Here is a 57671-nt window from a genome sequence, read left to right on the forward strand (position 1 = left end):
GTTTGCTACTAATTAAATTAGTAGACCCTACACATTTGATTCGTCGAAACTTTGTTCAGTTTTCAAAGGTCTAAATCCGTTGGTTGATTGCCTCAACACAACTTAATCAGTTTATCATTGTGACAGATAACTGTCAACAACTTTTTTAAATCAATTAATTAAGTGACGTGGTTGATTTGTTCAACACAACGTTTATAAGAATAACAAATCAATTTCAAACTGTCAACTCTTTTTAAGAAGAATTTGAATAATTATGCAATTGATGTCATTCATTAATAACGCTTGAACCGCTACGGTTTGGCTGTTTAACAGCACCTCTCGCAGCGACAAGTAATATCTTACCAAGGATTAGTATGCAGGTCAAGCGATTTTATGAATTAATTTCAAAAAGACGATTTCACTGCCAAAACATCCAAAAAAGGATGCCGCTAATGCGACATCCTTCCTTAATATAACCTATTTCGAACTGCTGCTAGAACTACTACTGCTGGAGCTAGATAGTTCTGGTGCATCGGTCTTATATAGATCAACAGTTGACTTGCCCTTATGTTTCGACAAGACACTCGTCTTATTCTCTTTTTGAATCTCTTTTAACGACTTCAAAGTCTTCGATACTTTATAACTGTACTTAGACTTATCGACCTTCTTAAAGCCCTTCGGTGTATAGAAACGGAGTAAGTCCCCTTCAATGACCCGATCAGACAGCGAAAGTTCAGTCGTGACATGATTTTGCATCTGCTTGACAGTCTTCTTCTGGGCAGCGGTTGGATTCTTAATCTCAGCCCCCGTCTTTGAGTTATAAATTGTACTCCCAATCTTACTATAGGTCGGTGAAACGAAGTTCCCATTTCTAAAGGCCACGGTCTGGTTGTGTTGTTTCGACAAGAGATCGGTCCCAAATTGAATATAGTCGTTCTTTACCCCTAACAAGTCTAATAAGGTTGGTAAGACGTCGATTTCACCACCATAAGTATGGTTGATCCCGCCTTTAAGCCCCTTCATATGAATCATGAATGGAACCTTTTGGAATTGTGCCAAGTCGTAACTCGTGATGGTCTTCTTCCCTAATAACTGTGCAATAGCTGCGCGGTGATTATTCGAAATCCCATAGTGGTCCCCATACAAGACAATCATACTATTCTTATACAAACCAGCCTTCTTCAAATAGCTTACGAATTCGGCAAAAGCTTGATCCAAATAGTGCGCTGTTTGGACGTACCCATCTACAGTTGAATCCCCAGTCGTTGTTTTGGCAATACTTTGGTTTTGTTTATCTAGCGTATATGGATAATGGTTGGTCAAAGTAATCAGCTTTGCATAGAACGGTTGTGGTAACTGTTCGAGATACTTCACCGTATCCTTAAAGAAGATCTTATCCTTTAGCCCATACCCAATGTTGTAACTCGACTTCTCCTTATAATATGACGAATAGAAGAAGTAATTATATCCCCAGGACTTGTAAGCATTGTCCCGGTTCCAGAAACTAGCCACGTCCCCATGGAACGCTGCACTCGTATAACCTTGTTTCTGTGCCAAAATAGCTGGTGCTGCTTGGAACGTGTTCGAAGTCCCATATTGGGTCATCGCAGAACCAGTTGGTAACCCAAATAAGGAGTTTTCAAGCATCATTTCAGCATCGGAAGTCTTCCCTTGAGCCACTTGGTTATAGAAGTTATCAAAACTCAACGTGCTCTTATTATGATAGAACTTGTTTAAGTTCGGCGTAACTTCCTTACCATTGACCTTATAATCAATTAAAAATTGTTGGAAACTTTCCAAGTGAATGATAAAGACGTTTTTACCTTTAGCCTTACCATAATACTTGATATTGGTATCAGCCTTATTTTTCTTCAAATAAGCTAAGACACTCTTCAAATCACTACTGCTAGCTTTAGCTCGGGTCGCACTTTCCTTTTCAGTCTGGTAGAAACTATACCCAGCATAGGTGTTTAGCCCTAAATACTTCACAATATAGTTATTATCAAACGTCCGGGTCAGTAATTGTGAACGATCATGTTCAGACATCCCCAAATCGACAGCAAACAACGCGACCCCAATCATGGTCAACGTCGCCGCGTACCGAATCTTAAACGGCCGCGGATCAATGCGAATAACCTTAAAGACTAGGAGCAAGATTAATAAAACCACGTCCGCATAAACTAAGAAGTCGGTCGCATGGATAATCTGACCCAAGCTGGTCCCTAGGTTATTACTAGCAGCCCCGGAACTCTTAATGACCCCGGCAGACATAAAGTCTGAGAATTCACGGTAGTACAAAATATTGGCAAATAGCCAGGTGGTTTGTAAAGCATCGATGATCATCATCATCCAATACTTTAACCGGCCCCGGAAATATAACGCGATTCCCAATAAGATAATCGCCGTTGGGAACGGATTTAAGACCAAAATAAATTGCTGGACGGCACCTTTAACCCCCAGCGTAAACTCTGTCTTATACGCGATATATGTCTTTAGCCAAAATAAGACCACGGTCAGCGTGAAAAAGCCTAAGGTTGTATTGACTTTACCAACCGTGTTTTTGATAAATTTGGGCATCATAATTCCTCCGTCATTGCTATTAACAAATCCATATTATAACGGTTGAGTGCTCGTTCGCAATTACTTGAAGATTTCTTCAACAATTCTTCAATATTCAACGCATAATATGGATCAGTCTATAAAATATCTAATTGGCGGAAATGCTAATTGTCCGTTAACAAGTCGTATAGTTCAATCGCAACTAAGTCGATGTTATCGAATTCAAATGTTTGGTCCGGATTGAATTCTTGTAAGGTGTAAGTTGACGTTGCTGGGTCATAGGCAACTTGACCGCGTTCAACGCCTTCCTTTTCGAACCGTCGTGATTGTACTTCGGTTGCTTCAGTATTACGCATTACTTCTAATCGTTTGAGAATTGCTGATAATTCAGATTTTTCCATTATAATAATCTCGCTCCTTAAGTTTTGTTTTCATTCTAGCAAAAAATGAGCTACATAGCACCCTTTTTAGCGATAAAGCTCACTTTAAGACCAAAATTCGCCTTTTTAATTATAACCCAATCCGACCAATTGTCCCTACCAAGATGTGATAAAATTAACCTAACTTATAAAAATACAAAGGAGCCCTTCCTATGACGTTATTTAGAGATGATCTTAATGATACGATTGCCCAGATTCAAGTTTCGACGATCCGCCAATTTGATGAAGAAGTCAGTGCAATTCCTGACATGGTCAAACTAACTTTAGGTGAACCAGATTTCAATACTCCAGAACACGTTAAAGCCGCCGCTAAAAAAGCGATCGACGATAACTTCTCTCACTATACTGGGATGGCTGGCTTACTTGAATTACGTCAAGCCGCTGCTAAGTTCCAAGAAAAGAAATACGGGTTACACTACGATGCTGAAGATCAAGTCTTAGTTACCGTCGGGGCAACTGAAGCCATTGCGACCGCCTTGACCACGATCTGCAATCCTGGTGACGCGATTATCGTGCCATCGCCAATCTTCCCAGCCTACATCCCAATCATTCAAGAAGCGCGCGCTACCCCACTCTTCATGGATACTGGCGTCAATGACTTTGTCATCACGCCACAAATGGTTGATGACTTTATTGCCGCTCACCCAGACGAACACTTCAAAGGGATTATTATGAACTATCCGAATAACCCAACCGGTGTGACTTACGTTGAAGACGAAATCAAAGCCTTAGCTGCTTGCTTCAAGAAGCATAACCTTTGGGTCGTTTCAGATGAAATCTACAGTGAATTAACTTACGGGAGCACCCACGTCTCAATGGCGAAGTTTATTCCGGACGAAACCATTTTAATCAATGGCTTATCGAAGTCCCATGCCATGACTGGTTGGCGCATCGGCTTCTTATTTGCTTCTAAAGAAATGACCGCGCAAATGAAGAAAGTTCACCAATATTACGTCACTGCAGCAACTACCGTGGCCCAAAAAGCCGGGATTGAAGCTTTAGACAACGGGATTGATGATGCCATTCCAATGCGTGAAGAGTATCAAAAGCGCCGCGACTTCGTTTATAAGACGATGAACGGCCTTGGCTTTAAGATTGCACGACCAACCGGGGCCTTTTACATCTTTGCTAAGATTCCAGCCGGCTTTGAACAAGATTCAATGGCCTTTTGTAAAGACTTGGCTCGCAAGAATCACCTCGCCATCATTCCAGGGACTGGCTTTGGTGAACAAGGCGAAGGCTACGTGCGCTTGAGCTATGCTGCTAGCATGGAAAAGCTTGAAAAAGCAATGGACCGTTTAACCGCTTATATTCAAAACGCTGATAACAAAACAGCTTAATTACCACTAACGAAAAGACGTTACCACAACTAATCTCAGTTGTGATAACGCCTTTTTAATTTGCAAAAGCTAAATTTAAATTCAATGGTTGTTTCACTGTCGTCGTTGTCGCCCATTGCATCGGGCCACCAATCGTCACCGCTGTTGGGGTCACGTATTGAATCGTCGTGGTGGTCCCGGACAACGGATCCGTTAAACGTAACCGCATGACTGGGGTCCGTGCAGCCAAGTAGTTTGGTCGATTTTTCAACAAGCTCACAGCTAATTGTTGCGTTGCCTGAAGTGGTTGCTTTTGATTTTCCCATGCACTGGTTGTTGAAGCCGCCACTAAGCTTAACGTCGTCTTAGTGCCTGGCACCCGATAGTTCACGGTCGTTGGGGCAACTTGATGATAAACTTCTTGTTGTTTTAACATCAAGCGCAAATTGTTATTGGCCGTAAACTTCCATTTTGACCCCAGCGTCGTGGCAATCATGCGCCGCCCATTTTGATGGAAAGTCGCGACTAAACAGCCCCCAGCTTGGTCCGTATATCCGGTCTTTAAGCCATCTACCTTGACACGGGCATCATAATAACTTTGGCCTTTTAAAATCAACACCGAGGTTGGGACCCGATACCCATGAATCTTGACCGCACTCTGATTCGATACTTTAACGATATCTGGATATTCATTGACTAAATGTTGCGCCACAATCGTAATTGCCTTGGCCGATACCAGGTTTTGCGCCGTATCGCTCGTGCCTTTGAGATTCAACTGATAGGTCGTTAAATCAGTATTGTCTAAGCCCGATGCGCTGACAAAGTTCGCTTCCAAATCCCATTTTTTAGCCTGGGCATTCATCATGGCAATAAATTTCGCATTACTGCCACCGACATATTCGCCTAACGCGATCGCACTACTATTAGACGACCCGACTAGCGTGGCGGCAAATAGTTGCCGGACCGTAAACTGATACTTCTTGGCCATCGGCATGGTCGACAACGTACTGCTCGTCGCCATTTTGCGGACATTGCTTTTTATCGGCACATTATCAGTCCATTTGATTTTACCTTCCTTAATGGCCGTTTCCACTAGATATAAGGTCATTAACTTACTCAACGACGCAATCGGGAGCTTTTTATCCGCATTTTGCGCATAGACGGCTTGACCAGTCTTCGCATCAATAATATAAGCCGCTTTAACTTGGTTGGCCTTGCTGGTCTTCGCTTGTCCCGTCACGCTGAGGGCACCTAAGCTAACAACCATCACGGCTAGTAAGCTCATTACCCGAACCAACCTTGTGTGCATTAACTTCAACATAAAAACTCCTTTAACCACAAAAAGCGCTGGCCAGTTGCTAGCGCTTCGTTATTTGATTTAATCTTCTGACGATTCCGGCGTGGTAATCGGAATTTCTTCCGCTTTCTCCGGCCGCATCGCCATGGCGATCATTCCTAAGAACAACCCCAAATAATACGTCAAGATTCGCCAAATTAGCATCGCTAAGATCAACTTACTGTGACTCGGGATAAACTTGGCAAACAACTCAGTAAAGCCAAACTCAGCCCCACCAGCGCCCCCAGGAATCGGGAACAATGAAGTCACTAAGAAAATCAAGACGTTCAGACTAGTGACCATAATGACATTGATGCCGGTATACCCCATTGCCCGCATAATAAAATACGGAATCAAGTAGTAGAACAACAACTGGAAAAACGTGACGATACAGACTTCCAGCAGCATCCGCCAATCTTTCGTCATCCGCAAGCTTTCTTCGTAGAACGAATCGATCTTAGTACTGATATTAGCTTCAAACTGGGCAAACCGTTCAGCCTTCATGAACCAACTCACTGGAATCAAGACGACTTTAACGGCCTTTTTGGTGAAATTATACCAATACATCACCAGGAGCAACCCGACGATAACGGCAAAATGAATCAAGAAGCCAAAAAAGACGTACAACGATAAATAACTCAACTTTTCCGCTAAGTAATGAAACCCAATTAACATCGCAAATAAGAAGTTCAAGACGACCATCGCTTGAAAGACGACGAACTTCATCAAAGCGACCGAACTGGCACGTCCCGCATCGATACCTGATTGCGCCATCACAAAGATTTGTGCTGGTTGGCCCCCAGATGAAAATGGCGTAATCCCATTAAATAATTGTTCCGCTAGTGGCACGCGTAAGGCACTGCGAAATGAATAGTGCCGGTAGCGATGCCGGACAAACTTCTGGACGACGACGGCTTCTAAGCCAAAGTACAAGGCAATACAACCGAGTGCGACTAATAGCCACCACCAGTTTAACGTGGCGATATCAGACATTAAGTTACTTAACTTCACATTCCGGAGTGAATACCACGAAATGCCGACCCCTAATAACACCATGATCAATAATGACCATATGTTTTTTCTCGTCATGGCTACCCCTCTTTTGCTTGTTGCAAGTAAAAATCATGCCAGATCTTGGCTAAGCGTTCCTCCGAGTAATCTTTGGAGGCTAAGACCGCTTTATCATGCAAGAACTGCATGCCAGCCGGATTATCCCGCAATTGGTCAATCTTATGTTGCATATCATCAACATCACTAGCCGCTTCATAGTAGCCATCAATAATGGCCCGGTATAAATCCAAATCCCGCAACAACACTGGTGTACCACAACTAAATGCTTCTAAGACTGACATCGGGAAAAGCTCGTTATACGATGGCAATAAGAACAAGTCCGCCATATTATAGTAGTCGACTAATTCTTCGCGGTCGACAATCCCCGGAAACGATAAGTTTGCTGGTGGATTATCAACAACTTTCTTGAGGTCTTCATAACCGTCCGTAATCCGCCCAAACGAAAAACCACCCGCCCAGACGAACTGGATATCCGGATTGCGTTTGGCCAGCTTAATAAAATCAGGCACCCCTTTGCGGTCTTGAATCTGCCCGGTCCCTAAGATCATGAATTTATCGCGGTCATACCCATATTGCTGACGTAAGCGCGCTTGCTTAGACGCCGTCATTTCGTAAAATTCACGTTTACTGACAAAGTTCGGAATATAAGTTACATCCGCGCGGCTAATATGATAAGCCTCTAACTTTGGAATAAACGTGGGGTTAACGACCACGATATGGTCCATCCGCTTGTAAAAGGAAATCAAATAACGATTAAAAATCGCTTGAAATGGTTTAGGTAACTTTAAGCTACCTTCTAAAGTCTCTGGCAAAAAATGCACATAACCAATCTTACGACCGCGATTCGGCATGAACGTCGACAAATAAAACATTGGATTAACCGTATGGTAATGCGAAATCTTCGAGCGCCCATAACGGTTGACCTTAATATTGAATTCATCTTGCCAATGTGTCTGTAACAAACGCATTAATTCTTGATAAGCGCTACCGACACCCTGACCCTTGACCGAGTCAGCTTTCGAAAACATGGTAATGTTTAGCATAGTTCGTCCCCTTAGTTGCTGATGTTTGCTGACTTCGTTTCAGAATAAGCCAACTGCACATCTTGATAGTAATTAATGATTTGCTTGCCAAAGTACTCGGCTGAAATCTGGTAAAGTTTCTTTTGACGCGGTTTCGGATCATCAAAGGCATGTGGGTGTTGCAAGTAGCTGGCCGCATCATGGACCAACCCCTCTTCACTCGTAAACGTTGTCCCAAGTGATGGATCATCTAATAATTGATCCGTATATGGACTTGAGGCAATCACCATCTTGAGTCCCGCTGCCATCGCTTCAATATAAGTCAATCCTTGTGATTCGGAGTTCGATGCGGAGACAAATAGGTCCGCTAAATGATAGTAATTATAAACTTCATCATTATCGATTTCCCCCGCAAATTGTACGTGGTCGGTTAAACCAGCGTCTTTGACTTGGTTTTCCAAGGTCTCTCTGGCAGGACCATCCCCGACAATTAATAATTGCGCCTTGGGTACTTTGGCCAAAATCGCAGGTAGGGCCGCGATCACTTCATGGATATTCTTTTCATAAGCCAAGCGACTCAACGAGAGTAAGACTGGGGTATCAGGTGCATACCCCAACTTTTGCCGGTAATCTTCGGTCGATTCTTGTTCATATTGGTTGATATCAATCCCAGTTGGAATAATCCGAATCGGCGCTTTGACCCCATAGCCCTTCAAGGTCCGTGAGACCCGTTGACTAGGTGCCACGACCCCGTTTAAGTGGTAGCAATAGGCGCGCGTCGCTTCCTTCACATGATACGGCTTGAGTAGCTTACCGTTAGCGATGTAGTGTAAATAATCTTCATACATCGTGTGATACGTGTGAATGCAAGGAATCTTCAATTGCTTGGCGACAAACTTACCAATCATCCCCATCGAAAATTCCGTTTGGGTATGCACGATATCTAGGCCTAAGTCTTTGGCAACCTGGTAGGCTTTAAATAAGCCGCGCACCGCAATGCGGCGATCAGTAAACGACACGAATGGAATACTTGTGAAACGGAAAATATTCCGTTCATAAATATTCTTGTCGACATGGGGATCCGTGGTCGTGAAAATATAGACCTGATGACCAGCCCGTTCGAGTTGATTGCGCAGCACCTTGATTGACGTTGCCACCCCACTCACCTGTGGATAGTATGTATCTGTAAATATCCCGATATTCACGTAGATTCTCCCTTTATTTCCGGCCATCACTAAAACGTTAATGACCACCGTTGCTTCAACTAACAGAGTAACCTCGTTAATTGAGCGCTTTCGTCCAGTCTCAATAATTAATTATAACAATTATATTGGTTCGATATCAGACTTGCAAATATTCTTAAGATAAATTAAGAGTTCCCTGAAAATCGGCCCTTGAAACCGAAAAAAAAAAACAGCACCTAAAACCTGGGCGGCTTTAAGTGCTGTATCAAGATTAGTCTCACAAACGATTTCGATTAGTTACCGAAAACGTTCTTTTCAACTAATTCTTTAACTTCTTCATTAGTAACACATTCGTTAATGGCGCGGTCAGCTAACTTAGCCATTTCGGTCGTGTCAATCGTCTTCATCAATGAACGGGTCTTCAATACTGAAGTTGAGCTCATTGAGAATTCGTCCAAGCCTAAGCCCATCAATAATGGTACCGCAACTTGGTCACCGGCAACTTCACCACACATGCCCGCAATGCGGCCATTAGCATGGGCAGCGTCGATAACATGCTTGATTAACCGTAACAACGATGGGTTGTATGGTTGATACAAGTATGACACGTGTTCGTTACCACGATCGGCAGCGAATGAGTATTGGATCAAGTCGTTCGTCCCAATACTAAAGAAGTCAACTTCCTTAGCAAATTGGTCAGCTAAAATAGCTGCGGCTGGAATTTCGATCATGATCCCAAGCTTGATATCATCAGCAACTGGCGTACCGTCAGCAACCAATTTGGCCTTTTCTTCTTCGAAGATGGCCTTAGCCTTGCGGAATTCATCCAAAGTGGCAATCATTGGGAACATAATCCGTAATTGACCATAGTGGGAAGCCCGTAACAAGGCCCGTAATTGGGTCCGGAAGATATCGTCGCGATCAAGAGAAATCCGGATAGCCCGGTAACCCAAGAATGGGTTCATTTCATCAGGAAGTGGCAAGTATGGTAAATGCTTGTCCCCACCGATATCCATGGTCCGAACAATCACGGGTTTGCCGTTCATGCCTTCGACAACCTTTTTGTAGGCTTCGAATTGGGTGTCTTCATCAGGTAATTCTGCACTGTTCATGTACAAGAATTCTGAACGGAACAACCCAACGGCTTCAGAACCAGCATCCAAAACGCCATCCATATCGTCAGGAGTCCCAATGTTTGAAGCTAATTCGAAGTGCTTACCGTCTTTAGAAACGGTTGCTTCGTTCTTAAGCTTTTCCCATTCGGCCTTTTGAGCGGCGAAATCTTTGGCTTTTTGTTGGTAGTCACTGATTTCAGCATCAGTTGGATCGATTAAAGCTTCACCGTTGATCCCATCAAGGATAACCGTGGTGCCTTCTTTGATATCCGTCGTTGCGGTTTCAGAACCAACAACAGCAGGGATTTCAAGGGTCCGTGACATGATAGCTGAATGACTCGTCCGTCCACCGATATCGGTGATGAACCCTTTAACGAAGTTACGGTCAAGTTGAGCCGTATCACTAGGGGTCAAATCGTGGGCTACCACGATAACTTCAGAATCGATTAAAGCGGGACTTGGTAAGGTTACCCCTAACAAGTGACTTAAAACCCGCTTCGTAACGTCGCGAATATCGCCAGCACGTTCTTGCATGTAGGCGTTATCGGTCATTGCTTCGAACATTGAGATGAAAGTATCAGTAACTTCCTTCAAGGCTTCTTCTGCGTTGACTTTATCATCCTTAATCTTACCTTCAATTTGCCCTAACATTTCCGGGTCAGATAAAATCGTGATGTGAGCTTCAAAAACTTCGGCTTCTTCAGCACCTAAGTTTTCAACGGCCTTGTCTTTGATGACTTGGAGTTCCGACTTAGAAGCGTCAAAAGCGTCATGCAACCGTTTGATTTCGGCATCGACATCAGAAACGGTCGTCTTTTCGAATGATAAATCTGGATCAACTAGCATATAGGCCTTAGCAATCGCGATACCATCACTGGCAGCGATTCCTTTTAGTACCTTTTCAGCCATTATTCAGATAATCCTTCTTTCTTCATCGTTTCAGCTAAAGCAGCGATAGCATCAGCTTCGTCAGCACCTTCAGCAGAAATGGTAACATCAGCATCTTTACCAACACCGAGTGACATAACACCCATGATTGACTTCAAGTTTACTGATTTGTCTTGGTATTGCAACGTAATTTCTGAGTTGAACTTACTTGCTGATTGTACCAATAAAGTAGCGGGACGTGCGTGGATACCTGTGTCTGCGATTACGTGAAATTCTTTCTTTTCCATAACTATTCGATCTCCTTCAAAGATGTAAATTAATTGGTTCCGAGTCAAGCGAGTTGCCGCCAACACGATTGCTCAAGAGCCCTTAGTATTGATGATAGCAATTATCCAATTGAAATACAAGCCCTTTCATTCATTCAATTGGGATTAATTGGTAGCCTTACCATACTTATCAAAATGGTAAACAACGTGCCCATCTAAGTCGGCCATACCAATGATTCGTTTACGATATTCGTATGACATATAAGCATCATGAAACACCATAAAATCCTTGGGGTCGACACTAAACGTCTCGCGTTCACCCGTGCGCAATGCTTCCATTAAAGCTGTGTAATCAGTTGCCAACCAGTTGCCCCCTTTTATAAACAGTCGAAACCGTTGTTTTCATCAGGTCCTGACCATGCAAAACTAACAGTTTGTACTATAATAATACCAGACGGTTAATTAAGTTGACCAGTCCTAATCAGGTGTTAAATATACAACGGATTAGCTGGCATGACAACTGTAGTGACTGACCGTTAATCAAACCGGAAAATAACTAAATTAATGTTGAATCACCATTTTTTAGGCCGGTACCAACCGCTCGTTATCACCATTTTGCACGTCGAGGCTTATGACTTGCACCGGGTTAAAAAATCGCTATACTAATAGTCAAAGGTCAACAAAGGTCAAAGACATTTGAACCTTTCGCTAAATTAATTCAATCGATTTAGTGATATTTCTGATACGAAAGGTGTGACAGCAATATGCTTTGTGACAACTGCCATAAGAACGAAGCGACGATTCATTTATATACGAACGTCAACGGTCAGCGGCGACAAATCAATCTTTGTCAGAATTGCTATCAACTGCTGAAAAATCAGGAACAGCAACCAAATAACGGAGTTGGAGGTACTGATATGGCACAAGATCCATTCGGTTTTGGTGGACTTGACGATATCTTCCGGGCCATGCAAGGTGGCGGCGTCAATCCTGACGACGCCTACCGGCAACAGCAACAAACCCCACCGACCCAACCAGCTGGTCCGAATAATGGCGGTAACCGCGGCAATCGCGGTGGTGGCCTACTCGGACAATACGGCTACAACCTGACGGATCAAGCCAAACAAGGCAAGATTGACCCCGTCATTGGTCGGGATAACGAAATCAACCGGGTCATTGAGATTTTGAACCGGCGGACGAAGAATAATCCCGTCTTAATTGGTGAAGCCGGTGTTGGTAAAACGGCGGTCGTGGAAGGTTTGGCCCAGAAAGTCGTTTCTGGTCAAGTCCCACAAAAACTACTAAATAAAGAAATCATTCGTTTGGACGTGGCTTCTCTCGTCCAAGGCACTGGGATTCGGGGCCAATTTGAACAACGGATGCAACAATTAATGAAGGAAGTGCAATCGAATCCAAATATCATCCTCTTCATTGACGAAATCCATGAAATCATGGGTGCCGGTAATGCTGAAGGTGGTATGGATGCTGGGAATGTCTTAAAACCAGCCTTAGCACGTGGCGACTTCCAATTAGTTGGGGCAACGACGCTCAACGAATATCGCGACATCGAAAAAGATGCCGCCCTCGCCCGGCGGTTCCAACCAGTCACGGTTGATGAACCAAGTGTCGAAGAATCCATCAAGATTTTACAAGGGATTCAAAAGAAGTACGAAGATTATCATCATGTGAAATACAATGCTGATGCGATCGTCGCAGCGGTTAAGTTATCTAACCGCTACATTCAAGATCGGTTCTTACCTGACAAGGCCATCGACTTATTAGATGAAGCTGGGTCGCGTAAGAACTTAACCTTGAAGACGATTGATCCAAAGACGATCCAAGAAAAAATCGATGCTGCTGAACAACAAAAGCAAGACGCTTTGAAGAAGGAAGACTACGAAAAAGCGGCTTACTATCGTGACCAAGTGGCGAAGTTAGAAAAAGCCAAGCCAGATGACAAGGCTGATGCTAGCGAAGACACTGCCACGGTTACCGTTGAAGATATGCAACAAATCGTCGAAGAAAAGACCAGTATCCCAGTTGGCGAATTGCAAGCCAAGGAACAAGCACAAATGAAGACTTTAGCCAGTGACCTTGAACAACACGTGATTGGTCAAGACAAAGCCGTTGCGGCTGTTTCACGGGCGATTCGGCGTAACCGGATTGGGTTGAATGGGACTGGCCGGCCAATTGGGTCATTCATGTTCGTCGGTCCAACCGGGGTTGGGAAGACTGAATTAGCTAAGCAATTAGCTAAGGAACTCTTTGGTTCTGAAGATGCGATGATTCGCTTTGACATGAGTGAATACATGGAACCACATTCAGTGGCGAAATTGATTGGGTCACCACCTGGCTATGTCGGTTACGAAGAAGCCGGTCAGTTGACCGAACAAGTTCGGCGTCATCCATACAGCTTGATTCTGTTGGATGAAATCGAAAAAGCCCATCCAGATGTCATGCATATGTTCTTGCAAATTCTAGATGATGGTCGTTTAACTGACTCACAAGGTCGGACGGTCAGCTTCAAAGATACGATTATTATCATGACATCAAACGCCGGGACCGGTGACGCTGAAGCCAACGTTGGTTTTGGGGCCGCTGCTCAAGGCAAGACGCATGATATTACGAGTCGTTTGGGTGACTACTTCAAGCCTGAATTCTTGAACCGATTTGATGACATTATTCAATTCAATGCTTTATCGAAGGCAAACTTGATGAAGATCGTTGACTTGATGATCGATGACGTCAATGGCATGTTAGCTAACCAAGACTTACATGTCCACGTTACTGAACCTGTTGAAGAAAAGTTAGTCGATCTCGGTTACAACCCACTCATGGGGGCCCGGCCATTGCGGCGAGTCATTCAAGAACAGATTGAAGACCGCATCGCTGACTTCTACTTAGACCATGGTGATGTGAAGAACATGGTTGCCAAAGTTGAAGATGGCAAGATCGTGCTTGCGGCTGAAGAACCTAAAGCAACTGAATAACGATTTCTAATGAAGCACCTAGTCGACTGACTGGGTGCTTTTTTGGTGGTACATCCCTACTGGAAAGCTGTGGTTGAAAACGGATTCGATGTCATTTTGGTTGAAACTAGGCTTTTTACCGTGTTAGGGTGGACGGTAAGGAGTTGATGTTTTATCAAAGTTGATAACGGTAAATATCCATCCGGCGACAATGCCGTTGATCCCAAACGGGTCAAATATCTAAAATTATTGAGTAAACTGGCAACTATCACGTGTATCTCGATGTACGTGTCCTACATTCCAGAAATCATTTCCAACTTTTCTGGTAACCCCGTCTCCCCACTCCAACCACTAGTTGCGATGATTAACGCGACTTTGTGGGTGGGCTACGGCTGGTTCAAGACTTATAAAGATTGGCCAGTGATTATTTCCAACCTACCTGGTATTGTCTTTGGGTTGGTAACCGTAGTGACGGTCTATATTCATTAAGCTTAGTTTGTTAACTTCAAAAACTTAATTAGAAACTAGTTCAGACGGCGTCCCCAATCAACGGGACGTCGTCTTTTTAGATCATGACGCAAAAAATCGCCAACAGCCGGCCCGACCATTGACGATTTTACGACTATTCATTATATAAGCTTACTTTTTAGCATCACACTTGACCGCTACTAACCAATCCTTAAATTCGCCGCGCCCAGCTAAGAAATCACCTTTTAATTTATCTTTTGAATCGTTTGTAACGGCACCTTTAACTTGCATCGCCTTGCCCTTTAATCGATCATCAACACCGTGTTGATGGGCTTCAGCTTCTAACCGCTCCTTGTTCCGCCATAACCAATAACCCCCGAGACTCGCCAAGACCACTGCTAAACTAACGATTGTTTTCTTCATTGGCAGTACCCTCCTGTATTTGAGATTAGTTTTAATATAGCTAATTTAGTTGCGTGACTCAAGTTATATGCTTATGGTTTTGATAAACCGCTATTAATATAAAAAACGTTTAGCTTGGTAGGCTAAACGTTTTTGCTACGGGAAGGTTAAATTATGGTCCTATTTCTCATTTTATTAATGCGTTTACTTGTAAGCTTTAACAGTTACTTTTTTATTAGCGCCCCAAACTTGGAACACTTTTACAGTTTTGCCATTTTTCTTAGTGGACTTATAGTAACCAGGACGTACCATCACTGTTTTAGCTTTTGGCGCTGCTATCGTCTTACTAAACGTCATGGATTTGGTTAACTTGGCATATTTATAACCTTTATATGTTTTGATTCGAACATATGTCGCCTTATGGAGATTACCAGAATCAGCGGCTGTAGCGACCACTTTACCCGTTACCTTAACTGATTTTCCAGATTTGGACTTTTTAGCAGTTAATTTTTTAACATTATAGACATACGTATTATTACTTGCTGTCTGTGCAGCTTCCCACGCAGCATATTCTTCTGGCGTATAGTATTTACCATCTACCGTGAAGTAATGTTCACCATCACCGGTAGTTTCAGTTATTTTATGCGTCTCGACAGTTGTATTACTACTTGCTTGTGCCATTGATGGTGTTACTGACAAACTGCCCATTAACATCCCAATTGTGACTAGACCTAGTGATACTCGTTTCATAATTTTCTTCATCTAATACAACCCCTATTAATTATTAGTATGTGTGCTTCATTTAATTGCATACCGTAAGTTACTTTGATATAAGAACTATAGCTGCTCGTACAAATCATTATGAATCAAAAGTGTAAAAACCTTTCCATTCATCTCAAACCAAACAACACCAATCTTAGTCACATCAGATTGTAAAACACCAGAACTCTTATAATCCGGTTGATTATTTCCTATAATCATAAATGTATCAATAGCGTACTGACCCATGCGTTTACTATTCTTTAAATCATACTTACTTTTTATTTGTGAAAATTCTTGTGACATACCATCCGTCGGTAATCCAACTTTTCCAGCTTCAACATTAAAGCTGTCATCATTAACATCACCGTACTTTGTAGCCGTACTAAACCACTTTTTATATGTCTTAAGCAATGCCATTCGGGCTGGGTCTAGGATAACTGGCTTCATGCCTTTAGCAGCGCGATACTTATTCGTTTGTGCCAAAAACTGTTTAGCCATCGCTGGGTTCATAGCAGCCACAGATGGCGTTGCTTTCCCCGCTTTTAAGTAGCCACGCCATAACCACCCTTGGACTTTCTTACTATCAATATAATAGAAGACCTTTTTCTTACCATTTTGCTTCAACGTCGCGTGCTTCGTTACATATAACGTTGTATTCTGATACGTCTTCGCCTTAGCACGAACTTGATTCAATGCGGTAGAAGTATAGATATTTCCTTGATTTGCGTGATAAGCGGTCCGCTTCACCTGAGTGACTTTAGCTTGGGCGGGTTGCGCATTTATCGTCATCAAACCGATAGCACTTGCACTAGCAATGATAATTAAAAATCGTTTAACCAATTTATGCATTAGTAAAAGCTCCCCCCGACTTTCAGATCAAATAGTCTAGTCTTGTATGAAACATCTGCTTGATCTTCGATATTTGAAACTTTGATCGTATAGGAGTGGTTAACCTTAATTTGACTCCGTTTAGGTAAGAAAGTGACGGTCGTACCATAGTAACCATATGAATCAGAACTGATATCCACATTTGACACTTTCACTTTTTTCTTAGCGGTATTGTCATAAACTGACGCTTTAGGCCGCAAGCTACCGTCACCGGTATATTCATCGTCAAAAGAAATCGTCCATGGCGCCCCATCGCCAGCAACGTTATACGGCATTAAACCAGCATGCGGAAAGGCTAACTTTTTAATTGGTGTTCCCTTTTGATAGTTATCAGTATCAAATACGCGCAAGTCATTGTACGCACCAGCTTGGCCAACACCGACTTTATCAATCTCACCAAGTATCCACAACCGATGCCCAGCGTTTGAGCCGGTGGCGTTATTATTATCACTGACATAACCTGAAATAACATCATATGGTGATGTCACGCCTTCAGCCAAGTTACTTTCATTCGTCGCATCGGCGCCCAGTTTCCAGTTGGCTTTAGATACAAATGATGGCCGCTTAATCCCATCAAGGCCATGGGATAAGCCTTTATCAGCCGCAGCCAACGTGGCTGCCCCGATTTGTGCAGACGTATTCCAAGAACTGTTAGCCGTGACAGCTTTCAGACCAAACATACTCCGGTAGAAGTTAATCCAATTGACGGTCTGCGCCGTATAACCCGCACTTAACTTACCCGCCCGGAACTTCTTTTTGAGAATTGGCTTTTGAGCATACATCCCCTTTGTGCTATTGCCAATCTTCTTGGCTTTTTTACGATAACTAGTCACTTGGGCCCATTGACTAGCGGTATAATATTTTCTTTCTGATTTTGCTTTTTTTGTTTTCTTCTTAGTTTTAGCTTGCGCCGTTATATCGATCTTAGGTGTGATCACCGTTGCGGTTGCGCCTAAAGTGGTCGCAACCATAACAGTACTGACTAATTTGACTAGTTTCATTGCTGATTCCTCCAAAATAACAATTCACTTATTTATTATCTAAGTTCCATAATTGTTTAGCCATCGCTTTCGATGGACTATAAATCACCTGACTGTTAATCATGGGATAGGTTGCTTTAATGACTTTGACAGTCTGCCCTTTATATTTACGAGTCGTCGTGACATAGTTTTCCCGATCACTAGCATGGGTCCCCCATTCAGACATAACATAGGCTTTGCCCTGTTTATAGGCATACATCCATTTGTGAGGATTTTTTCCAATCTTATTGCCTTTATTCAAATCAAATTGATGCATCGTAACCGTTCGCTTGTTTGTTAGACCCATAATCGTTATTCTTTCAGTCCGCTTAGTGGCTGAAAGCTTTACATAGTCATACCCACTCTTCTTTTCATAGTGGTACCAAGTGCCACGAAATTGCTTAGGAATCGTCTTCAACGTCATCTTGGCTTTTGCTTGCGCATTCATAGTTGGCGCGGCAACCGTTGCAACACTCCCCAAACTTGTTGCAGCTAGCGCGATACTCATTAACTTTACTAACTTCATTTGTACTTCCTCCAAATTAAAAATTGCAAATGCTATTTATTATCTAAATTCCATAAATGCTTAGCCATCGCTTTTGATGGACTGTAAATATACCAAGTGCCAGAGTTTGTTGGTGTATTTTTAATCACTTTTACCTTTTTGCCTTTATAGTTGCGGGTCGTCATTGAATACGTACTACGATATTTCGATTCCATGTAAATATAAGCGTCCCAGCTATCCATAATATATTTTGAGCCAGATTTATAAGCAAACATCCATTTATGAGGATTGTTTACATTCGTTTTAGTATTCTTAATTCCTTTATTTAAATCAAACTGATGAATTGTCAAACTTTGGTTATAATGGGACGCATCACTAAACTTAGATTTAGTTTTTAACTTCGTAGCCGAGATCTTCTGATAGCTATATCCATTATTTTCATAATGATACCAAGTGCCACGAAATTGCTTAGGAATCGTCTTCAATGACATCTTCGTCTTGGCTTGCGCATTCATTGTTGGTGCGGCAACCGTCGCAACACTCCCCAAACTTGTTGCAACTAGCGCGATACTCATTAATTTCACTAACTTCATTTGTACTTCCTCCAAATTAAAAATTGCAAATGCTATTTATTATCTAAATTCCACAAATGTTTGGCCATCGCTTTTGATGGGCTGTAAATATACCAAGTGCCAGAATTTGTTGGCGTATTTTTAATCACTTTTACTTTTTTGCCTTTATAGTTGCGGGTCGTCATTGAATACGTACTGCGATATTGCGATGGCAGAATATAAGCGTCCCAGCTATCCATAATGTATTTTGAGCCGGACTTATAAGCAAACATCCATTTATGGGGATTTTTTATATTTGTTTTAGTATTCTTAATCCCCTTATTTAAATCGAATTGATGCATCGTCCGCGTGCTATTCTTACGCTCAAAATGATCCTTCATTTTTGTCGCCGAAATCTTCTGATAATCATACCCATCAGCCTTTTCATAGTGATACCAGGTCCCACGAAATTGCTTGGGAATGGTCTTCAACGACATCTTTGTCTTGGCTTGCGCAGTGGTGCTTGGCGTCACCACTGCCAGTGCACCGCCTAAAGTCGTCGCAACCAAAACAGCGCTTACAACTTTTGTGATTTTCATATCCAATTCCTCCATTACCGTAGTTCTAAAACTACTGTCCTTTTTAACTACTCCTATTGCCTGTCTTATACGCCCGTAACCAGTGCTAAATCATCTACCGGATTTGTCGAATCCTAGATTTAGTCGTGATTAACATCACCAACCTTTATTCAAGTCTGATAGCCCATTGACCAATTGATTTCACTTAATCAACCAATACCGATAATCTCCATCATACCGGCTTTTTTTGCATTCGAACTATCTGATAGAGCTATCATACCAAAACACCGCGACACAGCATGTCGTTTTTAGTGAAAGGCCAAAACTTTTTAAAAAAAATTTTTATTTTAGCAAAAAAAACTCGTAAAAACTGGTTTTAACCGGTCTTTACGAGTAACTATCCTCATATTCAATTAAAAATTCACGCCTGGTTTACGCAAGGTTGTGACTTTTAAATCCGGCAACCCGGCATCAAGTTGTAATTGACTAAAAACGGCTTGGACTTGTTTAGGCTCATGTCCCAGTTGTTCAGCTAACCGACGATTGATTTTAAAAAGGCTTAACGTATCGACCATCATCACCGGTCGCCGTCGCGTGGCCGCCCGGAATTCTAATCCTCGAATATTGCCATCTAACAGTTCACTTTCTAGCTTGGAACCATCAATTTTTAACACAATTAATCGTAAGTTTTCCGCTTCTAACTCAATCATATTAAGTGGTTTATTGGTTGCTAGCAGTGTCTTAAGCCGCTTTTCTGATTGCGTCACCTTTCTGAGTGTTGCCAACTGTGGCTCGGTAATTGGGACGCCACCATAGACCGGCTGTGTTCTGGTTAAAGCTAATGACAAGGCGACTGTCAGACCTAATATCAATAAGCCGCCAAAAATGATGAATCGTCGGACCACATGCCATTTTCGATTACTGTTTTTTAATTGCATTAGCTTGCCACCTTAGCATAACTTGTCCCAGCATCATGCATCAATTGCCGAACAATTTGTCTTTGCTGTCCAACAGACCTTGTCAATTGTCGCACCGCTTGCCAATTAACCGTCATCAGACTTTTATAATCATGACGTAAAATCGTCTGAATATCATCTGAACTTGGTTCAATTACCATACTTGAACGTTTAACTAAGCGCATGGCTGCCGTATGTATCGCTTGTGATTGATCTGATCGTTGCATTGTTGATTGTGTGGTTAACCAAGTTGCCTCGGCGGATACTAGTTGTTTCAGTTGTACCAACTGTGGCCGGGTAACCGCAACCCCCGCATAAGTAACCTCAGTTGTCGCAAAAGTCCATGAGCTTGTAATTGCCAAGCCTAAAATCAACAACATCGGTTGTGATAGTCGCCTCGTTACCAATAACCACCCATAGCCTATCAGCAGTATTCCTATGATTAAAAGTCCTATAACCACTCGCATATAAATCGCCCTCCCATTGTTAATCATTTCTAAGTTACGCAAAGAATGCGGGCTACCATTTTTTTCGCGCAAAAAAGCCATCGAAAAGTGAGCTATTTTTCGATGGCATCTAAAAGATAATAACTAACAAAAAGCGTAACTATTGAATGAAAGGTTTATATTGGACACTTATCGTCAAATGGGATTACGCTAATAAAAAAATCTGGAGGTATCACAATGCATAAATCAGCAACTGAAAAACCAGTAACCTGCCATTTAACACAGTTAAACGACTCATTAGCCATCATAATTCCAAAACAGTTCGTTACTGCCCTAGCTTTACACGAGAACGATAAAGTTACCATTTCGATAAATGCCCACTAACGATTGCAACAAATCCTGGCATTTCTCACGATGAGCTAAAAGCCATGACGGACCGCGCTATGAAAAAGTATAGAAAGGCCCTTGATATGCTTGCCGAAAGCGATAAGTGATTAGTTTTGTAGGTCTTGTACTAAATAAAAAGTGAGACCTTATTTTTTCTCAAAAGAGTTAATCTTAAACTTATCCATACCAGCATCAGTTTGTAACTGGTCAAAAATCAGTTGTGCTTTTTCTGAATCCGAGCTTATTTTTTTAGCCACACGTCTATTGATTTTTAAGATACCTAAAACATCAGCTACCATCAATGCACTATGGTTACCCATTCGACTAAATGCATGTAAATTGATTGCTTCAACATTACTATCAACTAAAGCTTTTTCTATTTTGGTATTTCCGTTAATCTTCAAGTCTAGTTGGCGTAATTCTTCAGTTCCGGCCTTTATTAGGCTAACCTTCCGTCGATAATCCATCAACGTATAGATTTTATTCTCGGTACTAGTTAATTCTTTTATATCACTTCTCTGTTCTGCTGTGATAGGTACTGTACCGTAAGTAAGTCTGGTATCTCCCAATCCCCACATTACTACAACCAAACTAAATACAACCGTTGCGACCTGTTGCCAGCCATGCTTAATCGGTTGATGTCTTACTTTCTTTACAATCCCTCCAATGACCAGTGACAAAACAAAAATCAGTGCTATTACCCCAATAAAATAACGCATTAAATATTCCTCCTCTTCTTTTACATTACTAAGTCTACGTAAAAAAAGAAGTTGCTATTTTAAAAAGTAAAAAAAGACCAAGAATTACTTCTCAGTCTTTTAACGTAACTATTCAGCTTGCCGATAAACACGGGCAAATTCTTGCGCAAATGTTGCTAACTTGGTTGGTCCCAATACGGGTTGATGGGCGCGGTAGTCGGCGTAGAAATCTTGATCCCGTTCATAGGCCGTCATTTTAATATATTGTTCAGTAAACTGCTTTGGCGCGCCGGTCGCCAGTAATCGTTGTAACATATCTTCGTCACTTAATGCGATGACCTTTAAATCTGGCATTGCCAAGGCATCGGCTAATAGCGTCGCAATTTCTGGATACGTCTTCTCATCACTCGCGACATATTGTACCGTCGTACCAGCAGCAGGCTTCGTCAATGCTTGCACCACGATGGGGGCAATGTCTATCGGTGCCACCCAAGAACCCGTCTTCGTCAAACTGCCATTCGTGTAAATCGCGTGATCTTTGCGAATCGAGGCCATACTGCCAAACAAATTGTAAAACATGCTCGTCGGTCGAATAAACGTTAAATTCACATCGGGTAGCATGGTCATTAAAAGGCCCTCGATAATATTGTAAATATGCAAAGCGCCGACTTCTGGGCCAAGATTAGCGCCCACACTACTTAAGTTCACCACTTGGTGCACCCCCGCTGCCTTCACTGCATTGGCATAAATCGTCGCTTGTCGCCGCCCCGCTTCAAAGATATCGCCTTCACTGGCGGCCGTAATCATCAAGTAAACCGCATCCGCGCCCATAAACGTCCGCGTCAAAAAGGCGTCATCATCGATACTCCCGATTGCGGGCGTGGCACCCAGTGCTTTAATCGCGTCAGCACGCTTGGCGTTATGACTAATAACTGTGACGTCATGGCCTTGTTGAACCAATTCGGTTGCGACCGGTTGACTGATATGGCCTAATGAACCCGTTAAAATAATTTTCATGTTAAATTGCCTTCTTTTTTAAAATATAAGTCTATCTTTAATACAAAAGCCATTATAAAAGATAGACTTATATTTTGTCAACTGTTAAACTTAATTTAACTCAACATAGGAGCAAACCATCATGAAATTAAAAGATGACCAAAAATACGACCGTCTAATTCAAGCCGCCATCACCTTGTTAGCTCAAGGGGGCTTAGCAAACTTCTCGACCACCAAAGTCGCCAAACAAGCCGGGATTCCCCAATCGAATGTCTATATTTATTTCAAAAACAAAGACAGTTTATTAAACGCCGTCTTTCAAGCCACGATCCATCAAGAAAGCGTGGCCGTCGTGGCCGCAATTGACGCTAACGCCCCGCTACTCGACCGCTTAGCAATGAGTATCCGTGGGTTATATCACTTTGCCTTAGCCGAGCCAGCCGTCGTGACCACTGTACAAATTTTAACGGAAGACGTCGCTGTGAAACAAAAACTCAGCTTAAAACGCGATGATCAAGAGAATCAGCAAATTCAAACACTACTGACAACCGGGATCGATGCCGGCTTGATTCGACCAACTGAGTTAAATTTGATCCGTTTCTTCTTAACACGCCCAGTATTCCACTACGCTGCTGGCATTCAAAATGGGCTTTATCCCGCTAGTGACCAAGGTCTGGACGACTTAGTCAACATGCTGATGGCCGCTGTCCTCTTACCATCTGCCTATCGCGATTGGTTGGCTGAACACTAAAAAAGACTTATCCAGGCTTTAAAAAGTCTAGATAAGTCTTTTTCTAATGTAATGCTAAATTGATCACCGGATACGGCCGACCATCACCATCAGTGGCTGCTCGCGACACGATTTGGAATCCTTGGCGCTGATAAAAGGCCAAGGCCCCCGTATTTTGCGCATTGACGGTCACGGTCTGCACCCCTACCGTTTCAATCAACCATTGAATAATTTGATGACCATAGCCATGCCGTAAATAAGCGGGATCTAAAAATAACATGACTAATTCAGTATCATCGGTGCCAGAGAGGCCCACAATGGTCGGCCCGACTTGCCACTTCAGCAAGGTCACTTGGGCAAAGTATTGTGGTAAGGCTCGTTGAATCGCAAGCCGGTCAGTCGCCTGCAAAAAATCATGCGTTGCTAAAACTGAACGTTGCCAAATTGCCGTTAAAGCGGCATAATCCGCTGTCGTTGCTGGATAAGGCGTCAGCATAATTCGATCCTCATTTCATTTTTAGCTAGCTTAGCATACCACCGCAGCGCTATTCAAGCTTTAATCCCGCCGTTTACGTGCTAATCCGAACAGGGCTAAACCAGCAGTAATCGCAACCCAGAGCGTTGTTGCCCGTTTCGGTTGCGTCTCGTTAGTTTGTGGCAACTGTGTCGCTGATGTTGCTTTAGCCGACTTCGTGCTTGCTTGTAAGCTTTGCAGTTGGTCAGGTGTTGAAACTAACGCAGTCATCGCCGTTGCTGAATCGGTTGTTCCCGTTAGCGAGGCTGTTTTAACCGTATCAGTTGGCTTAGTTGCTATCGTTACCGTGGTCACTGGTGTATTGGTTTTATCGCCTGCCTTAGTGATCACCTTCGTTGGCTTGCCAGGACGTTTAGTCGGCTTGGTCGGTTTAGTGACTGATGTCGGCGTTGTCGTTGGCTTAGTGCCAGGGTCCGCTGGTGTGTCCGTGGTTGGCGCCGATGGTTCAGTTGGTGTGGCTGGTTCAACCGGGTCGGTCGGATCAGTCGGCGTAACTGGGGTCGTTGCGGCTAAAACGGTCACCGTCACCGTTTGTGTGACCTGATTACCAAATTGATCGCGATTGGTGATTGTAAGTTGATATGTTCCAGGCGTCGTCGGATCGCCGGTTGTCTTGTAAGTCAACTGACTAGCCTTAACCGGCTGGCCTAAGCCATCTGTCGCCGACTTGATTAAACTAGCTAAATCAAGGGTCATGCCTTGCTGGATGCTAGCTGTCGGTGTCACGACTAAGCTTAAGGCGCTGACGGTGACTTTGACGGCCTGGCGCACCGTATTTTGATATTGATCCTGATAACTGACCCACATCGTATAGCTGCCAGCTTTAGTCAGATCAACTTGACTTAAATCATAAGTCAAGGCCGTTTTCGCCAATGCTTGACCATCACTGCCAGTAGCCGATTGAACCGCCGTCGTTGGGTCAAACGTCTTGCCCAGCCGTAAATTAACTTGTGCCACCGTTTGAATTGCAATCGGACTCTTCGTCACGGTCACTTGAAAGGTACTGGTGACCACATTACCGGCTGCATCGGTATAACTGACATTCACAGGATAAGTCCCTGCTTGGGTCAAATCAACCTGACTAGTATCATAAGTCAAATCAGCCGCAGAAACGGTTTGGCCACGCGCGTCTTTTGCGGACACGACGCCGGTGGTTGCTTGGAAGGTTTGTCCAACCATGACTGTTACTGGTTGCGTCGCAATTTTTGCTTGACTATCCAAAACCGTTACCGTAACCGACTTAGTGAGACGGTTACCAGACTCATCTTGATAACTAACTGTCACTAAATAAGTCCCTGCCTTTTGTGGATCGACCTGACTATCAATCGTCAACCCGTTAGCGGTCGTCATCGCTTCACCGAGCGTGTTTACCGCCGTGATCATGACACTGCTAGGGTCAAACTTAGTATCTGGACCCGCAATTAAGTCCGCGGGTTGCGTTAAGACCAACTGATCATTATTAGGAATGACATGAATCGTCGTTTGCGCCGTCACCACATTACCAACCGAATCCGTGTAAGTCGCGGTGATCGGATAATCCCCCGCCTTAGTCACATCGACTTGATCAAGGCCACTAAAGGTCACACCACTCGCATCGGTCACTGGATTACCCAACGCATCCGTTACACTTGAAAAATAAGTGGTCAAATCTAAGTCCGCATCGGGCCCAATAATCACTTGCGGGTCCGCAACTAAATTAATTGCGGCTTGTGTTTTTACCAAACTCAAATAACTCGTGCGCATCAGTCTAACACCATCAGCAGTATCGTATTCGAATTGAAATTTCATAGCCAATGGCTGAGTCAAATCTGGACTATCATCACCAAGCGGACTACCATCGGCATAAGTTTCAACGATATCCGACAAATTTCCTGTCGTCACATTAATCGGATTACCGGTGTCATCCACCCCACTAACGAGACGCATTTCACCACTAGCAACCGCTGCTAACGTTGCATTCTTATCCGGTCCTAAGACGATCGTGACATCTTCACCACTTAACTCAGCTGACGTCGTTTTTGCCACCACGTTGACATTAACGGTCGTTGTTAAATGTGTCACACCGTTATCATAATGAATCGTAATTGGATACTGGCCAACTTGGGTTGTGTCAACTGTACCGGTATAACTGAACCAGCTTGGATCTAGTGAATGGATATCAACACCTTCATAGTTGACTAACGTCTTAACGCCCAGCGTGACATCCACCGTCATCCCTGGGTAAATATTAAAGTCTTGCCCAACTAGCACACTGCGGTCACTATCATCGGTTTGGGCTTCATAAGTGACTACAGTCGTACTTGGTGTCGTCAAATACTGTTTATCTAAGTCTTGGTAACTAATGACGTCACCAGTTGTAGCGTTAATCCAATAACCAGTGTATGGAAAAGCCGTCACTTGACCGATATTGTTATACCCACCAGGATCTGGATCGATAAATTTAAAGGTTGGTCCAATCGTTAACTTGATCAAATTAAACTGAACTTGATTAGGGGCGTAGCCAAACATCTCGCCGTCATTCGTGATTTGACTAAAATCCCATTTACTTAAGTCCAGCACTTGAACACCGGCGCCCTCAAACATCTCATACATATTTTTAGCACTGCTGGTGTTCCAATCACTGACATCGAGAGTTGTTAAGGCAAACGTGTCGTAAAAGGCACGATAGAAATTGGTCACGTTGCTAACGTCCCAATGACTCACATCAAGATTTTTTAACGACTCCGAAAGTGAAAAGATGCTGCCCATATTAATCACATGACTCATATTCCAATTTGCAACATCCAAGGTTTGTAGATTGGGCAGCCAAGCAAACGTTTCAAGCGTTTCCATTAATGAATCTGTCTGCCATTGATCAACTTTTAAATCAGTCACCTCTGACTGATAAAAGGTATCATCCAACTTGGTAACATTTCTCACATCCCAATTATCAAGGTCAAGCGTAGCCATCTTACTGAAAGCAAACATTCTCGTCAGATCAGTTGCTTGACTAACATCAACTTTATCTAAGCCGGTCACACTCGTCACACTATTAAATAAGTCAACACCATTAGCGCCAGTAATATATAGCTCGCCTTGAATTGTGACGGTAATAATCTGATTCTGATAATTTTTACCATGCTTCAGAGTCTGTTCAACACCGTTAGCATCTGTGTAAGTAAAATCTGGACTAGCCAATGTCCCGCCACTTAACACCAAGGCCCCAGTAGTCGTATCAAACGTCCAAGTCACATCGCCATTCACACCATGAACAACTGTCGTGTCAGTAGTGGCACTCGTTGCCATTGTCCGCATCAAATTAGCCCGCAGACTTAAGCGCGATTGAGTCGTGGCTGTGGTCACCGTGTTAGTTACTGAAGTTGGTGTAACCACACTGGTTGCGGCACTCGAAGCGACTGGGGCATCACTCGTGACAGTTGTATGCTCAGCGGTTGAACCAACCGTGCCACTTTGACTGAGTGTATCAGTTTCAGGATTCTCACTAGTTGCACCAGTCGCTGAAGTGGCCGCACTTGACGTCGCTTGACTCGTACTTGCTGATGCTTGTGATCCGGTTGTTGTTGATTGTTTTGTCGTATCAGCTTGACTAGTTGCGGTTACCGCAGCATCGGCTGAAGTAGCGGCACTTGCCGAACTAGCACTCGCCTGACTCGCCGCTGAACCGCTTGTGGCACTCGTTGCTGATGTCGCAGTTTGACTCGTCGCTGATTGCTTAGTCACCGCAGCGCTTGAATTCGTCGTTGTCTTTAACGTCACGGTTTTAGTTGTTGTCGCGCTAGCTGTCGTTTGACTAGTTGCATCGGCCGTCGTCGCGGTTGCATTGCCATCGGCTTGCGCAGCCAATGTGCCACCGAGTTCCCAAGTTAACGCGGTTAGTCCCGCCACGACCCAGAAGCGGCCACGTTTGTACATCTTATAATGATGCTTAGTCCCCACCAATTTCATCATATGATCAACTTCCCTTTTACACAATCTAATGTTCATACCGTTAAACCTTAACTCCATTATAGGCTTAAATTAAATTGATAGTTAACTTTTTTCGCGCCACAAAAAAACTGAGCACTAGGCTCAGTTTCGTTAAAACACATTTTCACTCAGTTGCTGGTACCGACATAATCGGTGACCATAAAGAAATCGCGGTCTTTAATTTGGTATTGTGCCGCCATGTCAATACTGCTGACATCGTGTGGATTGCTTGTTGCATAATTGATCGTTGCTGAAGACTTATAACGCCGCTTGATCGTCGTCACATATTGTTGCTCGCCCGTTTTGCTGACCCGTTCACTAACCGCACTCGGAATCGCCTGTTTCGTATACAACTGTGTCAACCCACTACTTGGGACCCGTTTGACTTTTGTAATCTTAGCCGAGACTGTCGGCACTTGCTTACCAGTCGTATTCAACATCTTGGCTTTAGCATAATACTCTAAATAGCCATCCGCCGTGACATACACGCGCTCCGTCCAATTAGGCTTCGTATAATCCAACTTATCGGGAATCCGCAACCCGAGGTATAAATTCCCATCGGCCACCCGGTTACGATCAGCGTTGTTGGGATACATCTTTTGCGTCGTGTAATACTGGACGTATTGTGGCACCCGGACCTTTTTAAAATTCGTCGTTGACGCTAAAATCCGTTTGGTTTGATAGTTATTATGCACGCCGCGTAAGTGATAGCTCAACCGTTCCATATCTAAACTAACGTATTGACGGCCACTATGATCATCTGGTTTATTATCAGATTTGACTTCCACGATCGTCCCCTTGGGAATCGTAAATACTTGGTCCGTACTGTGCCGTTTGCCGATTTTAAGCGTGCGTTGGGTTTGCACAAAGTTATGATTGGTTTTACCAATTTTAATGTACTTCGTGGCCGCATTGGCATTCATCGCTAGCAGCCCTAACCCCACTAAAACACCTAATCCCACTAAATTGCCCCGTAATTTCATTGCAATATCCTCCTGCTTTTTTAATGGTCATAGTATATCAGGAAAGCGTTGGTTTGAATATGATACTCGCAACCCCAAAACACTTGGGAACAACTACAATTTCTCCGACAAAGAACTTGTACTTTGGGTTTGATACTGGTGATAGGCATCGCATTCACATCTAATCTAACTAGCACACCTAGTATTTGTGAATCGTATTTAACAAAAAAACACCCCACCAATTAAGGCAGGATGCTTATCAATACACTTAGTCAGTAATCAAGCCAGCAGCTTGGGCGCGTTGCGTATACATCGCAACTTCGTCTTCAGCGGCCCGCACAAAGTGACCAGGAGCAATTTCGACCATGCGACGTTTTTTGTCATCCTTTTCTAAGGATTCGTCGTAAGGCATTTGTTTCCGGTTACGTTCAAACTCAGGGTCCGGTACTGGCACCGCTGAAATCAAACTCTTCGTGTAGTCGTGCAATGGATGACCATAAACTTCATCCGCTGGACCGATTTCCAAGATCTTCCCATAATGCATGACCCCGATCCGGTCACTAATATACTTCACCATCGATAAATCATGGGCGATGAACAAGTACGTCAAGTTTTGTTTAACTTGAAGTTCTTTCATCAAGTTGACCACTTGGGCTTGGATCGACACGTCCAACGCGGAGATTGGTTCATCAGCGATGATGAACTTAGGTTCAACCGCTAAGGCCCGAGCAATCCCAATCCGTTGCCGTTGACCACCAGAGAATTCATGTGGATAACGACTGGAGTGGTCTTTATTCAAGCCAACGGTTTCAAGTAAGTCTTCGACCTGCTTGGTCCGATCAGCATCATCTTTGGCTAAACCATGAATATCGATCCCTTCGGCCACGATATCTTTAACTTTCATCCGTGGATTCAATGACGCATATGGATCTTGGAAAATCATTTGCATTTCACGCCGAAATTCATGCATTTCAGCTTTGGTGTGCAACTTAGACACATCGCGACCATTAAAGATGATTTGGCCATCGGTCGGTTCATACAAATGGATAATGGCCCGACCAGCCGTGGTCTTCCCAGAACCCGATTCACCAACTAGACCGAATGTTTCCCCTTCATAAATGTCGAAGGAGACGTCATCAACGGCCCGGACTTCATCACGTTTGCCAACATTAAAATATTGTTTTAAATGATGGACTTCTAGAATTTTTTTACGTTCATCAGGCATATTGCGTTACTCCTTCGTTGCAGTTTTAATCGGTGGTTCTGGCCGTTGCATTTCGGCGAATTTCTTTTGCCGGCGAATAATTTCAGCCGGTGGTGTGACCTTAGGTGCATCCGGATGCAGTAACCAGGTCGCTGCATAATGCGTATCCGATACTTTAAAGAATGGTGGTTGCTTTTCGGTATCGATCTTCATTGCATAATCACTCCGGGCAGCGAAGGCATCGCCAACTGGGGGATCAAGCAAATCAGGTGGGGTCCCTGGAATGGCAGATAATGACCCGCCCTCAGTATCCAAGGTTGGCATTGAGTTCAACAAGCCCCAAGTATATGGATGTTGTGGATTGAAGAAGATTTCATCGACCGTTCCATATTCCACGATCTTACCAGCATACATCACGGCAACCCGGTCAGCCATCCCGGCAACCACACCCAAGTCATGGGTGATAAAAATGATAGACGTATCGATTCGATTTTGCAAATCTTTCATCAAGTCCAAAATTTGGGCTTGAATCGTCACATCCAACGCAGTAGTTGGTTCATCAGCAATTAACACTTCTGGGTAGCAGACTAACGCAATCGCAATCACGATCCGTTGTCGCATCCCACCAGAGAATTGATAAGGATAGTCGTTGATCCGGCCTTCCGGATTGGTAATCCCAACTAACTTCAACATTTCTAAGGCTTGGGCAATGGCTTCTTTTTTCTTTAAGCCCTTATGCTTCATCAATGGTTCGGCGATTTGCATCCCGATGCGCATCGTTGGGTCCAATGAGGTCATTGGATCTTGGAAGATCATCGCGATATCTTTCCCACGAATATGTTGCATGTCTTTTTCAGACTTTTTAATAATATCTTCACCATGAAACATGATGCTACCCTTTTTAATCTCGGCATTGGGTGCTAATAAGCCCATTAATGACCGGGTGGTAACTGACTTACCAGAACCCGATTCACCAACGATAGCTAAGGTTTCACCTTTGCGTAAATCAAAGCTAACATCGCGGATGGCTTTCACTTCACCAGCGTAAGTATGGAAATCGATTTCCAAATTACGGACTTCAATGACATTTTCAGGATTTTCCATTTATAACCATCCTCCTAGCGTTTAGATTTTGGATCAAAGGCATCCCGCATCCCATCACCTAATAAGTTAAAGGCTAACATCAAGATGATTAAGACAATTGCTGGGTACCACATTTGATATGGTAAGAATTGGAAGTTCTTTTGACCATCAGAGATCAACGTCCCAAGTGACGCTTGCGGTGAACTAATCCCAATCCCGATATAACTCAAGAACGCTTCAAAGAAGATCGCGTTCGGAATCGTAAACATCGTTTGAATAATAATAACACTCGATAAGTTTGGTAATAAGTGTTTCCAAGCAATCTTTGGTGCCGATTCACCCAAGGTGCGGGCAGCTAAGATAAAGTCTTGGTTTTTCAATTGGAGTGTCTGGGCTCGCGTTAACCGCGCCATCGTCGTCCAGTTGATCAATGCCAAAGCGGCAATGATTGATGCCATCCCAGTCTTTTGGAACGCGGTGGCCATCAAAACCATGACAACTAATGAAGGGACGGACGAGAGAATTTCAATGATACGTTGCATGAACAAATCCACTCGCCCACCTTTCCAACCGGAAAGTATCCCGAACCCGACCCCAATGGTCAAGTCAATCAAGGTGGCAATCAACGCAATTTCAAGTGAGATCCGGGTCCCATACATAATCCGAGCAAATAAGTCCCGGCCTAAATAGTCGGTCCCTAAAACGTAGTGGACTTTGGAACTGGCCCCAGCTTGAGCATACGCGTCAACATCTTTACCAGATTGGTTGATGTGCCCATTTAAGCCGTGAATATTCACACCCGGAATCTTGGGTGGCAAGTTGGCATACTTTGGCGATTGGGCATTGGGATCATGATGATACAAAGCTTGACCCCCAAAGGCCATTAAGAATAACAAGACTAAAACAATAAAACTGGTAAACGCGGTTTTATTAGACTTTAACCGTCGCCAAACATCTTGGCCGAAGGTTAATGACGGTGCCGCGATTTTTTCTTTGTCGGGACCCGCTTGTTTGTCCAACGGTGCGAAGTCGCCGGGCTTGATTTCAATATTTTCTGGATTATCTGCCATTAACTAGTCCCCATTTCCACTTAAACGAATCCGCGGATCGATGATGCCGTAGATAATATCGGTCAATAACAACAGTAAGCATAACAAGGCGGAGTAGAAAATCGTCACACCCATGATGGTTGGGTAGTCATTCACTAAGATTGACTTAACAAATTGTTCCCCGATACCAGGAACGGAGAAGATGTTTTCAACCACCATCGAGCCGGTCATCAACGCTGCCGCTAATGGGCCAATCAAAGTGACCATGGGAATCAAACTATTCCGTAAGGCATGATGATAAACGATCCCAAATTTGGACAATCCTTTGGCTTTCGCCAATTCAATATAATCCGAACTTAAGACGTCGACCATATCGGTCCGAATGAACCGCGCCGTTTCGGCTAACGGACTTGCCGCTAAGGCTAACGTTGGTAAGATCGTGTAGCTGAACCCGGACCAACCGGCCACTGGGAACAACCCCAACTTCAAACCTAAATAATATTGCAGCAAAATTGCTAAGACGAAACTTGGTACCGCAATCCCTAGAATCGAGAGAATCGTCGCCACTCGATCAGCCCAAGTGTCTTTCCGAATCGCACCAATCGCACCTAGGATAATCCCTAAGACGACCCCAACGAGTAAGGCTTGACCACCTAATTGCATTGAAGGGCCCATCCGACTCCCAATCAAGTAACTAACCGCTTGATCTGAGAATTGGAACGAAAGTCCAAGACTCCCTTTAAAGATGCCCCCAATATAAATGAAGTATTGGAGCCAGACTGGTTTATCCAATCCGTACTGTGCTAAAATTGACGCTTTTTCACTAGCAGTCAACTTGGCTTCGTTTTGAAGCGGCGTCCCTGGCATCAGTTTCATTAAGAAGAACGTGACGGTTGCCACAATGAATAATGTCAAGAACAAGTAAAATATCCGCTTTAAAAGATATTTTCTCATTAGAATTCCTCGCATTCTATTAAATTAGCCTTAAAAAATAATGACATCCTTGATTATAAAACAAAATGGTAAGGATTAACAATGTGTCAATCCTTACCCCTTTGTTTCACATTCGTTCAGTTAAAGCACACACATGTTTTAATGCCAACTATTTTAGATTTACTTCACGTACATGTACTTGTAGTTGTAAAGTGAACCAGCAGTGTTGTAAATGATGCCCTTCAAGTTCGTCCGTGTTAAGTGCGCTGTCGCTTGTTGATAAACTGGGATGACACCTTGGTCATTCATCAACGTCTTTTCAGCGTTAACCATGTCGTTCCAACGAGCAGTGGTGTTGTTAGCATCCTTGCCTTCAGCATTGGCAACGTACTTGTCATAAGCGGCACTCTTATACTTCCCGTTGTTATAAGTGTTGCTTGAAGTAAATAGTGACAAGAATGAGATTGGATCAGTAAAGTCAGCGTTCCAAGCAGAAAGCACGGTATCGAAGTTCCCACTAGTTGAACGTGACAAACGGGTCTTAAATGGCACGTTGTTGTTCGTGACCTTCAAGCCAGAAAGCTTTTGCCATTGACCTTGGATGTATTCAGAAGATTGTTTAGCTTTGTCAGTATCATCAGATAATAACTTGATGGTCAATGACTTGGCCCCAATTTCCTTCATCCCTTCTTTGAACAACTTCTTCGCTTTGGTCATGTTGTATTCAACACCACTCTTAACGTAAGCGTCGTCCACGAAGTCTTTACCAGTCTTAGGGTTGTTAGCTAAACCGCTTGAAACATAACCTTTAGAAACCTTGGACCCATCGCCCAAGACGGTGTTCACATATTCGTTTCGGTTGATTGAAAGTGACAAGGCTTGGCGAATCTTCTTGTTCTTGAAGGCTTTAGCTAATGTCTTGTTACTATCATTCCGGTTAAGTTCCAAGTAGAACGTTGAGGCTGTTTGACGAACCTTGTAGTTCTTGTTGGTCTTGTAATTCTTAACTTGTTGGCTAGAAAGCGTGGTGTCATCAACCTTACCAGAGTTAAATAAGTTCAACCCAGTTGAGTTTTCCTTAACAACTTGGAAATTAAGTTGCTTCATCTTCACGCTCTTAGCATCCCAGTAGTCCTTGTTCTTGACTAACTTCCAGCTTAAGTTAGAACCAGTCCAACCAGTCATCTTGTAAGGGCCGTTGTAGACCATCGCAGTACTGGTTGTCCCATATTTCGAACCATACTTGTTAACGACTTTTTCATTTTGTGGGAAGAAATTAATGAAGCCCATTAATTTCTTGAAGTAAGCAATTGGCTTGTCCAAAGTAACGACCAACTTGTAGTCGCCTTCAGCCTTAATCCCTAAAGTTGAAACAGCTTTTTTACCGTTAACGATTTGGTCAGCGTTTTTAATCCCAGAATATAAGTATGCGTATTGTGACGCGGTCTTAGGATTAACGGTGCGTTGCCAGCCATAGACGAAGTCTTTAGCGGTAACTTTGTCGCCGTTACTCCATTTTGCGTTCTTGCGTAAGGTGAACGTATATGTTTTCCCACCGTTTGAAACTTTGGTTGCTTTGGCGATCCCCGGTGTAATGGAACCATTCTTACCAATCCGATACAACCCTTCGTTCGTGTTGTTCAAAGCATCTGAACTAACGACGTCGGTTGACTTGGAAATATCCATTGTTGGTAATTCCGCAGTTTCAGTTAAATTAGCAACTTGCTTAGTCTTACCTGTTGATGACGAACTATTATTAGAACCACAGGCCGCTAAGAATAACAAGGATGCGCCGGCTACGACCGTAACTTTTGCAGCTGTTTTTAAATTCATAAAAACCCAACCCCTCTTACTTTTTTGATGTGTGTGTGCTTTTCCCTCGAAAAGTTAAAGTAATTGTATATTATAAATAAATTAAAATCAATCCTAAATTCTAATTATTTTCATGAATTCGCCATAATTGTATTTATTAACTCATTTTTTAATACCATTACGAGTGCTAAAGATAGCGATGAATCGTTGGTATATCAGCATTTCTATTTATGAATAGTGCTAATTTTAGTTTTTAAGCATTTTTAGTCATTTTTCTTAATAAATAATTCTTTTTTAGCTAAATCCACCATTTTCCGTCTTAAAATGTGTTAGTCAAAACAGCCAAAAATGGGCAAACAAAAAAGGATCCTGACATTTTATCAGCATCCTCTTATTAATTAAGTAAATCTATTTGGCTATGAATGAATTCTTATGCTAACCGACTCCAGTGGGGCATTGGCATGCTGTGAGGCAGACCTGCAGCCAAAGTGCGGTCTGCAGGGCGACTTAGAACGCCGCAAGAACCGCGGATTTCTAAGCTCGGCCAGGTTCTAAGTTGGCAAAGAACACCAACTAAGAACCTCGACACGGCATGCCAATGCCCCACTTCCGTCTCACTAATGATACTAACGCGCTATCAACATCCGAGCCAGAAGTACCTAGCTGATTCACCGTGTCGAGTCACTTTGGCGGTGTTGTTGACCGCCTTAGTGACTGGGCCGACCTTTAAGACGCGGTTTTCCGGCTTAAAGGCGCCCTGGGGACCGCTTTTTGGCCCCAGGTCTGCCCCCACAGTGAAACTGCTAGGTGCTGGCGGCGTCGAAAAGCGAAAATTAGTGGCCCAAATAACCGATAATCGACGCAATAATAAGAATAATTAATACAATCGTCGTGATCCAGACATAGAGATGATCCTTTTCAACCGCGAAGGCATAAATCGAGACGGCGACTCGCAGTGTAGGCGTTAAGATTAATAGGAATAGACCTAACATCATGACGGCATATGGTTTCAGTTCTGCCACACCGGTAAAAATAGCTTTAAAACTGTTCGGTTCAACACCGTTTGGATAACCACCCGTCCCTTGAATCAGCATCATAATAATGCCAATTGCGATCACAATCGCGGAGATCACGACCCCAATCCGTAAAATCTGGCCAATAATCAATTCAACTTTGTGCATTTCTTGGGCTTTACTGTTTTTTTGAATCATTAGATGGTCACCCCGAATCCTTTAGCAATCATTTGAATGCCCAAATATAACATGACGGGCACAAAAATCATCCGAATCAAACGTGGTTTGAGATGTTGCATGATGCGGGTCCCGATTAAAGCACCCACTAAAATCCCAATCGCTAATGGTGCCGCGATGCCAGCTTTAATCGACCCATTAAAGAAGTAAACCATCGCACTTGCAGCGGCGGTGACACCCATCATTAAGTTCGAGGTTGCTGACGATGGCTTGAGCGGCATGTGCATGATCGTATCCATCGCCAAGACTTTAAACGCCCCACTCCCGATACCTAACAAACCACTCGCTAATCCAGCCCCAAACATCATCGTAAACCCACCAGGCACATTTTGAACTTGATAATCAATTTGTTCATCTAAAGCTTTATCATAATAAGTCCCATTTAAATTCAATTGGGTGGCTAACTTGTCCGCTTGTACATTTTGCGCATCACTGTTTTTATTCATTAACTTGCGGATCATATTGTAAGTCGTAAAGACCAATAATGCCCCAAATAAGAAGTATAAAAAGGTGGCGTGCACAACGCCAGTTAAGACTGCGCCTAACACGGCCCCGACCGTGGTCGCTATTTCCAAAAACATGGCAACACGTAGATTCAACATTTCATCTTTTAAATAGGCAATCGTAGAGCCGGAACTAGTCGCGATAACCGCAATAATACTGGCCCCAATCGCATACTTAATATCCAATCCTAAGCCTAACGTTAAGATGGGCGTAATAATCATCCCACCACCGATACCGAGAATCGCACCGAAAATACCAGCAATCATGCCGACCCCCAGCATTAATAATAATGAATAAATCACATCTTTCACCTTCGCCTTTTTAATTTCACTAGTTAGTGTACCATTTAATTACGTGGTTACCTAATACATACAAGTTATCGAGGTAACCCCTTGATAGGCAAGGATTCAAGCAACCTTAGCAATTTCAGCCGCGTCAATCATTAAAATTGATGTAACCGTCAACACAGTTGTTAATTCAATGTTTTTGTTTTTCTAGTGATTAAAAAATTAGATACCAATTGACTGAAATTAGTCTACCGCTTTTGCTTGCTTAAATTGCGCCATAAAACCAGCCACCAGCGGTGTCGCCAATGATTCTGCCGTCGTTGCTAAAACGAGCTGCGTTTCAAAACGCCGATCGGCTAATGAACGTACGATGACTTGGTCAGAAGCATAGGTTTCCGCTAACGAACGTGGGACTAAAGCGACCCCGATTTGGCGGTCAGCCCAATGCATCGCCGTGCGGGCGTCATCACAAGTCATCACGTATTGTGGCTCAAACGCTTCTTCTAAAAAGGCCACGTGAAAGAGCTCATTGAAGCGGCGATACTTAATCAAAGGTAACGCCGCTAAATCCTTTAACCGTAACTGACGTCGTTGCGTAAATTGATGATAACGTTTCGGCAAGACTGCCACCATGCGTTCTGAGTCAAAATAGCGACAAACCAAGTGCTGCTGATTAAATGGCGTCCGTAAAATCGCGACATCTAATAATCGTTTATGCAAGTCATCTAATAATTCATACGTGTTGCCTTCAGTGACATCTAACTGAACATCCCCATGTTGTTTAAGCCAACTCATTAAAGCCTGATTGGGCATCACTCCCGCCGATGATGAGACCAACCCTAAATTAAGGGTCCCGGTAATCCCATGGGCCAAGGCACGCACTTTATTTTCAGCAGTGGCTGATAGCTGAGTCAACTGTTGCGCATAGCTGACGAGCAACTGACCGGCTGGCGTCACTGTCACGCCTTGTGGCAGTCGTTTAAATAGTGCCACGCCTAATTCAGTTTCTAGTTGTTTGATTTGATAACTTAGCGGTGGCTGGGCCACATGTAGCCGTTTAGCCGCCGCCGTCATTTGGCCTTCTTCAGCAACCGCCAAAAAGTACCGTAATTGTTTTAAATTCATGATTCCCACCCCATTCCTTTTTAGTATACCCGATTATGGCAAGTGCTAAACTTAAGTTTTTGACAATCAACAAAACGTGCCGGAATCGCTAACAATGCGTTATACTAGAGATATTGAAGATTTTAATGGAAGGAGTGGTCTGGATGCATTTTTTCGACCGGCTTAAAGGCATGTTACAAGCACTTGATAGCGATGCAACCGCAGACACATCAACTGCTAAGCCCGTCACGCCGATTACCACGCCCTTAGACCCAGACGAACCGACCGCATTACAGGCTAGTCAACCGTTAACTGGTGCGCCAGTCGTTAATCAGACGCCGGCACTAGTACTCGTCCATCATGTTGACGAAACTGGCAAGGAATTACGAGCCCCAGAAATGATTGCAGGGACCATTGGTGATGAAATCCACCTCCCTGAAGTCAATTTGCCGGGTTATCATTTAGTCGATATCGATGGGCTGACGCGCTGGTTCACAACTGAACAGTCCCGCATCGTTTTGACCTATGAACGCCAAGCTGGTCAACCGATTTGGGTCTATGCTTATGATATTGACCAACGCCAGCTCATCGGCCTACCGACGATGCAACGTGGCCGTTTAGGCGATCCATACGACGTGAGCGCGCCAACTGTTGCGGGTTTCAAGTTACTCCGTTCAGTGGGTGACTTAACGGGTGAATATACGACCACTTCAAAAACGGTCTTATTCTTCTATCGTAATGCCAATTGGCGCCAAACTGATTTAAGTACTGGTTTTGTACAAATCAAAACACCGACTAAGGTTTATCCTTATCCGGGTGCCACCACGACTAATTATTGGATTACGTTACCCGTTGGGGCAATTTACAAGACCTTTATGCGAGTCCAGCTGAATGACAATTCCACGTGGTACACCCTAGGTGAAGATCAATGGATTGCCGAGACTCACGTCCAATTGACGAACAGTAATCAATTGTTACCACCAACGCCAGCTGCTTATGAGACGCGCCATAAAAAGCAAGTCCGGCAAACTGGGGTCGTTAGCTTTGTGCCAGGTAAACAAGTCCACACGTACTTGGAACCATACGGGCGCTATCTAACGACGGTCACCCATGGCGAAACCGTCACTTTGACGGAACGGCTTGTGGATGACAATCGCGTGGTCTGGTATCGAATTCAGGACCGGGGCTATTTGCCGGGTCGTTACTTGACACAACTCGATCCACCGGATTATTGGGGTTAACTCATATTAAATACAATCAAGACAAGCAGCCAACTTCTCAATCGAGAAATTGACTGCTTGTTTTTGTATCTCAGGTTTAATTCAAATTGTTCAATTAATATATAGTCGCCAGAAAAAGCGCCTATTCGTGCAGCTTGATTTGCCAAACAAAAAAGTCGATTCCCCACACAAGGAATCGACTGTCAGTCATAACACTATTTATTATTAATTAGCAGCTTTTTGCATGTTCGTTACGCGAGCGTAACCTGAAACATATGGGTGCCACCATGAAGCGTGGAAGGATTCCTTCTTAACACCATTGTTTTGTGCATCGATCATTTGACCATTACCAACGTAAATCCCAACGTGGGCAATCCCAGAACCGTAGTTAAAGAAGATTAAGTCACCCTTCTTTAAGTTCGCACCAGAGATATGCTTGTATTTTGCATATTGTGCTGCGGCAGTCCGTGGCAACGTCTTTTTGATTGACTTTTTGTAAACGTACTTCGTTAAGCCAGAGCAGTCAAAACTGTTAGGGCCAACTGAACCGTAGCTGTAACGTTTGCCAAGTTGTTGTTTAGCAACTTTGTATAACTTGTCGTACTTGGTTGTCTTAGTAGCAGTTGAATCATTATCCGTAGTCGTTGTGGTTGTCGTCGTATCAGCAGAGTCATCGGCGAAAGCCGTTTGGCTAGTTGCCACCCCTGCAGTTAACATTAAAACAAACGTAAGTAATCCGATAAATAATTGACTGGCTCTTTTTGACATTAATTGACGCTCCCCTTGTATGTAGTGTGTGTATTTGGCTTATGTATTTATCAACAGTGACTATCTTAGCAAGTTTATGTTACAAACCGCTTACGTAAACATCTCAACCCTGTTAAACCCACGTAATCCAGTCATCATATAAGTTTATCGTTCCTGTAAGCGCTGTTGTTAAGGCTTTCTTAAGGTTAGTCAAAATAAATTAAATTAATATTTTTTTAACAATATTAGGCAAATTTTAGCAATGTCCATGTAAATCAATCGAAAAATTTCGCTTAAGTTACAAACTTGTTACAATAAAAGGGTGTTAACCAATTTGGCTAACACCCGATAATCATTTTTATATTTAATATTTTACAGAAAAGCTGTCATAATACTGCCAATGACAATCAAGGCCAATCCCATCATCGTTAATCGGAATTCTCGATGTGATTTAGATTCACCTAAAACGAGCATCCCACCTAGCGTCGAAATTACGACACTCAGCTGCGTAATGACATACGCGGTGGCGACCCCATTAGCTTTAGCTGAGAAGATATAAGCTAATGCAGAAACACCAAAAACAGCGCCTGCCGACATATTCAACCAACTTGTCCTTTCTTTGAACGTATGGGCATGACCACTTAACAAGACATATAAGATGGCCCCAATAAAGATGCCCAACATTTGTGGGAAGAAGATTGACAAACTAGATGCCGAAACCGCTTTAGGTAAGGCACTATAACCCCAGTATCCAATCGTTGTTGGCACCAGGACCGTTAAGCCACTCATCAAGCCAGCCCGACTTTCGGAACTATCGGTAATCGCAGTCAAGGCGACCCCGATAATCATCAAAATAATCGCTGCAAAACCGACTAACTTTGCGGTATTGCCGCTCCATTCACCAAACATCAACACCCCAATGACTGACGTCCCAATCAGTTGTAAGCCAGTTGAAATCGGCATCGTGGTACTGACACCCATTTTGGCATATGACGTATACTGGCCGATTTGACCAATCACCCAACAAGCACCAGAAACAGCACTTAATAAAAAGACGCTCACGGCGACAGTTGGTTGGAACATGAGTTGAACAATCAAACCAACTAATAAGGCGCCCATCCCGGTACCCAACGTTTGATTGGTTGGTTTACCGCCAATCTTCGACAACAATAGCGGGTTTAAGCCCCAACCAATCGCGGGGATCAATGCAATTAAAATGTTCAAAATCTGAAAGCCTCCTAGTCTCTTGCTACCGATCACTTAAAAAAGCGATATCAATAGTCTAACATTATTATTCGAAAAGATTAACCATAAAAAAACGACGCTAACCCTTTTCATAAAGCAAAGAAAACGGTTAACGTCGTGTTTTTATAGCATTGGAAGCGGTGCCTGTTGTTGGCTTATTTTCATTGGTGCTGGTGTGTTTTTTGACGAGTCGAAACGTGTTCGGCAAGCCTGAGGGTTCCGCTTAGCTACGCTAGGTGACCGCACCGGAAAACCCACCGGCACAATCCCCTAGCTAGGCTAATGCTCACCCTCAACCCGGCTTACCTCACACTCTTATAACTTTGCAGTCAACTTCACATCAGGATACTTATCCTGGAACCAGCGTTCAGCAAACGCATTTTCGAACAAGAATAATGGTTCGCCATTGCGGTCCTTAACGAGTAAGTTCCGCGAACTAGACATCTTTTCATCGAGTTGTTCAGGATCAATCCAACGCGCCGTTTTGTTGCCCATTGGTTCCATGATAACTTCAGAGTTATATTCATTTTGCATCCGGAATTTGAACACTTCAAATTGCAGTTGCCCAACGGCGCCTAAAATGTAGTCGCCAGTTGAATAAGACGTGTACATTTGAACGGCCCCTTCTTGGACCAATTGTTCAATCCCTTTATGGAATGACTTTTGTTTCATCACGTTTTTAGCCGTGACCCGCATAAAGAGTTCTGGGGTAAATTGTGGTAACTTTTCAAATTGAACGGCATGTTTGCCCGCATAAATCGTATCACCAATTTGGAAATTACCGGTATCGTATAACCCAACGATGTCCCCAGCAACCGCTGTTTCGACCGTTTCACGCGTGTCAGCCATGAATTGCGTCGAGTTGTTCAAGCGCATCTTCTTGCCCGTCCGTTGTAACGTGACATCCATCCCACGGTCAAATTCACCTGAACAGATCCGGACAAACGCGATCCGATCACGATGGTTCGGATTCATGTTCGCTTGAATCTTGAAAATAAAGCCCGCGAATTCATCATCCGTTGGTTGGATGACTTCATCTTCACGTGTCTTGTGAGCATTAGGCTTTGGTGCATACTTCAAATAAGTCTTTAAGAAGGTTTCCACCCCAAAGTTGGTCAACGCTGAGCCAAAGAAGACTGGCGTCATATCCCCAGCTGAAATCTTGGCTTCATCAAAGTCGTTGCCGGCTTCTTCAATCAATTCCATTTCATCCAAGACATCCCGATAGATACTATCTTTCGTCAATTCGTTGCTGGGGTCTAATTCACCATTATCGTCCAATGGTAAGAAAGTTTCACCGTTAGCTTCATTATGATAAAGTTCTACTCGGTGATTGTAGCGGTCATATAACCCCTTCAACCCTTTCCCCATCCCAATTGGCCAGTTCATTGGATAAGTTTCGATGCCCAAGACTTCTTCAACTTCGTTCAATAAGTCTAATGGTTCGCGGCCATCACGATCCAACTTATTCATGAAGGTAAAGATCGGAATCCCCCGCATTTTACAAATTTGGAAGAGTTTCTTGGTTTGAGGTTCGATCCCTTTAGCTGAGTCAATCACCATGACCGCAGAATCGACCGCCATTAACGTCCGATACGTATCTTCAGAGAAATCCTCATGCCCAGGGGTATCCAAAATGTTAATCCGCTTGCCATCGTAATCGAATTGCATCACGGAACTAGTCACGGAAATCCCACGTTTCTTTTCGATTTCCATCCAGTCAGACTTGGCGAAGTTACCACTCTTACGCGCTTTAACTGTCCCAGCTTGACGCACCACGCCCCCAAATAAGAGCATTTGTTCCGTAATTGTTGTTTTCCCAGCATCCGGGTGAGAAATAATCGCGAAGGTCCGACGTTTGTCGACCGCCGCTGCAAGTTCTGTTTTATTCATAAAAATTCCTTTCGTACATCTTGATTAATTCAGCGAACCATAATTGTTCGTCCCGGACAACGTGCCCGGTTTCTAAAAAAACGTAGCCTTACATATTTTACTGATTTTCGCTGAAAAAAGCTAGTATTGCCCGTGGGTGAACTTAAAAAAGTCGTCAACTTGATTGTGATGACCCTGTATTTCTGCTCACTTTGCATATTATTGTCTGTATCATAGTTTTTACTACTGAGTTTGACCTTAATGCATGCAGTCAAACTCGTACCACTTTCCCTCATCAAAGTATTTCAACGTCAGTATACCATGCCGTCTTATTTAAGTTTTGTGCCAACAATACTTGAGTGTAGAAACTTTTTTGAGATTTTATGAGCATCTAGGTTGAAATTTAATTACCTTATCGATAATATAAGATTATTCTCAAAGAAGAGAGCTTCATCGGCCGATGAATTGTTGACTGTCCCCCGCACCTCAACCAGTAAAGGAGAACGCCAATATGCCAAAATGGACTGCAAGATTAGAAGTAACTAACAACACTAACAATACCCTTCAAGTGATGAATAAAACGATTCATCCTAAGAGCAAGACATTGAGTTTTCCAATGCAAATCGTGCCTGGTGAAACTGGCATCTACGAAGTTTACACCGGTACTGGCGTTCCTTATGGCCCTGATTTTTCCGTTACTTTGGCAACAAGCGTGGCTGATACGATTTCCTACCATGTTGATATGCCTTATCCTGAAAATAAGGATCGACATAATTCGTGTGAGACCACTGGTCGCTTACGTGCTAATGGACTACGGCATATTAAACCACGCGTACATGATTGGACCGATGAAATTAAGATTACCACTATTAAAGTCGAGACTAACAGCAACGATTTAGATGCCGAAGACAATTACGAACCAGTGCCTTAATTGGCCGTTGTCTCGCTAACCTTAAAATAGCCAATCCCCCAAAATGGATTGGCTATTTTAGTGTAAAAAAACAAGCTATCAGTAACATCCTGATAACTTGTCATCACATCATCAGACTAACTTGGTAGTCCAATGAGCACTATTTATGCCATTTAACATCAACCTAGCCCAGAAGCCGATGGGCTCAGTAGCCTCGTTCATCTTAGCCGAGCGACTTCCTCGGATTAGATGAAGCCCGAGTTTTGAAACCGGCGTTTTTCCGGGTTCAAAATCGTGGCGGCTACGTTCCAGCCCAAATCGGCTGGCGGGCGGTTTGACGTGGCGTGGCGTTTAGCTGTTTATTCATGTCAGTTAGCGGGCCGAAACGTGTTTACTCGGACTGACAGTTCCGCTTGCTACGCTAAACCAACCATCCGAAAACCCACCGGATAATTGGCTTAGCTAGGCAATGCTCACTATCAACCCGTCCTCGCTCACACTCTAGCCATTGTTCTCAATCTGATGAACCACATAATTAACAACCTTCAATGAAGACAATCCATCATTAATTGCACAGAACCGTTCATAGAACTTCGTGAACTTGGCATCGTCGCGCATATCTGGTGTTTGTAAGTATTCACCGATATATTGTAATAAATCATCCTCATTTTGTGCAATCTTACCCGGCAAGTCCTTCTCGTAATCGAGATAGAAGCCCCGGAGTTCATCCTTATACAAATGATAATCGTAAGGGTAGAACAAGATTGGTCGTTGTAAGTAAGCGTAATCGAAGAACACACTCGAGTAATCGGTAATTAACATATCTGAGACCAAATATAAATCTGAAATGTTTGGATAACTTGAGAAGTCATAGACAAAGTCCGTATATTGCGAAATATCCAAGGCATTTGAAATCAAGTAATGCATCCGCAAGATCAAGACCGTATCCTTACCATACTTATCACGGAAATCCGCTAAACTGAATGGCAATTCAAAGGTATACTTCCCTTTTTCCGCGAATTGGTTGTCTCGGTAAGTTGGCGCATACATGACGACCTTCTTATCCAACGGAATGCCCATCGCTTGTTTCAAGCGCGTAATGTCATCAGCATTTGAGTTGATCAATTCATCATTTCGGGGATAACCGACCTTTAAGATTTGGTTGTTGAACCCAAAGGCTGACCGGAAGATTTGCGTGGAATAGTCATTTGGTGAGACCAAGGCATCCCAACGGTTCGCTTCCTTCACAAAGTTGCGATGGTAAGCTTGCGTGTTAGTCCCCGGCATCGTGACATTCTGAATATCCAATCCCAACTTCTTCAACGGTGTCCCATGCCACGTTTGAATATAAGTGACATACTTGGGCTTCTTGACCCACGCTGGGAAACGCGCATTACTGATCCAATATTGCGACTTCTCTAAGACCCGTACCCACTTAGCAGTCCGGCGTTTAACGTAAGGAATATGATGTTCTTTACAGTAAGGGATTGCTTCTTTATCGACTGACCAAATATAGTTGAACCCTGGATAGAGTTTACTAAACAATTGATAAATTGCTAATGGGCTATCACTCACTTGGCGGCCACCAAAACTTTCAAAAACAATCGTGGTTTGGTCATATGGTCGATGACCAGCCCTGAACAACCGCCGCATATATTGTAAGTTCAACTTCAAGTTCAATTGATGCAACATATCACGGGCACCGGCTGCTTTTGAGCCGACTAAGCCCATCTTTTGACCGAATGTCAAACTAGGAATTTCCGTGATTAAAATCCCGTTGTTATACGTCTTATTGATTTGCACCATCCGCCCGGCAGCATTAGGTTGCAAGACATTTTGTCCTTCTAATGAGCGTGCTAAAATGACTCGTTGACGAACTTGTTGACCGGCATACTGGTATTGAATAAACATCTCATAATGGCCATCTTGTCGAACCTCATTCAACGGAATGATAACTTCAAACAAGCCGCGTAACGTCGTTGGCGTCGCCGTATAGCTCAAGGTATCCCCGGTATCACGATCTTCTAACGTCACCGTTTGATCCGTGACCTTTTGCCCGTTGATCGTTGAATAACCAGTCACTTCGATCCCGGACTCCGTCAAGTTAATACTGTTGACCGCAAATTCATCGGAACCAGCTTGCGCGTGAATATTGAACAAGGCGCGTTGTTGGTCATCAGAATCAAACACAAAGTAACTGCTCAAGCTTAATTGATGCCGGTCTGACACGTATTCACTTTCGACTTGTAACAAGTAACGGTCGTTTTCGACGTTGAATGAGAAATACATTTGCCAAGAGAATTCAGTTAACTCAAATTGGTCAAAAATAAAGTCATTCGGGTCAATATCGACCTTAATGATGTTATTGTGCACGTTGCGATGAATCGGCACATTAATGGAAGCTAATGAATTTTGTTCTAAGAAAATAATGGCTAGATTTTCGACCGCAAAGGGCACGTCGATTAATTCTAGTTCAAGAATTTGATGGGACTTCTTTTGGTGAATCCCCGATAAAATGGCACGCATAATAAAATCTCGGCTCCTTTGGTTTAGTAGTTAAAAATCAGTTGATGGGGCATCGTGGCCGTCATTTCAACATTATGGTCAATATTGATAAATAAGTTAACACTATCTAACGCTAACTTTTGTAAGATATGATAATAGAACGCATAAATATCTTGATACTTATGAAAATCAACATAGTTCATGACTTGATAATAATCTTCTTGTTCCGTCACGACACTCATTTCATTTCTGGCCGCAGTTTGAGCTTTTTCAGTCGTCGGCGCTTTTGGTTGGGCTTCGCGAATATCCGTCAATTGTAAACTAGACGCCTTATTCAAATTGTATAACCGGCGCACTGGCTTGCTGTGACGAATAAACCGATAAACCAATTGACCATTGTTGTTTAACAATGATGATGATTGCAAGGCATTATCTTGATAGTTGGCGATCACTACTGGCCGCGCTTGTTCGTAATAGACGACTTGTTCAACTTGGTCATCTTGATAGAACGTGATATCCGTAATCGTGCCAGTTGGCGTCGTCCGAACTTCTTTTAATAGCGCATCGCCAGCTAAGTAACGTGTCAAATGCATGCCACTTGGTTCATCAAACTCCCGCTTAGTTAATTGACTGTCGTCGACTTGTTTGATCGCCGTTGCGGCTAAATCAATCCCATCATCTTCAGCGAAGATTTCAGCCAAAGTCGTCACTGAAACTTGGTTGGTTTGATCAACTAACTTGTTGACCATCCACTTGGCGGTCGCCACTTCAGCGTAATCTAAATTACCTAAAATAATCCCAACATGCGTGTCCGCAGCTAAGAGTTGCGCTAATTGCGCCCCAAAACTTTCTTTCTTAATATCGGATAAGGCCGTAACCAGAAAAACGGCATTCTTCATTGTGTTGCCTCCATCATTTCCATTCAAAATAAAACCACTTCACACAAAAAGCCGGTTCAAAACCTGCGCTTTGAATCCGGCTTCCTACTGTCCACTAAGTAACGAGCCACCGGCCAGCGACTTGGTGGGGCTTAATTTAGTCTGCTTTGGTTTGCATCCCTAAATCTTTTTTAATCTTAGTTGTTGAGATACCTTCTGTCCGTGGTAAGTAGACAACTTCGCAGTAGTCCTTTAAGAAATCGAACTTACCTTTCCAGTCGTCACCCATGACAAAGACATCGATGTCGTTATCAACCACGTCACTAATTTTTTGGTCCCAATTTTTTTCGGGAATTACTTCGTCAACATATTTAATTGCTTCGAGAATATACTTACGGTCTTCAAATGACGTGTAAGCTTTTTTGCCCTTTTGCGCATTGAATTCATCTGAGGAAACGCACACTGTTAAATGATCGCCCAAGGCTGCGGCCCGTTTTAATAGCCGAATGTGGCCTTTGTGTAGTAAATCAAACGTTCCGTACGTAATTACTTTTCTCAAGATACTAGTCTCCTATTCAAGTAGTTCATAACCCAATACCGTCAATCTTACCATATAATGCAAACGCGTCAATGTAAGAAAAACATAAAATTTATTTTTTTACGTCGTTTTGGCCGTCTGCCCGCGTGGCTTTCGCCGGTTGGGGGTAATATACCGTCGTCTGCGACCGTAAGTCTTCCTCATTGCGCAACTGGGCAATGCTGTATAAGTAGATAACCACCGTGCGGACTACCGCATAAAATGGAATCGCTAAAATCATCCCGACGATTCCGGCAATGTTACCCGCTGCTAACAACAAGATAATGATCGTTAATGGATGAATCTTCAATGTCCGGCCAATAATGTTCGGGTAAATCAAGTTACCATCAACTTGTTGCACGATAATTACCGTAATGGTGACCCACACGACTTGCATCGGTGACACGGTAAAGGCCACGATCAGTGATGGGGCAATCCCAATGTACGGACCCACATACGGAATAATATTGGCAATCCCAGCAATGACCCCGAGCAATAACCCGTATGGTTGTGAAATAACCACATAACCAATTGCGGTAAACGTCCCGACAAACAAACACTCGATCACTTGACCACTAATATAACTTGAAATCGTTGCGTTCATTTGTTCTAACAAGCCGACCATTTCTGGCCGCCGCTTCTTGGGTAAGAACCGACTGATTGCGGGCACAAACTTTTCACTGTCTTTTAGCATGTAGAATAAGATCACGGGAATCGTAATCGCCATGATGGTGACACTCGTAATCGTCGAAATCACTGAAACCACACTCGTCGATAACGATGACAAGAAACTTTGCGCATACTTGCTGATTTGACCATTGAATTGATTGACATAAGAACTGACATCAACTTTTTTCAAGACACTACTATTATTAATCGTCTTTGTGGCCACCTTTTGAATCTCGGTCGCAAAGTTTGGCAAGTTCGTGATCAACTGCGTCACCTGCGTGATCAATCGTGGAATCAGTGATACTGCGCCGTAAGCTAAAATCGCGACTAACAGTAAGAACACGATTGCCACCGCACCCGTCCGCGAAATCCGGAACTTCTTATAGTGGACTTTCATTAGAAACTTAACGAGCGGATTGAGCATATAAAATAGGAAACCCGAAATTACAATTGGCATGAAAACCACACTTAAAAACGTGCCGATTGGTTGAAACAAGAAACCCAATTTCGTGCACACAAAAATCAACGTGGCGACAATCAAAATCTCGAGCGACCAAAATAATAACGATGACTCTTTTAAACGCTTGAGCACGGTCGCTCCCCCTTTTTTATGAAACAATAATGATATCTTATTATAACCTATTTATGGCACAACCGGTACCGTTCGCAAACGGGCAATGCGCGCTTAGTTACGCAAAAAAATTTATCAAGCGTGACAAAAAACAAGATTTCTATTTAAAAACGATGAGAAAAATGGTAATTTAGTTAGGAAGACAAAATTTAAGGGAGTGTGCTGTCTATGTCACGAAAAATTGCGGTTATCGGGATGGGCCATGTTGGTTCCACCGCCGCCCACTATATCGTCGCCAACGGCTTTGCTGACGACTTGGTTTTAATTGATCCAAATGAAGGTAAAGTTAACGCGGATGCGTTAGATTTCAAGGATGCAATGCCTAACTTGCCCTTCCATACTAATATTACGGTCAATGATTACAGTGCCTTAAAAGACGCCGATGTCATCATCTCCGCTTTAGGGAACATCAAGCTGCAAGATAATCCTAACGACGACCGGTTTGCTGAATTGCCATTTACAAGTAAACAAGTCAAAGACGTCGCTAGTCAAATCAAGGCCAGTGGCTTCGACGGCATTATCGTGGCCATCACGAACCCTGTCGATGTGATTACGTCCATCTATCAGGCTGTCACTGGCTTGCCTAAAAAGCACGTCATCGGGACTGGGACCTTACTTGACTCCGCTCGGATGAAACGGGCCGTTGCTGATCGCTTACATATCGATTCCCGTTCAGTAGCTGGTTATAACTTAGGTGAACATGGTAACTCCCAATTCACGGCTTGGTCCACGGTCCGAGTCTTAGGCCAACCCATCAGTAAAATTGCTGACGAACGTGGCCTAGATTTGGATGAAATCGACCATGAAGCCAAGCGTGGTGGCTTTACCGTCTTCCATGGTAAGAAATACACCAGCTATGGTGTCGCCACCGCTGCGGTTCGCTTAGCCAACATCGTGTTAAACGACGCTTTAACGGAACTGCCCGTTTCGAATTACCGCGAAGAATACGGCGTATACCTCTCCTATCCAGCCGTTGTTGGTCGTGATGGGATCGTTGAACAAGTCCAATTAGACTTAACTGAAGATGAATTAAAGAAGCTCCAAGTTTCAGCGGATTATATTAAGACCAAATTTGCTGAAAGCCAAGCAGATTAAAAAATATCGCCTTAGAATCGTGAGTTGATTCTAAGGCGATATTTTTAGTAAAGGCTAAAATCGATAAAGCATTTCTTAATACTTATACTGGTGATGGGCATCGATTCGAACAACAACAAGATAGCCTTGCATATTATAATAACCATGAATTCGAAAATCCCGCGTCCCATCGCTAAAGTGCATGACGGAACAAGGCACACCATTAATTAACTCAATATTTTTGGCACCGCGTGGACCACCCGTTCTTAGAAAAAGGGGTTTGACAGCTGTAACTGATAGTTCGCGTCCAACAGTCTTCGTAATAAACAAGTTAAATTGGCGACTATCTTGCGTTTTCAGATGTTTAAAATCAAAGTTATGATCTAAGGTCGTTTCAATGGCTAGTTTAAATTGCTGCTCACGATTGTGCGGTTGTGTTAGCGCACTCGGTGACAATGCCGTTTTTCGCGGCTGAATCAGTCTTTTTCCCATTAATCACCACTATAAATACTCAGATAATAACGTTGCATATCGGCGTTGCTTATCAATCGATGACTCGGCTCGTCATCTGCCAGACCAGTTCGTGCTTGTAGCCATGGCAATTCAGTGCGTGCCAGTATCTCTAATTCATTACCACTTTGATCTTGATAAGTCTCCCAGACAGCAGCCAATAAATCTGCAACATCTGCATCATCAAACTTAATTGGTTGTATTGCTTGTTGTGGCATCTTTGTCCAACCATATTGCGGGTATTGATGCTGTAGATTAACTTCAACTGGTCCAGCTGGCCAAGCTTCGAATTCGGCATCAATCAGGGGCCGTTGCAATAACACATTTGACCAAGCCTGCGTATAATAAACTAACTTCAAATAATATAAAAAGCTGTCACTTTAATGTCAAAAAAGCCCTCAATCCAACCAAACGTTGAATTAAGAGCTCCGGTTTAACTAAATTCCATATCATGGTTATTTTGTTTGGCTAAAGTCGATACGATTTGGAGCCAGTCTTTCATGCTGATCATGACGGCTGAATCCTGGGTATTCGGGTTTTCCACTTCAATCGTGTCGTGACCCCGATTAACGATGGTTAATAGCTGGTTAATATTCTTTTTTGCGATTGTACTGGTGACTTTTTTCATTCTCGCCATCTCCCAACTTGTTGAATGATTGAAGATATTGTGCCCCATTATCGGCGGCACGTCAAGCATTTTCGCAAGCTTTTGCCTACTCCTGAAAATGACTTGTCTCACATGGGAACATTCTACACTAATCACTGACCCAACGCACTTGATTTGTACCCACTTAAACAAAAAATTAAGGTTGTTTTTCCTTAAACATCGACTTCAACACATTGCGAATGATTTTCAATTGTTCTGGACTCACTGGTTGACCGTCATATTCGAATTGATGCTTCTTATTTTCGACGACCGCTTTTAAATCAACCGCTGGCTTTTGGTCCGTCGCAAGCCCTTCAGCTTTACCGACTAATTTATTGTAGCTCGTCCCCAAAACCTGCGCGACTTCTTTTAGCGTCCCCTTTGACGGGGTATGTTTCTTCCAACTATAAATAGCACTCGCACTAAGACCGGCTAACGTGGCAACTTCAGCTAACGTTAACCCATTTTTTTTGGCAAAAGTTCGAATATTTTTTAACAACTCACCGTTATCTAATTTCATAAACGCCATCGAAAACCCGCCCTTTCTGGTTACTAGTTTCTCTAAAATATACAAAGAATTGATTAAAATTACAAGCTAAAATCAATTACAGGTGACATTTTCGCAGTAAATGCTTAATGCAATAGCAAAACGCTTGCAATCATCTTGTAATATTACTCAATTACAATGAATTACATTGTTTACGATAAACCAAGACATTTGAGAAGGGAACCTTACATATATGAAACGCTTGTTTGCAATGATGGCCATGGTTGTGGCTGGCTTAACTTTCGGGTTGACCGCCGCTAAAACTGCCAACGCCAGCGGCACCAACCGCATCATCAGTACTTCAACTATGACGAAAACCGCGTATGTGCGCAAAAGTTCGGCGGGTGCAACATATAACATGACTGGGAGCACGACGAACTTCACGTTTGTTAAGACCCATTCATTAAAGAGCTATCCTTCGACCACTTGGATGGCAACGAAGAAACGCTATATTTACAAAACCAATGGTAAAAAATACTTGTACTACTACGTTACTAACGCCGGCAATACCGCTTCTGGCTGGATCTGGCATGGTTATTTAAAAACAAAATCAAAATCATTTACGAATATGTATAAAGTTGCGAAATCAAAATTAGGTGCCAGTTACTCATATGGTTCCGTGGGACCATACAGTTTTGACTGTTCTGGTTATACCCGTTACGTCTTCCAAAAGGCCGCTAGCAAAGTGCTCCCACATTCATCACAATCACAATATTCAAGTTATAAAAAAGTATCTCGTGCAAATGCCAAAAAAGGTGATTTGGTCTTCTTTGGCACTAGTACCGGTTCAATCTCCCACGTTGGGATTTATGTCGGTAATGGTAAGATGATCGATGCACAAGATAATGGTGTCGAACAAGAAAAGATTTATGTTTCTTGGTGGAACGCGGTCGGTTATTCACGACCAGTTAACTTTGGGGCTTAATTTAAAACAATTTCGTTAGCACTTTATAGATTATCTCAACCTCAACGGGTTTGTAAGGTGTTAATCGACTTGCATTAAGCTGCGCAGCTAGTTTTTAACTAGTTGCGCTTTTTTGATGCCACGAAAAAAGTCGTATCCCCCTGTGGACACGACTTTTCAGCTTACTCAGCTGCTAGAGCAGTTGCATTTTGTTCAGCTTGTTCAATTAACAATAACTCGACACATTCGCGGACCAGTTGGGCCTGTAAATGCTGGGCTGCGGCAAAATGGTGTAAGGCCACCCAGTGCAGCCCTTGTTCAATTACAGCCAATAGTGAAATAATGACGCCTAACACTAACGCGATTTGCAAACTGATTGGTGCTGCGACCGCTTCAATCAGTTGCAGCCAGCCAGTAATCAAAACTAGGCCGATCAGCACATTTTGAACGGGACTCGGAATATGTAAGTATTTGCGCCCTTTTTCAGCAGCCATCGCCGCAAACCAGGCCAAATCTAAGTGACGCATCAATTTAATGCGCATCCGTTTATCATCAAACCGATAGTAACCCATAAATGAACTCAGTCGGTCTAAGAATTCCGCGTGATTGGCCACGCCGGAATACCGGACCGAGACTTTTGTCACGATCAAGACGATTGCTAACAACACTAAGACGCTGGTGTTAAAAATCAATAATCCCCAAGCTACCGCCATCTGCGGTCACCTCCCCGAATTTAGAAAACGATTACGTTAATTATAGCAAACTTTCGCCACTTTCGAACCGCTAGTTTCAAATCCAACTAAAAACGACCACTTCGTCATTGAAGTGGTCGTTTTACTTAATTCAGTTAATGTTCTAACCGGTTACGGGCAGCTTGTAAAATGGCTGGTTGTAACCCGAGGCGTTCTGCTAACCAAATCGCTTCACTAGCCCCAACTTGATGCAAGAGCAAGCGATACGTTGGCCGTAACGTCTTAGGGTCAAAGGCCATGGTTGCCGTCATGAACGTCGGGCAAGTCACCACATATTGCTTGATGGCACTAAAGTGAGTCGTGGCAATAATCGTCGCGTGCTGTTGGCGCAAGTAGTCGATAATCGCGATACTTAAGGCCGACCCTTCTTCAGGGTCAGTCCCACTCCCGATTTCATCGAGTAAAACTAGCGCGTTAGGTTGAATGGCAGCCGTCATGGCAACCAGCGTCGTCATTTCAGCAGCAAACGTACTGAGTTGTGCCGCTAAACTCTGATTGTCACCAATATCTAGCCAAACTTGACTAAAGACTGGCAGACTCGTCCCAACCGCAGCTGGCACTTCTAAGCCGACTTGAATCATTAACGCAAATAAGGCGATCGTCTTTAAGACCACGGTCTTACCACCAGAATTGGCACCGGTAATCATCAGCCCTTGTTGGGGCGCCAGTTCAATATCCAGTGGAACGGCGTTAGCCCCTAATAACGGGTGCCGCCCAGCCACGATTTTAATGCTTTGATCGTGGTTTAATACCGGCACGTGACTCTTAGTCGTTAAGCCGTATTGGCCCCGGGCCATGATTTGGTCGAGTTGGCTGACCAGTTGTTGATTTTGGGTAATGGCTGACCAATGATTTTGAATATCACCAGTCAATGTCGCTAGTAATTGGTAAACTTCAGCATCGGCCGCTGCTTGCAAGCGTGCGAGTTCAGCCCCACGTTGGGCGGCGACTTTCGGTTCAAAGAAGACCGTCGACCCAGAACCAGATTGGTCGATGACTTGACCAGCAAACTTTTGCTTGTAACTGGCCTTTAGTTGGACACAGACATGGTCATTCCGCGTAATCAATCGCCGACTTTGAACGGCTTGGGCATGTTTTTGCACAAAAGTCGTTAACGCAGCTTGGACTTGGTGACGCTGTTGGGCCATTTGTTGGCGCAACTGTTGTAATTCAGGGGTTGCGTTATCAGCCACTTGACCATGGACGATCACGCGCGTCAACTCTCGCTGTAAGCCACGTAAGTTCGCCACCGGTGCCATCAATTCATTAAGTCCGGGGGCCACGTCAACATGTTGACTTAACGTCATCTTCAACCGTTGACTACTCGTCAAAAAAGCACCCAGAATGCCAAGCTGGCTAGCATTGAGTAAAAGACCCTGGTCTAATTTGGTCTTTAAAGCCGTTAATTGATCTAAATCAAAAAACATCAATAAGACATCATTAGCCAATAATTGATGGGCTTCTTGCGTCAAGGCAAGTTGCGCTTTGACAGTCGTATAATCAGAACTGCCTAAAGTGGCCATCACGGCGGTAGCCGCAACTTGGCTATGGGTATAACTCGCGACCGTGGTTAAAATCTGGTCGAGTTGGATTAACTGTTTAATTTTAGGTTTCAAAAAATTCTCCTTGCAGCGCACAGCAAGAGAATCACAATTGCCTTTGAATTGTCGGTCCTACTGGCGCTAAAACTTCGTAACGGACGTCGCTCGACAATTAGACACACTCATTAAATTCACTCCTTTAAAATACTGTTGTTAACAGTAACATAGCCTGGTTAACGCCGCAACACACTGGTTCGTTGGTAACAAAAAAGACACGCCACAAGGTGGGTGTCTTTTTCTTAACTAAATTACGCCACTGGCTTGCCGCCAGCAGAGCTATTGCCGACGTGATAATTCTTGATAACGACTATACCAAATATCGATGTATTCCTGTGAGAATGGTCCCTTGCGATGCTTGATCCAATCGACTAACACTTTCACGTTAGCTTTTAAGATTTGATCAGTTTCGGCTGGGTATTGCCATTTGGCGCCATGCTCTTCGTACTCATCAACATCCAATAATCGACGTTCACCATCGGGAAAGACTTTGACGTCCAAGTCATAGTCGATGTACTTCAAAGCCTCTTTATCTAACACGTATGGTGATGCTAAATTGCAATAATATGAAACGCCGTTATCGCGAATCATCGCCACGATATTAAACCAATAATGCTTATGAAAATAAACGATTGCCGGTTCGCGGGTCACCCACCGGCGGCCATCATCTTCGGTGACCAGGGTGTGATCGTTGCAACCAATTAAGACATTTTCGCTTGTTTTGAGTACCATTGTATCGCGCCAAGTTCGATGTAAACTTCCGTCGTGCTTATAGCTTTTGATCGTAATGAAGTCGCCTTCCTTAGGTCCTTTAGCTTCACGTGTCATGTTATAGCCCAACTTTCCAACACATCAGGTAAAAATTTCATCGAATTTCATTAAACATTATAACAGATTTTACCCTAGCGCGTGTACCTAATTACCGCAATTCACTCATCGGCGACCTGTTCATCGATAAATTTATTAATATCATCCATTAAAAAGCCCTTTTGATACAAATTTCGTTTGGTTCGCATGGCCCGTTCGCTGAACGCATATTTCCGATTACGTTGCCATAGTTTCGTCCCTTGTTGCACTAAAGCATCCCACTGTTCATCGACATCGGGTTCTAAATCCAAACTGTCCATGGCGGCCGTAATCGTGTCACTATCAAAGCCCTTCGTCATTAACCCTTGGCGAACCTTCTGTAACATCGTCTTAAAAGCTTGCCTTTGATATCGTTTCGCTAATTTTTTAGCCATCGCCGTTGCATTTTCTAAACGGTCATCGGCTTGGAATTGTTCTGCTAACGCATCGTCAATCAATTGCTCACCGACCCCTTTTTGACGTAACGTTTGGCGAATAACCCGGGGGCCCTTTTCAGACGTGTTTTTTGCCGTCCGCACATACGCGGCGGCATATTGCTGATCATCTAGCAAATGCATCTCACGTAATTTCTTCATCGTGGCTTCAATTACCGGTTCTTCAATTTCTTCGGTGACTAACTTATCATGGACTTCTTTTTCAGTCCGTAACTGATGGGATAAATAATCTAACGCGCGGGTGTAAGCGCGAGAAATATCATCAGCGGCCATCATTTGCATCTGTAGTTCTGGATCGATTTCCATGCCTTTAAAGACACGGAACTTAATCATGACGGATTCACTAATTGGAAAAGCATACTTGCCATCCAAATAAATATTATAGCGGCCTGACCGTTTTTGGGCTTGAATCAAGGTGACTTTTGCTGGCATGTCTAATTGCTCCTTTACCTTTATGACTAGTTCTAATTTACCAAAAACACGTTAAAAGTGCACTTTTTTGCCGGTTAAAACGTTAGTATCTCGGTCTGTAATGACCCACTAACTTTGAAAGGAGGTTCAACCATGTCACCAACTTGGCAAACCGGTAGTCTCACGGTACACGTGTTAGCCGCCGATGAACAAGCCGAAAAGCACACCTTTATGCGGCTAGGTCATGCCCCGACCCCAGCGCAACTATTGCAATTTGGGAATGCAATCGGCGAATTAACCGCCGCACCATTTGAAGCGGCCCTGCTCAAAACTATCGTTCAGTACCACTACTAAACCTGCATCACGCCACCTATTCAGCCGTCGACTATTTGTAGTTGACGGTTTTATTTTGACTTTTTTTAAATTTAATTGCACTTTTTCAACCTAGTAA

The 57671-nt window shown here is 43.4% G+C and carries 55 protein-coding genes; 9 read left to right on the top strand and 46 right to left on the bottom strand.

The window, feature by feature from the left end; translation table 11 throughout:
• Positions 1-456: 456 nt before the first annotated feature.
• Together FFM75_RS10590 and FFM75_RS10595 are read right to left on the bottom strand one after the other, a co-directional pair.
• On the bottom strand, positions 457-2556 hold the full coding sequence (locus FFM75_RS10590; protein ID WP_137629221.1) for an LTA synthase family protein: 2100 nt from the start codon (positions 2554-2556) through the stop codon (positions 457-459).
• 146 nt (positions 2557-2702) lie between these two features.
• Positions 2703-2939 carry a YkuJ family protein gene (locus tag FFM75_RS10595; protein WP_137629150.1) on the bottom strand — a complete coding sequence of 79 codons (237 nt, stop codon included), beginning with the start codon at positions 2937-2939 and terminating at the stop codon, positions 2703-2705.
• A 191-nt stretch (positions 2940-3130) separates the two neighbouring features.
• On the opposite strand from FFM75_RS10595, the gene FFM75_RS10600 reads away from it, so the two are divergent.
• Positions 3131-4318, top strand: a complete 1188-nt coding sequence (locus FFM75_RS10600; RefSeq protein ID WP_137629151.1) for a pyridoxal phosphate-dependent aminotransferase — start codon at positions 3131-3133, stop codon at positions 4316-4318.
• Positions 4319-4373: 55 nt separating this feature from the next.
• Here the strand turns inward: FFM75_RS10600 and FFM75_RS10605 are convergent, their stop codons facing one another.
• From FFM75_RS10605 to FFM75_RS10635, 7 genes are all read right to left on the bottom strand, one after another.
• Complete coding sequence (locus tag FFM75_RS10605; RefSeq protein WP_223876668.1) at positions 4374-5582, bottom strand: D-alanyl-D-alanine carboxypeptidase family protein; 1209 nt, start codon at positions 5580-5582, stop codon at positions 4374-4376.
• 93 nt (positions 5583-5675) lie between these two features.
• Complete coding sequence (locus tag FFM75_RS10610) at positions 5676-6722, bottom strand: lysylphosphatidylglycerol synthase transmembrane domain-containing protein (protein ID WP_137629153.1); 1047 nt, start codon at positions 6720-6722, stop codon at positions 5676-5678.
• Positions 6723-6724: 2 nt separating this feature from the next.
• Positions 6725-7747 carry a glycosyltransferase family 4 protein gene (locus FFM75_RS10615; RefSeq protein WP_137629154.1) on the bottom strand — a complete coding sequence of 341 codons (1023 nt, stop codon included), beginning with the start codon at positions 7745-7747 and terminating at the stop codon, positions 6725-6727.
• 11 nt (positions 7748-7758) lie between these two features.
• The gene (locus FFM75_RS10620; protein ID WP_137629155.1) at positions 7759-8931 is read right to left on the bottom strand and encodes a glycosyltransferase family 4 protein; all 1173 of its coding nucleotides are present in this window, start codon (positions 8929-8931) and stop codon (positions 7759-7761) included.
• A gap of 272 nt (positions 8932-9203) precedes the next feature.
• Entirely contained in the window at positions 9204-10934 is a 1731-nt protein-coding gene (ptsP, locus tag FFM75_RS10625) for a phosphoenolpyruvate--protein phosphotransferase (protein WP_137629156.1), read from the bottom strand.
• Positions 10934-11200, bottom strand: coding sequence for a phosphocarrier protein HPr (locus tag FFM75_RS10630; RefSeq protein ID WP_057705283.1), 267 nt, complete (start codon positions 11198-11200; stop codon positions 10934-10936). Before FFM75_RS10630 ends, ptsP begins: the two co-directional genes overlap by 1 nt.
• 144 nt (positions 11201-11344) lie before the next feature.
• A complete protein-coding gene (locus FFM75_RS10635) occupies positions 11345-11542 on the bottom strand; it encodes a hypothetical protein (RefSeq protein ID WP_137629157.1) in 198 nt (65 codons plus the stop codon).
• 401 nt (positions 11543-11943) lie between these two features.
• On the opposite strand from FFM75_RS10635, the gene FFM75_RS10640 reads away from it, so the two are divergent.
• Both FFM75_RS10640 and FFM75_RS10645 read left to right on the top strand, forming a co-directional pair.
• Positions 11944-14169: an ATP-dependent Clp protease ATP-binding subunit gene (locus FFM75_RS10640; RefSeq protein ID WP_137629158.1), complete on the top strand. Its 2226-nt coding sequence runs from the start codon at positions 11944-11946 to the stop codon at positions 14167-14169.
• Between the two features lie 153 nt (positions 14170-14322).
• The gene (locus FFM75_RS10645) at positions 14323-14637 is read left to right on the top strand and encodes a SemiSWEET family transporter (protein WP_137629159.1); all 315 of its coding nucleotides are present in this window, start codon (positions 14323-14325) and stop codon (positions 14635-14637) included.
• Positions 14638-14787: 150 nt separating this feature from the next.
• Here FFM75_RS10645 and FFM75_RS10650 read toward each other — a convergent pair whose 3' ends face one another.
• The 11 genes from FFM75_RS10650 to FFM75_RS10700 form a co-directional block, all read right to left on the bottom strand.
• On the bottom strand, positions 14788-15039 hold the full coding sequence (locus FFM75_RS10650; RefSeq protein WP_137629160.1) for a hypothetical protein: 252 nt from the start codon (positions 15037-15039) through the stop codon (positions 14788-14790).
• Between the two features lie 183 nt (positions 15040-15222).
• Positions 15223-15780, bottom strand: a complete 558-nt coding sequence (locus FFM75_RS10655; RefSeq protein WP_137629161.1) for a hypothetical protein — start codon at positions 15778-15780, stop codon at positions 15223-15225.
• 75 nt (positions 15781-15855) lie between these two features.
• Positions 15856-16629 carry a spore germination YkwD domain-containing protein gene (locus FFM75_RS10660; protein WP_137629162.1) on the bottom strand — a complete coding sequence of 258 codons (774 nt, stop codon included), beginning with the start codon at positions 16627-16629 and terminating at the stop codon, positions 15856-15858.
• Positions 16629-17669 carry a CAP domain-containing protein gene (locus tag FFM75_RS10665; protein ID WP_137629163.1) on the bottom strand — a complete coding sequence of 347 codons (1041 nt, stop codon included), beginning with the start codon at positions 17667-17669 and terminating at the stop codon, positions 16629-16631. The genes FFM75_RS10660 and FFM75_RS10665 overlap by 1 nt, the downstream gene beginning before the upstream one ends.
• A gap of 28 nt (positions 17670-17697) precedes the next feature.
• Complete coding sequence (locus tag FFM75_RS10670) at positions 17698-18213, bottom strand: hypothetical protein (protein WP_137629164.1); 516 nt, start codon at positions 18211-18213, stop codon at positions 17698-17700.
• Between the two features lie 32 nt (positions 18214-18245).
• Positions 18246-18785 carry a hypothetical protein gene (locus tag FFM75_RS10675; RefSeq protein WP_137629165.1) on the bottom strand — a complete coding sequence of 180 codons (540 nt, stop codon included), beginning with the start codon at positions 18783-18785 and terminating at the stop codon, positions 18246-18248.
• A gap of 32 nt (positions 18786-18817) precedes the next feature.
• Entirely contained in the window at positions 18818-19342 is a 525-nt protein-coding gene (locus tag FFM75_RS10680) for a hypothetical protein (RefSeq protein ID WP_137629166.1), read from the bottom strand.
• Between the two features lie 392 nt (positions 19343-19734).
• Entirely contained in the window at positions 19735-20259 is a 525-nt protein-coding gene (locus FFM75_RS10685) for a hypothetical protein (RefSeq protein ID WP_137629167.1), read from the bottom strand.
• Positions 20259-20684 (bottom strand): hypothetical protein, encoded by a 426-nt coding sequence (locus FFM75_RS10690; RefSeq protein WP_137629168.1) that lies wholly within the window; start codon positions 20682-20684, stop codon positions 20259-20261. The genes FFM75_RS10685 and FFM75_RS10690 overlap by 1 nt, the downstream gene beginning before the upstream one ends.
• A 572-nt stretch (positions 20685-21256) precedes the next feature.
• Positions 21257-21829: a hypothetical protein gene (locus FFM75_RS10695; protein WP_137629169.1), complete on the bottom strand. Its 573-nt coding sequence runs from the start codon at positions 21827-21829 to the stop codon at positions 21257-21259.
• Positions 21830-21937: 108 nt separating this feature from the next.
• A complete protein-coding gene (locus FFM75_RS10700; RefSeq protein WP_137629170.1) occupies positions 21938-22825 on the bottom strand; it encodes an SDR family oxidoreductase in 888 nt (295 codons plus the stop codon).
• A 121-nt stretch (positions 22826-22946) separates the two neighbouring features.
• On the opposite strand from FFM75_RS10700, the gene FFM75_RS10705 reads away from it, so the two are divergent.
• Positions 22947-23555, top strand: a complete 609-nt coding sequence (locus tag FFM75_RS10705; protein ID WP_137629171.1) for a TetR/AcrR family transcriptional regulator — start codon at positions 22947-22949, stop codon at positions 23553-23555.
• 43 nt (positions 23556-23598) lie between these two features.
• Here the strand turns inward: FFM75_RS10705 and FFM75_RS10710 are convergent, their stop codons facing one another.
• From FFM75_RS10710 to FFM75_RS10760, 11 genes are all read right to left on the bottom strand, one after another.
• Positions 23599-24030, bottom strand: coding sequence for a GNAT family N-acetyltransferase (locus FFM75_RS10710; RefSeq protein WP_137629172.1), 432 nt, complete (start codon positions 24028-24030; stop codon positions 23599-23601).
• Between the two features lie 60 nt (positions 24031-24090).
• Positions 24091-28017, bottom strand: a complete 3927-nt coding sequence (locus tag FFM75_RS10715; RefSeq protein WP_171001488.1) for a bacterial Ig-like domain-containing protein — start codon at positions 28015-28017, stop codon at positions 24091-24093.
• Between the two features lie 146 nt (positions 28018-28163).
• Complete coding sequence (locus FFM75_RS10720; RefSeq protein WP_137629174.1) at positions 28164-29018, bottom strand: hypothetical protein; 855 nt, start codon at positions 29016-29018, stop codon at positions 28164-28166.
• 247 nt (positions 29019-29265) lie between these two features.
• Positions 29266-30222, bottom strand: coding sequence for an ABC transporter ATP-binding protein (locus tag FFM75_RS10725; RefSeq protein WP_137629175.1), 957 nt, complete (start codon positions 30220-30222; stop codon positions 29266-29268).
• A gap of 6 nt (positions 30223-30228) precedes the next feature.
• Positions 30229-31305, bottom strand: a complete 1077-nt coding sequence (locus tag FFM75_RS10730) for an ABC transporter ATP-binding protein (protein WP_137629176.1) — start codon at positions 31303-31305, stop codon at positions 30229-30231.
• Positions 31306-31319: 14 nt separating this feature from the next.
• Positions 31320-32354, bottom strand: coding sequence for an ABC transporter permease (locus tag FFM75_RS10735; protein WP_137629177.1), 1035 nt, complete (start codon positions 32352-32354; stop codon positions 31320-31322).
• Positions 32355-32357: 3 nt separating this feature from the next.
• The gene (opp3b, locus tag FFM75_RS10740) at positions 32358-33287 is read right to left on the bottom strand and encodes an oligopeptide ABC transporter permease (RefSeq protein WP_137629178.1); all 930 of its coding nucleotides are present in this window, start codon (positions 33285-33287) and stop codon (positions 32358-32360) included.
• A 159-nt stretch (positions 33288-33446) separates the two neighbouring features.
• Complete coding sequence (locus FFM75_RS10745; protein ID WP_137629179.1) at positions 33447-35099, bottom strand: peptide ABC transporter substrate-binding protein; 1653 nt, start codon at positions 35097-35099, stop codon at positions 33447-33449.
• 812 nt (positions 35100-35911) lie between these two features.
• Entirely contained in the window at positions 35912-36286 is a 375-nt protein-coding gene (locus FFM75_RS10750; protein ID WP_379831598.1) for a DUF1634 domain-containing protein, read from the bottom strand.
• Between the two features lie 2 nt (positions 36287-36288).
• Entirely contained in the window at positions 36289-37134 is an 846-nt protein-coding gene (locus FFM75_RS10755; protein ID WP_137629181.1) for a sulfite exporter TauE/SafE family protein, read from the bottom strand.
• Between the two features lie 228 nt (positions 37135-37362).
• Entirely contained in the window at positions 37363-38244 is an 882-nt protein-coding gene (locus FFM75_RS10760; RefSeq protein ID WP_137629182.1) for a LysR family transcriptional regulator, read from the bottom strand.
• 143 nt (positions 38245-38387) lie between these two features.
• Between FFM75_RS10760 and FFM75_RS10765 the strand changes: the two genes are divergently transcribed.
• Positions 38388-39464 carry a MucBP domain-containing protein gene (locus tag FFM75_RS10765; protein ID WP_137629183.1) on the top strand — a complete coding sequence of 359 codons (1077 nt, stop codon included), beginning with the start codon at positions 38388-38390 and terminating at the stop codon, positions 39462-39464.
• 204 nt (positions 39465-39668) lie between these two features.
• Here the strand turns inward: FFM75_RS10765 and FFM75_RS10770 are convergent, their stop codons facing one another.
• The 3 genes from FFM75_RS10770 to FFM75_RS10780 all read right to left on the bottom strand — a co-directional run bounded on the left by FFM75_RS10770 (position 39669) and on the right by FFM75_RS10780 (position 43328).
• On the bottom strand, positions 39669-40211 hold the full coding sequence (locus FFM75_RS10770) for an NlpC/P60 family protein (protein ID WP_137629184.1): 543 nt from the start codon (positions 40209-40211) through the stop codon (positions 39669-39671).
• A 351-nt stretch (positions 40212-40562) separates the two neighbouring features.
• Positions 40563-41414, bottom strand: coding sequence for a GRP family sugar transporter (locus FFM75_RS10775; RefSeq protein WP_137629185.1), 852 nt, complete (start codon positions 41412-41414; stop codon positions 40563-40565).
• Positions 41415-41750: 336 nt separating this feature from the next.
• A complete protein-coding gene (locus tag FFM75_RS10780) occupies positions 41751-43328 on the bottom strand; it encodes a peptide chain release factor 3 (RefSeq protein WP_137629186.1) in 1578 nt (525 codons plus the stop codon).
• Positions 43329-43818: 490 nt separating this feature from the next.
• Here FFM75_RS10780 and FFM75_RS10785 point away from each other — a divergent pair, with 490 nt between their 5' ends.
• Positions 43819-44238, top strand: coding sequence for a hypothetical protein (locus FFM75_RS10785; RefSeq protein WP_137629187.1), 420 nt, complete (start codon positions 43819-43821; stop codon positions 44236-44238).
• Between the two features lie 480 nt (positions 44239-44718).
• Here the strand turns inward: FFM75_RS10785 and FFM75_RS10790 are convergent, their stop codons facing one another.
• The 4 genes from FFM75_RS10790 to FFM75_RS10805 form a co-directional block, all read right to left on the bottom strand.
• A complete protein-coding gene (locus FFM75_RS10790) occupies positions 44719-46743 on the bottom strand; it encodes a CDP-glycerol glycerophosphotransferase family protein (RefSeq protein ID WP_137629188.1) in 2025 nt (674 codons plus the stop codon).
• Positions 46744-46766: 23 nt separating this feature from the next.
• Complete coding sequence (locus tag FFM75_RS10795) at positions 46767-47621, bottom strand: hypothetical protein (protein ID WP_137629189.1); 855 nt, start codon at positions 47619-47621, stop codon at positions 46767-46769.
• 136 nt (positions 47622-47757) lie between these two features.
• Positions 47758-48159, bottom strand: a complete 402-nt coding sequence (gene tagD / locus FFM75_RS10800; protein ID WP_137629190.1) for a glycerol-3-phosphate cytidylyltransferase — start codon at positions 48157-48159, stop codon at positions 47758-47760.
• 91 nt (positions 48160-48250) lie between these two features.
• A complete protein-coding gene (locus FFM75_RS10805; RefSeq protein ID WP_137629191.1) occupies positions 48251-49438 on the bottom strand; it encodes an AI-2E family transporter in 1188 nt (395 codons plus the stop codon).
• A gap of 207 nt (positions 49439-49645) precedes the next feature.
• Between FFM75_RS10805 and FFM75_RS10810 the strand changes: the two genes are divergently transcribed.
• Complete coding sequence (locus FFM75_RS10810; protein ID WP_137629192.1) at positions 49646-50572, top strand: L-lactate dehydrogenase; 927 nt, start codon at positions 49646-49648, stop codon at positions 50570-50572.
• Between the two features lie 75 nt (positions 50573-50647).
• Here FFM75_RS10810 and FFM75_RS10815 read toward each other — a convergent pair whose 3' ends face one another.
• The 4 genes from FFM75_RS10815 to FFM75_RS10830 all read right to left on the bottom strand — a co-directional run bounded on the left by FFM75_RS10815 (position 50648) and on the right by FFM75_RS10830 (position 52236).
• Positions 50648-51043 (bottom strand): MAG6450 family protein, encoded by a 396-nt coding sequence (locus FFM75_RS10815; protein WP_137629193.1) that lies wholly within the window; start codon positions 51041-51043, stop codon positions 50648-50650.
• A complete protein-coding gene (locus FFM75_RS10820; protein WP_137629194.1) occupies positions 51043-51420 on the bottom strand; it encodes a Panacea domain-containing protein in 378 nt (125 codons plus the stop codon). Before FFM75_RS10820 ends, FFM75_RS10815 begins: the two co-directional genes overlap by 1 nt.
• 74 nt (positions 51421-51494) lie before the next feature.
• Positions 51495-51689, bottom strand: coding sequence for a type II toxin-antitoxin system Phd/YefM family antitoxin (locus FFM75_RS10825; protein ID WP_137629195.1), 195 nt, complete (start codon positions 51687-51689; stop codon positions 51495-51497).
• Between the two features lie 175 nt (positions 51690-51864).
• The gene (locus tag FFM75_RS10830) at positions 51865-52236 is read right to left on the bottom strand and encodes a helix-turn-helix domain-containing protein (RefSeq protein WP_137629196.1); all 372 of its coding nucleotides are present in this window, start codon (positions 52234-52236) and stop codon (positions 51865-51867) included.
• Positions 52237-52447: 211 nt separating this feature from the next.
• On the opposite strand from FFM75_RS10830, the gene FFM75_RS14160 reads away from it, so the two are divergent.
• A complete protein-coding gene (locus FFM75_RS14160) occupies positions 52448-53179 on the top strand; it encodes a C40 family peptidase (RefSeq protein WP_137629197.1) in 732 nt (243 codons plus the stop codon).
• Positions 53180-53340: 161 nt separating this feature from the next.
• Here the strand turns inward: FFM75_RS14160 and FFM75_RS10840 are convergent, their stop codons facing one another.
• The 4 genes from FFM75_RS10840 to recX form a co-directional block, all read right to left on the bottom strand.
• Positions 53341-53871: a hypothetical protein gene (locus FFM75_RS10840; protein WP_137629198.1), complete on the bottom strand. Its 531-nt coding sequence runs from the start codon at positions 53869-53871 to the stop codon at positions 53341-53343.
• A 134-nt stretch (positions 53872-54005) separates the two neighbouring features.
• Positions 54006-55526 (bottom strand): endonuclease MutS2, encoded by a 1521-nt coding sequence (locus tag FFM75_RS10845; protein ID WP_137629199.1) that lies wholly within the window; start codon positions 55524-55526, stop codon positions 54006-54008.
• Between the two features lie 261 nt (positions 55527-55787).
• On the bottom strand, positions 55788-56336 hold the full coding sequence (gene ntdP / locus FFM75_RS10850; protein ID WP_137629200.1) for a nucleoside tri-diphosphate phosphatase: 549 nt from the start codon (positions 56334-56336) through the stop codon (positions 55788-55790).
• Positions 56337-56437: 101 nt separating this feature from the next.
• Positions 56438-57241 (bottom strand): recombination regulator RecX, encoded by an 804-nt coding sequence (gene recX, locus FFM75_RS10855; RefSeq protein WP_137629201.1) that lies wholly within the window; start codon positions 57239-57241, stop codon positions 56438-56440.
• Between the two features lie 132 nt (positions 57242-57373).
• On the opposite strand from recX, the gene FFM75_RS10860 reads away from it, so the two are divergent.
• Positions 57374-57574 carry a hypothetical protein gene (locus FFM75_RS10860; RefSeq protein WP_137629202.1) on the top strand — a complete coding sequence of 67 codons (201 nt, stop codon included), beginning with the start codon at positions 57374-57376 and terminating at the stop codon, positions 57572-57574.
• The last annotated feature ends 97 nt before the right edge of the window (positions 57575-57671 follow it).

This window comes from Lactiplantibacillus daowaiensis (genome assembly GCF_005405085.1).
Classification (GTDB): domain Bacteria; phylum Bacillota; class Bacilli; order Lactobacillales; family Lactobacillaceae; genus Lactiplantibacillus; species Lactiplantibacillus daowaiensis.

What these genes read in the sequence shown, in the direction of transcription:
- FFM75_RS10700 (WP_137629170.1), bottom strand. Translation starts at nt 22,825, where the DNA reads ATGAAAATTATTTTAACGGGTTCATTAGGCCATATCAGTCAACCGGTC.
- FFM75_RS10785 (WP_137629187.1), top strand. Translation starts at nt 43,819, where the DNA reads ATGCCAAAATGGACTGCAAGATTAGAAGTAACTAACAACACTAACAAT.
- FFM75_RS10685 (WP_137629167.1), bottom strand. Translation starts at nt 20,259, where the DNA reads ATGCAATTAAAAAACAGTAATCGAAAATGGCATGTGGTCCGACGATTC.
- FFM75_RS10760 (WP_137629182.1), bottom strand. Translation starts at nt 38,244, where the DNA reads ATGAATTTAAAACAATTACGGTACTTTTTGGCGGTTGCTGAAGAAGGC.
- FFM75_RS10765 (WP_137629183.1), top strand. Translation starts at nt 38,388, where the DNA reads ATGCATTTTTTCGACCGGCTTAAAGGCATGTTACAAGCACTTGATAGC.
- FFM75_RS14160 (WP_137629197.1), top strand. Translation starts at nt 52,448, where the DNA reads ATGAAACGCTTGTTTGCAATGATGGCCATGGTTGTGGCTGGCTTAACT.
- FFM75_RS10830 (WP_137629196.1), bottom strand. Translation starts at nt 52,236, where the DNA reads ATGGCGTTTATGAAATTAGATAACGGTGAGTTGTTAAAAAATATTCGA.
- FFM75_RS10825 (WP_137629195.1), bottom strand. Translation starts at nt 51,689, where the DNA reads ATGAAAAAAGTCACCAGTACAATCGCAAAAAAGAATATTAACCAGCTA.
- FFM75_RS10640 (WP_137629158.1), top strand. Translation starts at nt 11,944, where the DNA reads ATGCTTTGTGACAACTGCCATAAGAACGAAGCGACGATTCATTTATAT.
- FFM75_RS10790 (WP_137629188.1), bottom strand. Translation starts at nt 46,743, where the DNA reads ATGCGTGCCATTTTATCGGGGATTCACCAAAAGAAGTCCCATCAAATT.
- FFM75_RS10860 (WP_137629202.1), top strand. Translation starts at nt 57,374, where the DNA reads ATGTCACCAACTTGGCAAACCGGTAGTCTCACGGTACACGTGTTAGCC.
- FFM75_RS10725 (WP_137629175.1), bottom strand. Translation starts at nt 30,222, where the DNA reads ATGCCTGATGAACGTAAAAAAATTCTAGAAGTCCATCATTTAAAACAA.
- FFM75_RS10715 (WP_171001488.1), bottom strand. Translation starts at nt 28,017, where the DNA reads ATGATGAAATTGGTGGGGACTAAGCATCATTATAAGATGTACAAACGT.
- FFM75_RS10680 (WP_137629166.1), bottom strand. Translation starts at nt 19,342, where the DNA reads ATGAAAATCACAAAAGTTGTAAGCGCTGTTTTGGTTGCGACGACTTTA.
- FFM75_RS10605 (WP_223876668.1), bottom strand. Translation starts at nt 5,582, where the DNA reads ATGAGCTTACTAGCCGTGATGGTTGTTAGCTTAGGTGCCCTCAGCGTG.
- FFM75_RS10610 (WP_137629153.1), bottom strand. Translation starts at nt 6,722, where the DNA reads ATGACGAGAAAAAACATATGGTCATTATTGATCATGGTGTTATTAGGG.
- ntdP (WP_137629200.1), bottom strand. Translation starts at nt 56,336, where the DNA reads ATGACACGTGAAGCTAAAGGACCTAAGGAAGGCGACTTCATTACGATC.
- FFM75_RS10695 (WP_137629169.1), bottom strand. Translation starts at nt 21,829, where the DNA reads ATGCGTTATTTTATTGGGGTAATAGCACTGATTTTTGTTTTGTCACTG.
- FFM75_RS10770 (WP_137629184.1), bottom strand. Translation starts at nt 40,211, where the DNA reads ATGTCAAAAAGAGCCAGTCAATTATTTATCGGATTACTTACGTTTGTT.
- FFM75_RS10590 (WP_137629221.1), bottom strand. Translation starts at nt 2,556, where the DNA reads ATGCCCAAATTTATCAAAAACACGGTTGGTAAAGTCAATACAACCTTA.
- opp3b (WP_137629178.1), bottom strand. Translation starts at nt 33,287, where the DNA reads ATGAGAAAATATCTTTTAAAGCGGATATTTTACTTGTTCTTGACATTA.
- FFM75_RS10660 (WP_137629162.1), bottom strand. Translation starts at nt 16,629, where the DNA reads ATGCATAAATTGGTTAAACGATTTTTAATTATCATTGCTAGTGCAAGT.
- FFM75_RS10600 (WP_137629151.1), top strand. Translation starts at nt 3,131, where the DNA reads ATGACGTTATTTAGAGATGATCTTAATGATACGATTGCCCAGATTCAA.
- FFM75_RS10705 (WP_137629171.1), top strand. Translation starts at nt 22,947, where the DNA reads ATGAAATTAAAAGATGACCAAAAATACGACCGTCTAATTCAAGCCGCC.
- FFM75_RS10615 (WP_137629154.1), bottom strand. Translation starts at nt 7,747, where the DNA reads ATGCTAAACATTACCATGTTTTCGAAAGCTGACTCGGTCAAGGGTCAG.
- FFM75_RS10815 (WP_137629193.1), bottom strand. Translation starts at nt 51,043, where the DNA reads ATGGGAAAAAGACTGATTCAGCCGCGAAAAACGGCATTGTCACCGAGT.
- FFM75_RS10650 (WP_137629160.1), bottom strand. Translation starts at nt 15,039, where the DNA reads ATGAAGAAAACAATCGTTAGTTTAGCAGTGGTCTTGGCGAGTCTCGGG.
- FFM75_RS10735 (WP_137629177.1), bottom strand. Translation starts at nt 32,354, where the DNA reads ATGGCAGATAATCCAGAAAATATTGAAATCAAGCCCGGCGACTTCGCA.
- FFM75_RS10840 (WP_137629198.1), bottom strand. Translation starts at nt 53,871, where the DNA reads ATGGCGGTAGCTTGGGGATTATTGATTTTTAACACCAGCGTCTTAGTG.
- FFM75_RS10655 (WP_137629161.1), bottom strand. Translation starts at nt 15,780, where the DNA reads ATGAAGAAAATTATGAAACGAGTATCACTAGGTCTAGTCACAATTGGG.
- FFM75_RS10675 (WP_137629165.1), bottom strand. Translation starts at nt 18,785, where the DNA reads ATGAAGTTAGTGAAATTAATGAGTATCGCGCTAGTTGCAACAAGTTTG.
- FFM75_RS10670 (WP_137629164.1), bottom strand. Translation starts at nt 18,213, where the DNA reads ATGAAGTTAGTAAAGTTAATGAGTATCGCGCTAGCTGCAACAAGTTTG.
- FFM75_RS10745 (WP_137629179.1), bottom strand. Translation starts at nt 35,099, where the DNA reads ATGAATTTAAAAACAGCTGCAAAAGTTACGGTCGTAGCCGGCGCATCC.
- recX (WP_137629201.1), bottom strand. Translation starts at nt 57,241, where the DNA reads ATGCCAGCAAAAGTCACCTTGATTCAAGCCCAAAAACGGTCAGGCCGC.
- FFM75_RS10780 (WP_137629186.1), bottom strand. Translation starts at nt 43,328, where the DNA reads ATGAATAAAACAGAACTTGCAGCGGCGGTCGACAAACGTCGGACCTTC.
- FFM75_RS10720 (WP_137629174.1), bottom strand. Translation starts at nt 29,018, where the DNA reads ATGAAATTACGGGGCAATTTAGTGGGATTAGGTGTTTTAGTGGGGTTA.
- FFM75_RS10710 (WP_137629172.1), bottom strand. Translation starts at nt 24,030, where the DNA reads ATGCTGACGCCTTATCCAGCAACGACAGCGGATTATGCCGCTTTAACG.
- FFM75_RS10795 (WP_137629189.1), bottom strand. Translation starts at nt 47,621, where the DNA reads ATGAAGAATGCCGTTTTTCTGGTTACGGCCTTATCCGATATTAAGAAA.
- FFM75_RS10630 (WP_057705283.1), bottom strand. Translation starts at nt 11,200, where the DNA reads ATGGAAAAGAAAGAATTTCACGTAATCGCAGACACAGGTATCCACGCA.
- ptsP (WP_137629156.1), bottom strand. Translation starts at nt 10,934, where the DNA reads ATGGCTGAAAAGGTACTAAAAGGAATCGCTGCCAGTGATGGTATCGCG.
- FFM75_RS10595 (WP_137629150.1), bottom strand. Translation starts at nt 2,939, where the DNA reads ATGGAAAAATCTGAATTATCAGCAATTCTCAAACGATTAGAAGTAATG.
- FFM75_RS10665 (WP_137629163.1), bottom strand. Translation starts at nt 17,669, where the DNA reads ATGAAACTAGTCAAATTAGTCAGTACTGTTATGGTTGCGACCACTTTA.
- FFM75_RS10730 (WP_137629176.1), bottom strand. Translation starts at nt 31,305, where the DNA reads ATGGAAAATCCTGAAAATGTCATTGAAGTCCGTAATTTGGAAATCGAT.
- FFM75_RS10810 (WP_137629192.1), top strand. Translation starts at nt 49,646, where the DNA reads ATGTCACGAAAAATTGCGGTTATCGGGATGGGCCATGTTGGTTCCACC.